This is a genomic window from Pseudomonas neuropathica, assembly GCF_015461835.1.
In the GTDB taxonomy this organism is placed as follows: Bacteria; Pseudomonadota; Gammaproteobacteria; order Pseudomonadales; family Pseudomonadaceae; genus Aquipseudomonas; species Aquipseudomonas neuropathica.
The window spans coordinates 7768-65438 of sequence record NZ_JACOPX010000012.1; the positions used below are offsets into that span (position 1 = coordinate 7768).

45 protein-coding genes (1 of these 45 running past the window's edge) are annotated in these 57671 nt (G+C 61.1%); 38 read left to right on the plus strand and 7 right to left on the minus strand.

All coding sequences use genetic code 11. From position 1 onward, the window contains the following. A partial coding sequence (locus H8F23_RS28920; protein ID WP_228759290.1) for a retention module-containing protein occupies window positions 1-3426 on the minus strand: 3426 nt, incomplete at its 3' end. 360 nt (window positions 3427-3786) lie between these two features. Between H8F23_RS28920 and H8F23_RS18240 the strand changes: the two genes are divergently transcribed. The 10 genes from H8F23_RS18240 (at window position 3787) to H8F23_RS18285 (ending at window position 17222) form a co-directional block, all read left to right on the plus strand. Continuing rightward, window positions 3787-5139 carry a TolC family outer membrane protein gene (locus tag H8F23_RS18240; protein ID WP_194935313.1) on the plus strand — a complete coding sequence of 451 codons (1353 nt, stop codon included), beginning with the start codon at window positions 3787-3789 and terminating at the stop codon, window positions 5137-5139. A 34-nt stretch (window positions 5140-5173) separates the two neighbouring features. Next, window positions 5174-7330 (plus strand): type I secretion system permease/ATPase, encoded by a 2157-nt coding sequence (locus tag H8F23_RS18245; RefSeq protein ID WP_194935314.1) that lies wholly within the window; start codon window positions 5174-5176, stop codon window positions 7328-7330. Next, the gene (locus H8F23_RS18250; protein WP_007918311.1) at window positions 7320-8687 is read left to right on the plus strand and encodes an HlyD family type I secretion periplasmic adaptor subunit; all 1368 of its coding nucleotides are present in this window, start codon (window positions 7320-7322) and stop codon (window positions 8685-8687) included. The genes H8F23_RS18245 and H8F23_RS18250 overlap by 11 nt, the downstream gene beginning before the upstream one ends. 361 nt (window positions 8688-9048) lie before the next feature. Further along, entirely contained in the window at window positions 9049-9945 is an 897-nt protein-coding gene (locus H8F23_RS18255; protein WP_194935315.1) for a TauD/TfdA dioxygenase family protein, read from the plus strand. A gap of 22 nt (window positions 9946-9967) precedes the next feature. Next, the gene (locus H8F23_RS18260; RefSeq protein ID WP_016985557.1) at window positions 9968-10828 is read left to right on the plus strand and encodes an ABC transporter ATP-binding protein; all 861 of its coding nucleotides are present in this window, start codon (window positions 9968-9970) and stop codon (window positions 10826-10828) included. A 20-nt stretch (window positions 10829-10848) separates the two neighbouring features. Then, a complete protein-coding gene (locus tag H8F23_RS18265; RefSeq protein WP_194935316.1) occupies window positions 10849-11715 on the plus strand; it encodes an ABC transporter permease in 867 nt (288 codons plus the stop codon). A gap of 202 nt (window positions 11716-11917) precedes the next feature. Then, on the plus strand, window positions 11918-12835 hold the full coding sequence (locus H8F23_RS18270; RefSeq protein WP_016985559.1) for a LysR family transcriptional regulator: 918 nt from the start codon (window positions 11918-11920) through the stop codon (window positions 12833-12835). A 191-nt stretch (window positions 12836-13026) separates the two neighbouring features. Further along, the gene (locus tag H8F23_RS18275; protein ID WP_194935317.1) at window positions 13027-14565 is read left to right on the plus strand and encodes an MFS transporter; all 1539 of its coding nucleotides are present in this window, start codon (window positions 13027-13029) and stop codon (window positions 14563-14565) included. 27 nt (window positions 14566-14592) lie between these two features. Next, on the plus strand, window positions 14593-15663 hold the full coding sequence (locus H8F23_RS18280; RefSeq protein WP_194935318.1) for an HlyD family secretion protein: 1071 nt from the start codon (window positions 14593-14595) through the stop codon (window positions 15661-15663). Next, on the plus strand, window positions 15660-17222 hold the full coding sequence (locus tag H8F23_RS18285; RefSeq protein ID WP_194935319.1) for an efflux transporter outer membrane subunit: 1563 nt from the start codon (window positions 15660-15662) through the stop codon (window positions 17220-17222). The genes H8F23_RS18280 and H8F23_RS18285 overlap by 4 nt, the downstream gene beginning before the upstream one ends. Here the strand turns inward: H8F23_RS18285 and H8F23_RS18290 are convergent. Next, the gene (locus H8F23_RS18290) at window positions 17203-17892 is read right to left on the minus strand and encodes an NYN domain-containing protein (RefSeq protein WP_194935320.1); all 690 of its coding nucleotides are present in this window, start codon (window positions 17890-17892) and stop codon (window positions 17203-17205) included. The two genes, H8F23_RS18285 and H8F23_RS18290, sit on opposite strands and share 20 nt — an antisense overlap. A 486-nt stretch (window positions 17893-18378) precedes the next feature. Between H8F23_RS18290 and H8F23_RS18295 the strand changes: the two genes are divergently transcribed. From H8F23_RS18295 to H8F23_RS18310, 4 genes are read left to right on the plus strand one after another with little or no spacing between them, the layout of a single operon-like run. Further along, window positions 18379-19158: an efflux RND transporter periplasmic adaptor subunit gene (locus H8F23_RS18295; RefSeq protein WP_194935321.1), complete on the plus strand. Its 780-nt coding sequence runs from the start codon at window positions 18379-18381 to the stop codon at window positions 19156-19158. Then, on the plus strand, window positions 19155-20474 hold the full coding sequence (locus H8F23_RS18300; protein ID WP_194935322.1) for an efflux RND transporter periplasmic adaptor subunit: 1320 nt from the start codon (window positions 19155-19157) through the stop codon (window positions 20472-20474). Before H8F23_RS18295 ends, H8F23_RS18300 begins: the two co-directional genes overlap by 4 nt. Beyond that, entirely contained in the window at window positions 20475-22571 is a 2097-nt protein-coding gene (locus tag H8F23_RS18305) for a biotin/lipoyl-binding protein (RefSeq protein ID WP_194935323.1), read from the plus strand. An 11-nt stretch (window positions 22572-22582) separates the two neighbouring features. Beyond that, window positions 22583-23077 carry a GNAT family N-acetyltransferase gene (locus H8F23_RS18310; protein WP_194935324.1) on the plus strand — a complete coding sequence of 165 codons (495 nt, stop codon included), beginning with the start codon at window positions 22583-22585 and terminating at the stop codon, window positions 23075-23077. Window positions 23078-23119: 42 nt separating this feature from the next. On the opposite strand, the gene H8F23_RS18315 is transcribed toward H8F23_RS18310, so the two are convergent. Beyond that, the gene (locus H8F23_RS18315; protein WP_194935325.1) at window positions 23120-23431 is read right to left on the minus strand and encodes a DUF6916 family protein; all 312 of its coding nucleotides are present in this window, start codon (window positions 23429-23431) and stop codon (window positions 23120-23122) included. 54 nt (window positions 23432-23485) lie between these two features. Then, window positions 23486-24073 (minus strand): phage tail protein, encoded by a 588-nt coding sequence (locus H8F23_RS18320; protein ID WP_194935326.1) that lies wholly within the window; start codon window positions 24071-24073, stop codon window positions 23486-23488. Between the two features lie 238 nt (window positions 24074-24311). On the opposite strand from H8F23_RS18320, the gene H8F23_RS18325 reads away from it, so the two are divergent. From H8F23_RS18325 to H8F23_RS18355, 7 genes are all read left to right on the plus strand, one after another. Then, window positions 24312-25913 (plus strand): glycosyltransferase family 39 protein, encoded by a 1602-nt coding sequence (locus H8F23_RS18325; RefSeq protein ID WP_194935327.1) that lies wholly within the window; start codon window positions 24312-24314, stop codon window positions 25911-25913. 134 nt (window positions 25914-26047) lie between these two features. Next, window positions 26048-26893 carry a sulfotransferase family protein gene (locus H8F23_RS18330; RefSeq protein WP_194935328.1) on the plus strand — a complete coding sequence of 282 codons (846 nt, stop codon included), beginning with the start codon at window positions 26048-26050 and terminating at the stop codon, window positions 26891-26893. Window positions 26894-26949: 56 nt separating this feature from the next. Further along, window positions 26950-33366, plus strand: coding sequence for an Ig-like domain-containing protein (locus H8F23_RS18335; RefSeq protein ID WP_194935329.1), 6417 nt, complete (start codon window positions 26950-26952; stop codon window positions 33364-33366). Window positions 33367-33412: 46 nt separating this feature from the next. Beyond that, window positions 33413-34930, plus strand: a complete 1518-nt coding sequence (locus H8F23_RS18340) for a TolC family protein (protein ID WP_194935330.1) — start codon at window positions 33413-33415, stop codon at window positions 34928-34930. Next, on the plus strand, window positions 34914-35519 hold the full coding sequence (gene cysC / locus H8F23_RS18345) for an adenylyl-sulfate kinase (RefSeq protein ID WP_194935331.1): 606 nt from the start codon (window positions 34914-34916) through the stop codon (window positions 35517-35519). The genes H8F23_RS18340 and cysC overlap by 17 nt, the downstream gene beginning before the upstream one ends. Beyond that, window positions 35516-36301 carry an aspartyl/asparaginyl beta-hydroxylase domain-containing protein gene (locus H8F23_RS18350; protein WP_194935332.1) on the plus strand — a complete coding sequence of 262 codons (786 nt, stop codon included), beginning with the start codon at window positions 35516-35518 and terminating at the stop codon, window positions 36299-36301. Before cysC ends, H8F23_RS18350 begins: the two co-directional genes overlap by 4 nt. Next, on the plus strand, window positions 36289-37251 hold the full coding sequence (locus H8F23_RS18355) for a sulfotransferase family protein (protein ID WP_194935333.1): 963 nt from the start codon (window positions 36289-36291) through the stop codon (window positions 37249-37251). The genes H8F23_RS18350 and H8F23_RS18355 overlap by 13 nt, the downstream gene beginning before the upstream one ends. Here H8F23_RS18355 and H8F23_RS18360 read toward each other — a convergent pair. Together H8F23_RS18360 and H8F23_RS18365 are read right to left on the minus strand one after the other, a co-directional pair. Continuing rightward, on the minus strand, window positions 37246-38004 hold the full coding sequence (locus tag H8F23_RS18360) for a slipin family protein (protein WP_007917711.1): 759 nt from the start codon (window positions 38002-38004) through the stop codon (window positions 37246-37248). The genes H8F23_RS18355 and H8F23_RS18360 overlap by 6 nt on opposite strands. 2 nt (window positions 38005-38006) lie before the next feature. Then, window positions 38007-38558, minus strand: a complete 552-nt coding sequence (locus tag H8F23_RS18365; RefSeq protein WP_194935334.1) for an NfeD family protein — start codon at window positions 38556-38558, stop codon at window positions 38007-38009. Between the two features lie 153 nt (window positions 38559-38711). On the opposite strand from H8F23_RS18365, the gene H8F23_RS18370 reads away from it, so the two are divergent. From H8F23_RS18370 to pgaD, 15 genes are all read left to right on the plus strand, one after another. Continuing rightward, window positions 38712-39173, plus strand: a complete 462-nt coding sequence (locus H8F23_RS18370; protein ID WP_093440296.1) for an aminoacyl-tRNA deacylase — start codon at window positions 38712-38714, stop codon at window positions 39171-39173. A 128-nt stretch (window positions 39174-39301) separates the two neighbouring features. Then, window positions 39302-39547, plus strand: a complete 246-nt coding sequence (locus tag H8F23_RS18375; RefSeq protein ID WP_194935335.1) for a DUF2789 domain-containing protein — start codon at window positions 39302-39304, stop codon at window positions 39545-39547. Between the two features lie 94 nt (window positions 39548-39641). Continuing rightward, window positions 39642-39887 (plus strand): type II toxin-antitoxin system Phd/YefM family antitoxin, encoded by a 246-nt coding sequence (locus H8F23_RS18380; RefSeq protein WP_194935336.1) that lies wholly within the window; start codon window positions 39642-39644, stop codon window positions 39885-39887. Next, window positions 39877-40158 carry a type II toxin-antitoxin system RelE family toxin gene (locus tag H8F23_RS18385; RefSeq protein ID WP_064389059.1) on the plus strand — a complete coding sequence of 94 codons (282 nt, stop codon included), beginning with the start codon at window positions 39877-39879 and terminating at the stop codon, window positions 40156-40158. Before H8F23_RS18380 ends, H8F23_RS18385 begins: the two co-directional genes overlap by 11 nt. Window positions 40159-40300: 142 nt before the next feature. Further along, complete coding sequence (locus H8F23_RS18390; RefSeq protein WP_127925375.1) at window positions 40301-40729, plus strand: MarR family winged helix-turn-helix transcriptional regulator; 429 nt, start codon at window positions 40301-40303, stop codon at window positions 40727-40729. Continuing rightward, window positions 40726-42789: an FUSC family protein gene (locus H8F23_RS18395; protein ID WP_194935337.1), complete on the plus strand. Its 2064-nt coding sequence runs from the start codon at window positions 40726-40728 to the stop codon at window positions 42787-42789. The genes H8F23_RS18390 and H8F23_RS18395 overlap by 4 nt, the downstream gene beginning before the upstream one ends. Then, window positions 42786-42995 carry a DUF1656 domain-containing protein gene (locus H8F23_RS18400; RefSeq protein ID WP_034151805.1) on the plus strand — a complete coding sequence of 70 codons (210 nt, stop codon included), beginning with the start codon at window positions 42786-42788 and terminating at the stop codon, window positions 42993-42995. Before H8F23_RS18395 ends, H8F23_RS18400 begins: the two co-directional genes overlap by 4 nt. Continuing rightward, window positions 42992-43894, plus strand: coding sequence for an efflux RND transporter periplasmic adaptor subunit (locus H8F23_RS18405; protein ID WP_194935338.1), 903 nt, complete (start codon window positions 42992-42994; stop codon window positions 43892-43894). The genes H8F23_RS18400 and H8F23_RS18405 overlap by 4 nt, the downstream gene beginning before the upstream one ends. Further along, window positions 43891-45333, plus strand: coding sequence for an efflux transporter outer membrane subunit (locus tag H8F23_RS18410; RefSeq protein WP_194935339.1), 1443 nt, complete (start codon window positions 43891-43893; stop codon window positions 45331-45333). Before H8F23_RS18405 ends, H8F23_RS18410 begins: the two co-directional genes overlap by 4 nt. A gap of 93 nt (window positions 45334-45426) precedes the next feature. After that, on the plus strand, window positions 45427-46062 hold the full coding sequence (locus H8F23_RS18415; RefSeq protein ID WP_194935340.1) for an NADH:ubiquinone oxidoreductase subunit N: 636 nt from the start codon (window positions 45427-45429) through the stop codon (window positions 46060-46062). 292 nt (window positions 46063-46354) lie between these two features. Continuing rightward, the gene (locus H8F23_RS18420) at window positions 46355-47860 is read left to right on the plus strand and encodes a YdgA family protein (protein ID WP_194935341.1); all 1506 of its coding nucleotides are present in this window, start codon (window positions 46355-46357) and stop codon (window positions 47858-47860) included. Between the two features lie 249 nt (window positions 47861-48109). Further along, window positions 48110-50590 (plus strand): poly-beta-1,6 N-acetyl-D-glucosamine export porin PgaA, encoded by a 2481-nt coding sequence (pgaA, locus tag H8F23_RS18425; RefSeq protein WP_194935342.1) that lies wholly within the window; start codon window positions 48110-48112, stop codon window positions 50588-50590. Between the two features lie 12 nt (window positions 50591-50602). Further along, window positions 50603-52600: a poly-beta-1,6-N-acetyl-D-glucosamine N-deacetylase PgaB gene (gene pgaB / locus H8F23_RS18430; RefSeq protein WP_194935343.1), complete on the plus strand. Its 1998-nt coding sequence runs from the start codon at window positions 50603-50605 to the stop codon at window positions 52598-52600. A gap of 1 nt (window position 52601) precedes the next feature. Next, the gene (gene pgaC, locus H8F23_RS18435; protein ID WP_064117443.1) at window positions 52602-53957 is read left to right on the plus strand and encodes a poly-beta-1,6-N-acetyl-D-glucosamine synthase; all 1356 of its coding nucleotides are present in this window, start codon (window positions 52602-52604) and stop codon (window positions 53955-53957) included. Continuing rightward, the gene (gene pgaD / locus H8F23_RS18440) at window positions 53954-54481 is read left to right on the plus strand and encodes a poly-beta-1,6-N-acetyl-D-glucosamine biosynthesis protein PgaD (RefSeq protein WP_194935344.1); all 528 of its coding nucleotides are present in this window, start codon (window positions 53954-53956) and stop codon (window positions 54479-54481) included. The genes pgaC and pgaD overlap by 4 nt, the downstream gene beginning before the upstream one ends. Window positions 54482-54517: 36 nt before the next feature. Here pgaD and H8F23_RS18445 read toward each other — a convergent pair whose 3' ends face one another. Beyond that, window positions 54518-56047: an FAD-dependent oxidoreductase gene (locus H8F23_RS18445; RefSeq protein ID WP_194935345.1), complete on the minus strand. Its 1530-nt coding sequence runs from the start codon at window positions 56045-56047 to the stop codon at window positions 54518-54520. A 139-nt stretch (window positions 56048-56186) separates the two neighbouring features. Between H8F23_RS18445 and H8F23_RS18450 the strand changes: the two genes are divergently transcribed. Together H8F23_RS18450 and H8F23_RS18455 are read left to right on the plus strand one after the other, a co-directional pair. Next, window positions 56187-56747: a YbhB/YbcL family Raf kinase inhibitor-like protein gene (locus H8F23_RS18450; protein WP_093440364.1), complete on the plus strand. Its 561-nt coding sequence runs from the start codon at window positions 56187-56189 to the stop codon at window positions 56745-56747. An 87-nt stretch (window positions 56748-56834) separates the two neighbouring features. After that, on the plus strand, window positions 56835-57671 hold the beginning of the coding sequence (locus H8F23_RS18455) for a vWA domain-containing protein (protein WP_194935346.1). Its footprint extends 858 nt past the window's final position; 837 of the gene's 1695 nt are visible here — the first part of the coding sequence; it begins with the start codon at window positions 56835-56837; its stop codon lies off the right edge, out of view.

A 57671-nucleotide genomic window follows, 5' to 3' on the forward strand; every position in this document is an offset into this window, starting at 1 on the left:
GAGCGACGCCTGACCGTTCAATGCGTCATTCGGCGCGGTGGTGGTCACGGTGCCGGTGGTCTTACCGACTTCAATGGTGATGCTCTGACCGTTAGCCAGAGTGACCACGACAGGCGAACCGGTGACCGGCGCGCCGACAGTGGCGGTGTAAGTGACGGTGCCGCCTTCAGCCACGGTGGTGTCGGCCGTCAGCTTCACGGTCGAGGTGTCAATGGTGTCAGTGACGTCGGTCACGGCTGGCGTGGTGCTCGGGACCAGGTTTTCGAAGTTGCCGCCAGTGGCGTCCTTGATCGTGACTTCGACTTTGCCGGCGTCTTTATAGACGTCATCGGCGGGCGCCGGAACGGTCACGGTGCCAGTGGTTTTGCCGGCCTCGATGGTGATCACCGAACCGTTCGACAGGGTCACGGTAACAGGCGAGCCTGCGGCGTTGGTCAGGGTCGCGGTGTAAGTGATCTGGCCACCTTCAGCCAAGGTACCCGTCGCGCTCAGCGTCAGGTCGGTGGTGTCAGTGGTGTCGGTGACCGTGGTGCTGACCGGGGTTTTGTCAGCTACCAGATCTTCGTAATTGCCGCCGCTCACGCCCGTGATTGCGTTGGTGATCGGCGCGTGGCCGGTCAACGCATCGTTTGGTGCAGTGGTGGTCACGGTGCCGGTGGTTTTGCCGATTTCGATGGTGATGTTCTGGCCGTTGGCCAGGGTCACGATCACTGGCGAGCCAGTCACCGGCGCGCCGACGGTGGCGGTGTAAGTGACGGTGCCGCCTTCAGCCACCGAGGTGTCAGCCGTCAGCTTTACGGTCGACGTGTCGATGGTGTCAGTGACGTCGGTCACGGCTGGCGTGGTGCTCGGCACCAGATTCTCGAAATTACCGCCAGACACATCCTTGATGGTGACTTCGACTTTGCCGGCGTCTTTGTAAACGTCATCAGCTGGCGCCGGAACAGTCACGGTGCCAGTGGTTTTACCCGCGTCGATGGTGATCACCGAGCCGTTGCTCAGGGTCACAGTGACTGGCGTGCCAGCCGGGTTGGTCAGCGTCGCGGTGTAAACAATTGAACCGCCCTCAGCCACGGTGCCAGTCGCAGTGAGCGACAGGTCAGTGGTGTCGGCGACATCGGTAACAGTGGTCGATACCGGGGTCTTGTCGGCAACCAGATCTTCGTAATTACCACCGGAAACACCGGTGATCGAGTTGGTCAGCGGCGCATTGCCGGTCAACGCATCGTTAGGGGCGGTGGTGGTCACGGTGCCGCTGGTTTTGCCGATTTCGATGGTGATGTTCTGACCGTTGGCCAGGGTCACGATCACTGGCGAGCCAGTCACCGGCGCGCCGACGGTGGCGGTGTAAGTGACGGTGCCGCCTTCAGCCACCGAGGTGTCAGCCGTCAGCTTTACGGTCGACGTGTCGATGGTGTCGGTCACTTCGGTCACGGCTGGAACGGTGCTAGGCACCAGATTCTCGAAGTTGCCGCCGGAAGCGTCCTTGATGGTCACTTCAACTTTGCCGGCGTCTTTATAGACGTCATCGGCTGGCGCCGGAACGGTCACGGTGCCAGTGGTTTTGCCTGCCTCGATGGTGATCACCGAGCCATTGCTCAGGGTCACGGTGACTGGGGTGCCGGCAGGATTGGTCAGGGTCGCGGTGTAAACAATCGAACCACCTTCGGCCACGGTCCCGGTTGCTGTCAGCGACAGGTTGGTGTCGTCGATCGAGTCGGTAATGGTGGTGGTCGCTGGCGTCGTGTTCGGCACCAGGTTTTCGAAGTTGCCGCCGGTAGTACCGGTGATGGTGGTGCTGACGGTGCTGCCATTGTTGTAAACGTCGTTGGCCGCAGTTGGCACGTTGACGGTGCCGGTGGTCTGGCCGGCGTCAATGGTGATGGTCGAACCGTTCGACAGGGTGATCGTCACCGGAGTCTGCGCAGCATTGGTCAGCGTCGCGGTGTAAGTGATCTGGCCACCTTCGACGACCGTACCGGTGGCGGTAAGGCTCACGCTGGTGGTGTCGATCGAATCGGTAACGGTGGTGGTCGCAGGCGTAGTGTTCGGCACCAGGCTTTCGAAGTTGCCGCCAGTGGCGCCGGTAATGGTGGTGCTGACGGTGCCGCCATTGTTGTAGACGTCATTGGCCGCCGTCGGCACGTTGACGGTGCCGGTGGTCTGCCCAGCCTCAATGGTGATGGTCGAACCGTTCGACAGGGTGACCGTTACCGGGGTTTGCGCCGGGTTGGTCAGAGTCGCGGTGTAGGTGATCTGGCCGCCTTCGACCACTGTGCCGGTGGCGGTCAGGGTCAGATTAGTGGTGTCGATCGAATCGGTGATGGTGGTCACCGCAGGTGTCGGGTTCGGCACCAGGTTTTCGAAGTTGCCGCCGCTGGCACCGGTGATGGTGGTGGTGACGGTGCTGCCGTTGTTATAGACGTCGTTGGCCGGTGTCGGCACGTTGACGGTGCCGGTGGTCTGACCCGCGCCAATGGTGATGGTCGAGCCGTTCGACAGGGTGACGGTCACCGGGGTTTGCGCCGGGTTGGTCAGGGTCGCGGTGTAAGTGATCTGCCCGCCTTCGGTGACACTCGGCCCGGCCGTCAGGGTGACGGTGGTGGTGTCGATGGTGTCAGTGACCTGGGTCGTGGCCGGAGTGGTCGGCGGGGTCACGGTGATGCCATTGCCGCCGGTGGTGCCGGTGACGGTCACGTCGATCTGGGTCGGGTCGTTGTAAACGGTGTCGTTCGGCGCCAGCGGCACATTGACGGTGCCAGTGGTTGCGCCTGCCGGAATCACAATCACCGCGCCGTTGGACAGGGTGATGGTCAGGTCGGTCAGTGGCGCCTGGGTCAGGGTCGCGGTGTACACCAGCATGCCGCCGGCTTCGGTGATGGACGGCGTGGCGCTGAGGCTCAGGGTCGAATCACGCAAGGCGTTGGTAGTGGTGTCGGTGGTCTGGCCGCCGGTGATGTTTTGCGCGGCTTGTCCGCCAGCGTTGATGCCTGCAGTCGGGAAACCAATGGTCGGGTCAACGCGGCCAGCGGTGGCGTCGAGCATGACGAAGCTGTGACCACCACCGGCGGCACCGCCCGTGCCTGCGGCACTCGGGCCGGCAGCAGTGGCGTCCAGCGCGGTGGTCGGGTCGACACCGGCGGCGATGGCTTGCTGCAGTTCGGCTACCGACGGCGCTGCCTGCGCTGTGGCCTCGGCCAGGTCAGTGCTGGAGTCAGGCGCGTTGGCGCTCCACTGGGTTTCTCGGCCCAGATCGAGGGTGCGGCCATCAGCCAACTCAAGCGACACGGCGCCGGAGAGGCCGGTGTCGATCTGGTCACCCACGAACAGGCGATCGCCTTCAACGAGTACGCGACGTACACCCTCAGGGGAGACTACAAATACCTGACCGACAATGCTTTTGACGATGGCAACAACACTGCTCATTGAAGACTCTCCGGGGGTGTCACGTTCAGTTGACTTCCATAGACCTGATGGCTTTGGGTGCCGATTCAGTCTGGACGTACTTTAAAAATTTGCGAAACAAGTTTGACGCGTCTAATCGTCAATAATTTGGCTATATTCTTTCGCTATTAACTTTATGCCAAACTATTGACCTTCTGGGTGCCATCCTAAACAATCGCCCCACTAATGTCACATTGATATTTCCGCGGCGACCTGTCCTTTAGCGTGTGATCCAGTTCCTGTTTTGAACTTTCCGACATACGGTCAATCTGGTTGCCATCATCCGACGCAGCGCCACGTTTTGCTGTGATTCAAGACAAGAAGTTCTGGGAAATTCCTATCATGCGTTCGCCCCTGCTTTTCGCCGTACCCTTCGCCCTCGCCGCCTCTTTTGTACAAGCACAATCCTTACCAGAAGCCATGCAGCAGGCACTGGATGTCCATCCGGAAATCCAGGCAGGGGTCAACAGTCGTTTGGCTGCGGATTATCAATTAAGAGCGGCGAAAGGGGGATACCTGCCGAAGGTCGATCTGCTCGGTGGTTATGGCCGTGAAGGCACCGACAGCGTGACCACTCGCGCCAACTCCGGCGGTAACCACTACGAAACCCTGAACCGCAGCGAGTCAAGTTTACGTCTCTCGCAAATGGTCTTCGACGGTTTTGCGACGTCCAGCGAAGTCGGGCGTCAACAAGCCACCGTTAACTCCCGTGCTTACTCGCTGCTCGGCACTTCCGAGCGCACCGCACTGACCGTCGCCCAGGTCTACCTGGACGTGCTGACCCGTCGCGAATTCGTGCGCTTGGCCGAGGACAACCTCAAGAGCCATCAGCGCATCTACGACCAGATCCAGTTGCGCACCCAGCGCGGCGTCGGCAGCGGTGCCGATCTCGATCAAGCCGAAGCGCGGATGGCCCAGGCTCGCAACAACCTGATCACCGAGCAGACCAATCTGGCCGACTCGGAAACCAACTTCCTCAGCGCCGTCGGCCAGATGCCTGATCAACTGGAGCGGCCGGCACCGTTCATGGCGATGATGCCGGCCAACCTCAATGAAGCGCGTCAGCAGATGCTGGAAAACAGTCCGATCCTGCGTTCGGCAGAGTCCGACATCGCCGCTGCCGAGAAGCAGTACGAAACCGCCAAGTCGACCTTCTACCCGCGTTTCGACGCCGAACTGGGCCGTACCGCCGACAACGATCTCGATGGCCAGAACGGTCACAACAACGAATGGCAGGCAATGCTGCGCATGCGCTTCAACCTCTATTCCGGCGGCAGCAACAAGGCTGATCTGGAATCCAAGTCGTACCTGTCGAACCAGGCGCTGGACATCCGCAACAACGCCCTGCGCCAGTTGAACGAAGAACTCGGTCTGGCCTGGAACGCCTTGAACAACGCTAACGCGCAGGTGCCGATCGCGCAGCAATACGTCGATCACAGCACCTCGGTGCGCACCGCTTACCAGCGTCAGTTCAGCCTCGGCGAGCGCACCCTGCTCGATTTGCTCGACAGCGAAAACGAGTTGTTCACCGCTTCGCGGCGTCTGGCGGAAATCAAAAACATTCAGTTATTTACTCAGTACCGAATCAAGGCGACCATGGGCGAGTTGCTCAGAAGCCAGGGAGTGGTCGCACCGTTGGCATCCGTTGTGCAGAACGACGTGAAACCCAAGGTCCAGCTGCCTGGGATGAATTGAGTTATCCCTTTTCAACTGTCAAAGAGTGTCGAGCGTGGAATCAGAAGTCAGTCGAGTTCAACTCAGTCATGATCCACGCGCGTTGCACGACGATCCTTTACTGGACGGTCTGCTCGCCCTTTGCATGCTGCACCAGAAGCCCGCCAGCGCGGCGATGCTGACCACCGGCCTGCCGCTGCCAAAACAACGCCTGAGTGTCGAGTTGCTGCCCCGCGCGGCGGCTCGCGCCGGCCTGCAAGGTCGGGTGCTGCAGCGCAAACTGGAAGAAATTCCGGCGATCGCCATGCCGGCATTGTTGCTGCTCAAGGATGGCCGCAGCGCCGTCCTCCTCGGCTGGCAGGGTGACCACGAAGCGCGGGTGTTGCTCAGCGAAACCGACGGCGGCGAGTCCATCGTCAGTCGCGAACTGCTCGCTGACGATTACACCGGCAAAGTCTTCTTCGCCCAGCCGCAACACAAATTCGACGTCAACCACGGCACGCTGATTCCACGTGCCCGCTCGTGGTTCCGCGACACCCTCAAGCGCTCGCGCTGGCTGTACGCCGATGCGATCGCCGCGAGTTTCCTGATCAACATCATCGCCATGGCCGCGCCGCTGTTCGTGATGAACGTCTACGACCGCGTGGTGCCGAACCAGGCCGAAGCGACCCTGTGGGTGCTGGCGCTGGGCATCACCGGCGCCTATATCTTCGACCTGGTCCTCAAAAGTCTGCGCAGCCTGTGCCTGGACCTGGCCGGGAAGAAAACCGACCTGATCATCTCTGCGACGCTGTTCGAGCGCATTGTTGGCATGGCCATGAAGTACCGCCCGGCGCGGGTCGGCAGTTTTGCGCAGAACATCCATGAGTTTCAGAGCCTGCGCGACTTCCTCGCCTCGCTGACCCTGACCAGCCTGATCGACCTGCCGTTCACCATCCTCATCTTTATTGTCATCGCCATTCTCGGCGGGCACTTGGTGTGGATTCCGGTGTTGGCATTCCCGATTGCCTTGCTGATCGGCTACGCGTTGCAGAAACCGCTGGTGGCGACCATGGAGCGCACCATGGCCCTCGGTGCCGAGCGCCAGTCGAGCCTGATCGAAACCCTCGCCGGCCTCGACGCGGTGAAGGTCAACAACGCCGAGAGCGAGCGCCAGTACCAGTGGGAACAGACCATCGGCACCCTCAGTCGCCTCGAACTGCGGGTGAAAATGCTCTCCGGCCTGGCGATGAACATCACCCTGCTGATCCAGCAACTGGCCGGGGTGATCATGATCGTCTTCGGCGTCTACCAGATCATCGCCGGCAACCTGAGCATGGGCGGTCTGATTGCCTGCTACATGCTCAGCGGCCGCGCCCTCAGCCCGCTGGCGTCGCTGTCCGGTCTGCTGACCCGTTACCAGCAGGCGCGGGTGACCATGACCTCGGTCGACCAGATGATGGAGCTGCCACAAGAGCGCAATTTCGAAGAACGCCCGTTGAGCCGCAAGGTTCTGCAAGGCGCGATCGAGTGCCGCCAGCTCAACTTCACCTACCCGGAACAACAGAACCCGGCGCTGAAGAACATCAATCTGGTGATCCGTCCCGGCGAGAAAATCGGCATCATCGGCCGCAGTGGCTCGGGCAAGAGTTCGCTGGCGAAACTCCTGGTTGGCCTGTATCAGCCGGACGACGGCGCGTTGCTGGTCGACGGTGTGGATATTCGCCAGATCGATGTCAGCGAGTTGCGCTACAACATCGGCTACGTGCCGCAAGACATCCAACTGCTGGCCGGCACCCTGCGTGACAACCTTGTCTCCGGCGCACGTTATGTCGAAGACGAGCTGGTCCTGCAGGCGGCCGAACTGGCCGGCGTCCACGAATTCGCCCGTCTGCATCCACAAGGTTACGAGCTGCAAGTCGGCGAGCGCGGGCAGAACCTCTCCGGCGGACAACGGCAGAACGTGGCACTGGCCCGGGCGCTGTTGCTCAATCCACCGATCCTGTTAATGGACGAGCCGACCAGCGCCATGGACAACACCGGTGAAGAACGACTCAAGCAACGCCTCGCGGCAGTGATAGAAAACAAGACTGTGGTGCTGGTGACGCACCGGGCGTCGCTGCTGTCGCTGGTGGATCGCCTGCTGGTGGTCGACCGTGGGCAGATTCTCGCCGATGGCCCGAAAGCCGCCGTGATGGAAGCGTTGAAGAAGGGGCAGATCAGTGTTGCTTAAGTCGGGTTTCAAGGATTCGATCCGTCGCTACTTCAAAGGCTCTGCCTCGCTGCAGGGCCAGCCGCTGCCGGAGGTCAACAAAGCGCTGATCGAAGACGCCCCGCGCGTCGTGCGTCTGACCATCTGGGCGATCATCGGCTTCTTCATCTTCCTGCTGCTGTGGGCCAACTTCGCCGTGATCGACGAAGTGACCAAGGGCGACGGCAAGGCGATTCCATCGTCGAAGATCCAGAAAATCCAGAACCTCGAAGGCGGGATCATCTCCGAACTGTTCGTCAAGGAAGGCCAGATCGTCGAAGCCGGCGCACCGCTGATTCGCCTCGACGACACGCGTTTTGCCTCCAACGTCGGCGAAACCGAAGCCGATCGCCTGTCGATGCTGCTGCGCGTAGAACGCCTCAGCGCCGAAGTCGATGACCGTCCGCTGAATTTCCCCGAAGACGTGCTCAAGGCTGTGCCGGGACAGGCGAAAAGCGAAGAGTCGTTGTACATCAGCCGTCGCCAGCAACTGCACGACGAGATTGGTGGTTTGCAGGAGCAGTTGATTCAGCGTCAGCAAGAGCTGCGCGAATTCGCCTCCAAGCAAGCGCAATATCGTCAGCAGCTCGGCTTGCAGCGGCAGGAAATCAACATGTCCGAGCCGTTGGTGGCGCAGGGCGCGGTGTCTCCGGTGGAAGTGCTACGTCTGAAGCGTGCCGAGGTGGAAACCCGTGGTCAGCTGGATGCGACGACGCTGGCCATCCCGCGCGCCGAATCGGCGATCAAGGAAGTGCAGCGCAAGATCGACGAGACGCGCGGCAAATTCCGCAGCGAAGCGCTGACGCAACTCAATGAGGCGCGCACCGACCTGAACAAGGCCAGCGCGACCGGCAAGGCGCTGGAAGACCGGGTCAGCCGCACGCTGGTGACATCGCCGGTGCGCGGTATCGTCAACAAGCTGCTGGTCAACACCATCGGCGGGGTGATCCAGCCGGGCAGCGACATGGTTGAAATCGTACCGTTGGACGACACTTTGCTGGTCGAAGCCAAGATCCGTCCGCAGGACATTGCCTTCCTGCATCCGGGGCAGGAAGCGATCGTCAAGTTCACCGCGTACGACTACACCATTTACGGCGGGCTGAAAGCCAAGCTTGAGCAGATCGGCGCCGACACCATAACCGACGAAGACAAGAAAACCACTTACTACATCATCAAGGTGCGCACCGAGCGCAGCCACTTGGGTACCGATGAAAAGCCGTTGCTGATCATTCCGGGGATGGTCGCGTCGGTGGACATTATTACCGGCAAGAAGTCGGTGTTGAGTTATCTGCTCAAGCCGATCATTCGTGCGCGGGCAGAGGCGTTGCACGAGCGTTAATTTTTTAGTGGCCTCACTGGCCTCATCGCGAGCAGGCTCACTCCTACAGGGATCGCATTCCTCCAGATGGAATGCGATCCCTGTAGGAGTGAGCCTGCTCGCGATAGCGACGGCCCAAACACCGCATCTCGGTCAATAAGTGACAAAAACCGTCACTCACCACTCAGTCCATTCCTCACCATTCGCCATATCGTTATTCATTAACGGTATTTAATTTCCAATTCTTATAGCTATAAAGTCATCCCCCTGCGTACCTGCCGACCAATCGGCGCGCCGCACGACCTGAACCAACACGCAATCCAGCGTGAGTGTCTGATCGACGAGCGCGCCCGTGAGCGTGCCGTGCGTGGGAGATGGAAAGATGTCCGCAGCTACTGCTTCCCCAAGCGCCGCGACCGCCGCGCCGCAATCCTTTGAAATCCGCCCGTTCAGCGGTGCCGTCGGCGCCGAAATCATCGGCCTCGACCTCAGCCGGCCGATCAATGATCAGGACTTCGCGCGCATTCATCGCGTGCACCTGGATCACCACGTCGTGGTGTTCCGCGACCAGCAAATCACCCCACAGCAGCAGATCGACTTCAGCCGCCGCTTCGGTGTGTTGCAGATCCACGTGCTCAAGCAGTTCCTGCTGGCCAATCACCCGGAAATCCTCATCGTTTCCAACATCATCGAAAACGGCCAGAACATCGGCCTCGGCGACGCCGGCAAGTTCTGGCACTCCGATCTCTCCTATAAAGAGCTGCCAAGTCTCGGCTCGATGCTCCATGCACAGGAGTTGCCAGAGGAGGGCGGCGACACGCTGTTCGCCGACATGCATAAAGCCTGGGACAGCTTGCCGGCAGCGTTGCGCAAAGCGGTCGAAGGCCGCAGCGCTGCGCATTCCTACACCGCCCGTTATAGCGAAACCAAATTCGAAGGCAACTGGCGCCCGACCCTGACCCCGGAGCAACTGGCTCAGGTCGCCGAAGTGGTGCACCCGGTGGTGCGCACTCACCCGGAAAACGGCCGCAAGGCGTTGTTTGTCAGCGAAGGCTTCACCACGCGCATCGTCGGTCTGCCGGAGGACGAGAGCCAACAACTGCTGAGTGAGCTGTACGCCCACAGCGTGCTGCCGCAAAACATCTACCGCCATCAGTGGCAGCCCCACGACCTGGTGTTCTGGGACAACCGTTCGCTGATCCATCTCGCCGCCGGCTGCCCCGCGCACCTGCGCCGCAAGCTGTATCGCACGACCATTCAGGGCGACGCGCCTTTCTGATTCGCCGGAGATTGATCAAATCATGAACGCTCCCTTGCCAGGCCACGCGGCCAGCAACCCGATCGCTCGCAGCGAAGCACTGCTCGCCGTCGATCACGTCAGCCTCGAATACCGCACGCCGCAACGCGTGGTGCGCGCCACCCACCAGGTCAGTTTTGAAATCGATCCGGCCGATCGCTACGTGCTGCTCGGCCCGTCCGGTTGCGGCAAATCCACCTTGCTGAAAGCGGTCGCCGGGTTTATTCAACCGTGCGAAGGCGAGATCCGCCTGCAAGGCCAGCGCGTCGATGCACCGGGGCCGGACCGGATTGTGGTGTTTCAGGAATTCGATCAACTGCCGCCGTGGAAAACCGTCAAACAGAACGTGATGTTTCCGCTGCTCGCGTCGCGCACCCTGAAGAAAAAAGAAGCGGAAGAGCGCGCGTTGCACTATCTGGAAAAGGTTGGGCTGGCGGCGTTCGCCGATGCCTATCCGCACACTTTGTCCGGCGGCATGAAGGCGCGCGTGGCGATTGCCCGGGCGTTGGCCATGCAGCCGAAAATCCTCTTGATGGACGAACCGTTCGCCGCGCTCGATGCACTGACCCGGCGCAAAATGCAGGAAGAATTGCTGCTGCTCTGGGAAGAGGTGCGTTTCACATTGTTGTTCGTTACCCACTCGATTGAAGAGGCGCTGGTGGTCGGCAATCGCATCCTGCTGCTGTCGCCGCATCCGGGTCGAGTGCGCGCCGAAGTGCACAGCCATCAATACGATCTGCACAGCCTCGGTGGCGTGGCGTTTCAGGAATCGGCGCGGCGCATTCATCGCCTGCTGTTCGACGAAGGCCAGTCGCCGGAAACCGAGCGTGACCACGACTTCAACGACATTCGCATTGCCTATTGAGCGGCCAGGAGGACTACCCGATGAGCCATTCATCATCCGTGCGTGAAGAGTTTGAAATTGTGCTGGAACCGTTGACGCAGGTGCCGGTCGAGCGTGAGTTGTCCCTCGGCACGCGACTGTGGCAACAGGGCTGGCTGCGTAAAAGCCTGATCCTGATTGTGCTCGCCGTCGTGTGGGAAGTGGTCGCGCGGATTCAGAACAATGACCTGATGCTGCCGAGTTTCTTGCAGACCAGCCATGCGTTGTTCGACGGGCTGCTCAGTGGTGAGTTATTGGCCAAGGTGTGGATATCGCTGGTGGTGCTGATCAAGGGTTATCTGATCGGCATCGTTCTGGCATTTGCCCTGACCACCCTTGCGGTGTCGACGCAATTGGGCCGTGATCTGCTGAGCACGATGACCTCGATGTTCAATCCGCTGCCGGCGATTGCCCTGTTGCCGTTGGCGCTGCTGTGGTTTGGCCTGGGGCAGAACAGCCTGATTTTCGTCCTGGTGCATTCGGTGTTATGGGCGCTGGCGCTGAACACCTATGCCGGGTTTCTCGGTGTCTCGGAAACCTTGCGCATGGCCGGGCGCAATTATGGTTTGAAGGGCTTGCGGCTGGTGCTGTTCATCCTGATTCCGGCAGCGCTGCCGTCGATTCTCGCCGGGCTGAAGATTGGCTGGGCGTTTGCCTGGCGCACGTTGATTGCGGCGGAACTGGTGTTTGGCGCGACCAGTGGCAAGGGCGGGTTGGGCTGGTACATCTTCCAGAACCGTAATGAGCTGTACACAGACAAGGTGTTTGCCGGGTTGGCGGTGGTGATTCTGATCGGGTTGCTGGTTGAGAATCTGGTGTTCGATACGCTGGAGCGGGTGACCGTTAAGCGGTGGGGGATGCAGCGGTAACTCTGTGGCGTTGCGTCTGGCCTCATCGCGAGCAGGCTCACTCCTACAAGTGATCTGCGTAGGACACAAAATCTGTAGGCACTGAAGATCCAATGTAGGAGTGAGCCTGCTCGCGATAGCGTCAGTCATGCCACCGCAATACTTGAAGGATGTTTGCTAGCATTGCGCCCAGATCAATCCTGATCAGCCAAGAGTGCTCAGCATGCAACTCCCGGACATGAACCTTCTGGTCGCCCTCGACGCTTTGCTCGACGAGGGCAGTGTGGTCGGCGCCGCGCGGCGGATGAACCTCAGCCCGGCCGCCATGAGCCGAACCCTGACGCGGATCCGCGAAGCGATCGGTGATCCGATCCTCGTGCGTGCTGGACGTGGCTTGGTGCCAACCCCCAAAGCGCTGGAGTTGCGCGAGCAGGTGCGCGATGTGGTCGAGCAGGCCGCGCTGCTGTTCCGCTCGGCCGACTCGGTGGAACTGGGCACGCTGCGCCGGCGCTTCAGCATCCGCGCCAATGACTTCTTCATCGGCGTCTACGGCGGCAAGCTGTTCGACACCCTCGATCAACTGGCGCCGCACTGTGAGTTGCGCTTCGTCCCGGAAGGCGATGGCGACGATGAAGCCCTGCGTGAAGGGCGCATCGATTTGAGCGTCAGTAATACCCGCCCTGTCACTCCTGAAGTCAAAGTGCAGAATCTGTTTTCGACGCACTTCGTGGGACTGGTGCGAGAAGATCATCCATTGCTCGACGGTGAAATCACTGCCGAGCGCTATGCCGGGTTTTCCCACATCAGCATGTCGCGCCGCGGCATCGCTCGCGGCCCGATTGATACCGCGCTGAATGCGCTGGGTCTGGAGCGGCGCGTCGCGGTGATCGCGCCGAGTTTCCATGCGGCGATGTTTGCGCTGCCGGATTCCGACCTGATCCTGCCGGTTCCCAAAGAAGCTCTGCTGAGTGTGCGCCGGCTCGGTTTGAAACTGCGCTCATTCGACCTGCCAATCCCGTTGCCGACGTTGATGCTGACTCAAGCCTGGCACCCTCGATTCGACAAGGACCCCGCGCACCGCTGGCTGCGCGAAACCCTCAAGGCCTGTTGCGACGAAACCTGGCTGGCTGCACAACCCTAAAGATCAAAAGATCGCAGCCTTCGGCAGCTCCTACATTGGAATGCATATCCCTGTAGGAGCTGCCGAAGGCTGCGATCTTTTGCTTTTAATGATTGTGTCTGGCGCACTTATAACCTGCCAATAAGTCAATTTTCGTCATTGCCAAGCCCGACTAAGATGCTCCGGTATTTTTCCCTCCGGAGTGTGTATTCATGACATCCCTGTCGGCAGCGGTGCCCATCGCTGCGGCCAGCCCGGCGACGGCGGCCGCGCCACCGGTGTTCGGGGCGCGGATCATCATCGGCCTGGTCGGCGTGCTGCTGGCGGTGCTGGTGTCGGGCCTCAACGAGATGGTTACCAAGGTGGCCCTGGCCGACATCCGTGGCGGGTTGCACATCGGTTACGACGAAGGCACCTGGCTGGTGGCCAGTTACACCGCCACTTCGGTCGCGGCCATGGCCTTCGCGCCGTGGTGTTCGGTGACCTTCTCGTTGCGCCGCTTCACCCTCTGCGCGATCAGCCTGTTCACCTTGCTTGGCGTGCTGTGCCCGTTTGCACCGAGCTACGAAAGTCTGCTGCTGATGCGCACTTTGCAGGGGCTGGCAGGCGGTGCGCTGCCACCGATGCTGATGACCGTCGCCCTGCGCTTTTTGCCGGCGAACATCAAGCTTTACGGTCTGGCCGGCTACGCACTGACGGCGACATTCGGCCCGGGTCTTGGCACGCCGCTGGCCGGATTGTGGACCGAATACGTCGGTTGGCAGTGGACGTTCTGGCAAATTATCGTGCCTTGTCTGATCGCCATGGCGATGGTCGCTTGGGGTATTCCGCAGGACCCGCTGCGTTTGGAGCGCCTCAAATCGTTCAACTGGAAAGGCCTGCTGCTGGGCTTTCCAGCGATCTGCATGTTGGTGATCGGTTTGCTGCAAGGCAATCGGCTGGACTGGTTCGAGTCGAGCCTGATCTGTGGATTGCTCGGCGCCGGCTCGCTGCTGCTGGTGGCGTTCCTGATCAACGAGTGGTCGCAGCCGATCCCGTTTTTCAAATTGCAGATGCTCGGTATTCGTAACCTGTCGTTCGCCTTGATGACCCTGGCCGGTGTGCTGATAGTTCTGCAGGCGGTGGTGTTGATTCCGTCGAGTTATCTGGCGCAGGTGCAGGGTTATCGCCCGGCGCAGACCGCCCCGATCATGCTGATCGCCGCATTGCCGCAACTGATTGCGCTGCCGCTGGTGGCGGCATTGTGCAACCTGCGTTGGGTTGATTGCCGCTGGGTGCTTGGCATTGGTTTGAGCATGTTGACGCTGTCCTGTCTGGGCGGATCGCTGCTGACTTCAGAATGGATTCGCGACAATTTCTACGTCCTGCAATGGCTGCAGATTTTCGGCCAGCCGATGGCGGTGTTGCCGCTGTTGATGTTGTCCACCGGCAGCATCCAGCCGCAGGACGGGCCGTTTGCCTCCGCGTGGTTCAACACGGTGAAAGGCTTGGCGGCCGTGGTCGCCACCGGGGTGCTTGAGGCGCTGACCACGGCGCGTCTGCATTTTCACTCGACCATGCTGGTCGACAGCCTCGGCAATTCGCCGCTGGCCGAGCGCAGCGATCCGAGCCTTGCCCATCGCCTGCACGAACAAGCCGTGGTGCTGACTTCTTCCGATCTCTATGTGTGCATGGCCGGCGTTGCGGTGGCGCTGATCCTGCTGATTTTCTGGCTGCCGACGCGGATCTATCCGCCGCGCGCGCCGACCTGATTGCTGCACTGGACAATGAAGGTTTTTATGACGACTCAAGCAAAGCAAAAACTCGCGGTGGCCATCGCGGCCGCGCTGGCCGTCGGCGTGCTGGTGTATCTGGCGCTGCCCGGTGTGTTTGGCAAACGCACCCAGCAAAACACCAACGACGCCTTTGTCTCTGCCGACTACACCCTGGTGGTTCCGCGTGTGGCCGGTTTCATCAAGGAGGTATTGGTAGAAGACAACCAGCAAGTGAAGGCCGGACAATTGCTGGCGCTGATCGATGATCGCGATTTGCGCGCGTCAGCCGAAGCGGCGGACGCGCAGACCCTGGTCGCGCGGGCGCAATTGCAGAACGCCAAAGCGACGCTGGAACGCCAGACTTCGGTGATCGCCCAGGCGCAGGCCTCGGTGGTGTCGGCCAAAGCTGAAATGGCTTTCGCCCAGCAGGAGTTGAATCGCTACAACCATTTGGCCGGCGTTGGTGCCGGTACGGTGCAGAACGCGCAACAGGCGCGTACTCGCATCGATCAAGCCACGGCGCATCTCGACACCGCCACGGCGAAACTGGCGGCAGAGCGCAAGCAGGTCGACATTCTCACGGCTCAGCGGGATGCCGCCGAAGGCAGTTTGAAGCACGCACAAGCGGCGCTGGAAATCGCCAGTTTTGAACTCTCTTACACGCGTATCACTGCACCGCAGGACGGCATGATCGGCGAGCGTGCGGTGCGCGTAGGCGCGTATGTGACGCCGGGCAGCAAACTGCTGGCGGTGGTTCCTTTGAAGCAGGCATATGTCGTGGCGAACTTTCAGGAGACGCAACTGACTGACGTGCAGCCAGGGCAAGAGGTGCAAGTACGCGTCGACAGCCTGGGTGGTGAAGCGCTGACCGGTCGTGTCGAGAGTATCGCCCCGGCGACGGGCGTGACCTTTGCGGCGGTCAAACCGGATAACGCCACGGGCAACTTCACCAAGGTGGTGCAGCGGATTCCGGTGAAGATCATGCTGGAACCAGGCCAGCCATTGGCCGAGCGGTTGCGCGTGGGGATGTCGGTGGAGGCGAGTATTGATACCGCCAGCTCGGTGACGTCGGTGCGTGAGGTGACTCAGCGATGATTCGTATTGAATCGGCTGACGCCTTCGCGAGCAAGCTCGCTCCCACATTGGATTTCGGCAACACCACAAACCTCCTGTGGGAGCGAGTTTGCTCGCGAAGAGGCCAGTGGCAGCAAATCACTCTGAGTGCCTTGCTCACAATGAGTCTCGCCGCCTGCACCGTAGGCCCAGACTTCCAGAAGCCCGAAGCCACACAAATCGCCGACTGGGCCAAACCCGCCAATTCCGCCCCCAGCCAAGCCGTCAGCGCACCCCTCAACGAACGTTGGTGGGAAGTCTTCCACGACCCGCAACTCTCCGCGCTCACTCAACGTGCGGTGCAGAGCAACCTCGACCTGCAACTGGCCAGCAGCCGTCTGCAACAAAGCCGCGCCGCTCGCCAGGTGATCACCGCTGATCGTTATCCGAACACCGCCGCCACTGGCAGTTACGCGCGCAAACGCAACAGCGGCGAGGGCCTGAACGATCCGTCCGGGCACAACGGTGATTCTGCCTTCAACCTGTGGGACGCCGGTTTCTCCGCCTCATGGGAACTGGATTTCTGGGGCCGTGTGCGCCGCGAAACCGAAGCTGCCGATGCCAACCTCGAAGTCGCGGAAAACGACCGTCGCGGCGTGCTGCTCGCGGTGCTCGCCGACACCGCACAAAACTACATTCAACTGCGCGGCGTGCAGAACACCCGCGCCGTCACCGAGCAGAACCTCGACGTCGCCCGGCACAGCCTGAAGCTCTCGCAACTGCGCCTGGCCGACGGCGTGGCGACTGACCTCGACGTTGCCGAAGCCGCCGCGCAAGTCGCCGCGATCGAGTCGCGCCTGCCCGCGCTGGAACAGCGCCAATCGCAACTGATCAATGCGATCAGCCTGTTGATGGGCGAACCGCCACAGGCATTGGCCAAGGAGTTATCCACAGACGCAGCCGTGCCGCAGTCGCCGCTGCAAGTCGCCATCGGCCTGCCGTCACAACTGGCCGAACGCCGCCCGGACATCCGCCAGGCCGAAGCGCGTCTGCACGCCGCCACTGCCAACATCGGCGTGGCCAAGGGCGATTTCTATCCGCGCATCACCTTGTCCGGCAACCTCGGCTCGCAAGCCATGCAACTCAGCGACTTTGGCTCGTGGGGCTCACGCGCGTTCGGCATCGGCCCGCAATTCAGCCTGCCGCTGTTCGACGGCAGACGCCTGCGCGGCGTGCTGCAACTGCGTGAAGCGCAACAGCAGGAAGCCGCCGTCGCCTACCAGCAAACCGTACTGCGCGCCTGGCATGAAATCGACGATCAACTGACCGCCTACAACGCCAGCCAGCGCCGCCGCGACAGCCTCGCCGAAGCGGTGCGACAGAACCAGATCGCCTTGCGCACCGCGCAACAGCAATACGTCGAAGGCGTGGTCGATTTCGTCAACGTCCTCACCGTGCAAAGCGCGCTGCTGGCAACGCAGGAACAGTGGGTGGAGAGTTCGACCGGCGTTTCGCTGGCGATGGTCGGGTTGTACAAGGCGTTGGGTGGGGGATGGGAGTCGGTGTATCCGGCAGAAGTACCTACCAATAATCCGGTTTGATCGCTGGTTTTTTGTGAGTAGCGACTCGGTCAGGAAACTGATGGAGGATCAATTCATCCGCAGTGATTACGCGTCGCAACCAATGAGAGTGATCTTTCAGGGAGCCTGGGGTGGGCCGATTCAAACCCGCCCTGTGAGGAAGAATGACGCCGATGGTCAGGTGAGGAAAGTCCGCGCGTATTGCTCTCAATGCGGGGGTGATATCAGTGTCACTCGAAACCAGTACGAGTTGTTCGACGCGATCTTGCGTTGCGAACATTGCCTGCTGGCAGGCAGTGCGATACATGCTGATCGCGATATGAACGTCGGTTTCCTTTTCTTCAAGCTTCCAGATGTCGACCTTGTCCTGGCGTGAGGCCTTGGTGTTTTTGTCGATGAATCGAGGCGCTTTAGCCTGCTCAAGATGGTGCCGACCAAAATGCACTCTGACATTGGTCGTGCGCAGTGCCCTTATGTAAGTGTCTTGGGCCTCTTTTGAAACTCGGCCCAGCGTCGCGAGTTCTGGTTTTATTGATGAGGTGAAATAGTCAATCGAGACAACAGCGTTCTGCGGATTTTCGATGTGCGCGATATGAACCAGCAAACGTTCGAGATTTAGCCATTTATAGTGGGTGCCCGCGAGCAACCCATAGAACAAGTTGTAGCCATCAACAAAGAAAGCAGTACGCACAAATTATTCCTCAGAAACGAAAAAACCGGCCTAAGCCGGTTTCTTCACCCCAACTGCCAGCGAACTGAATCGCTACGTACGGGGTTGAGTAAGGCAATCCTAGATTGAGCGCGTCATGCAGGTCAACCACCAAATAATTGCACGCTCACTCCGCTGGTTTATCTCCAGCACCGGCTTGTCAGTTTTGGTTGCTGGTATCCGCCATGGTCAAGCCATTTAAGGACTTGTGTATTAGAGGTTGTTGCAGAGAGAGGTAAATTCGCTCCGTGCCTATTTGTATAAGTAGCCTGTCTATCGCCGTTTTCGCAGTGAGCAATCAGTAGTATCCCCAACTCGTGTAGGACGCCGGAATTTGCCTACATTTCTCAAACAGTCATTGAGCGGCTTTCTCTTTTGAAACATTACATTTCCGAAGAGTGATGGCCTTTCGCTTGACGCTAACCCCCGCTGTCGTAGACTCCGCACATCCGTCAGGGAGTAGCGGTTATGCAGCGTTTTCGCGGTTGGGTTATCGGATTGACCTTAATAACGTGTGCAGTTCAGGCGCAAACGCCCGGGCCAGACGATCCGCTGCTGGATAATCCGGCGTCGGGAGCGGCTACCGCGAGCAGCGAGGCGCGGGGTGTATTGCGAGCGCGTGATCAGGCGACGCTGGCCAGTGAGCTTTCCGGGCGGATTGTCGAGTTGCCGTTCAGCGAGGGCGAGTCGTTCAAGAAGGGCGATACGCTGGCGAAGTTCGATTGCTCTGCTTATCAGGCACAGCTCAATGCCGCACAAGCGGCCAGCCGGGGTGCCGGTGAAGAGCTGGCGCACAACAAACAGTTGGCTGCACTCAATTCCGTCGGGCGTTTCGAAGTGGCGCGGGCCGAGGCCAAGGTCAGCGAAACCCAGGCGCAATCCCAGGTTTATCAAGTGCAGGTCAAACGCTGCAGCGTGATCGCGCCGTTCGACGGGCAAGTGGTCGAGCGCAAGGTGCAGCGCTATGAAAGCGTGCCGGCCGGTGCACCGCTGCTCGATGTCGTCGATAACCGTACCCTCGAAATTCATCTGCTGGTGCCGTCGCGCTGGATGGCCAGACTCAAGCCCGGCCAGACCTTCAGCTTCGTTCCCGATGAAACCGGTCAGCCGATCGATGCCACGGTGAAACGCCTCGGCGCGCGCATCGATGAGGGCAGTCAGACCCTGTTGCTGGTCGCAACACTGCCTGAAGCCAAGGGCCTGCTCGCCGGCATGAGCGGTACCGCGCGTTTCCCGGAGCTTAAGTGAACGCCCCGGTTAGCGGCGGCGCCGAACAGGTATTCGCGCGGTTTCTCGACCTTGAACGGCAGACTCGCGCTGCCCGTGATGCCGCGCAACTGGCCTACAGCCTGGTCAATGACGGCCAGTCGCTGTTCGGTTTTCGTCATGCCGCGTTGTTGATTGCCGGCAAGGTGCAAGCCGTGACCGGCGTCAGTGCGGTCGAGCCGAATGCGCCGTTCGTGGCGTTCGTCGAGCAGGCCGTGGCGCAGTTGTTCAAGCAGGATGTGCTGAAGCAAGCGCGGGTGATCGCGCCGGAACTGCTCAGCGAATCGATCCAGGCCGACTGGCGCAGTCTGTCCGCTGCTCAGGTGTTCTGGTTACCGCTGGTTGATCGCGACGCGCAGGTGTTCGGCGGCTTGTGGCTGGCGCGTGATGTGCCGTGGAATCCTTCCGAACAAGTCTTGCTGTCGCAACTCGGTGACACCTACAGCCACGCCTGGCTGGCGCTGCAACCGCGCAAACCGTGGCGGCTGCGCTGGACCCGGAAGCGTCAGGTGGCGTTGCTCGCGGTGCTGTTGCTCGGGCTGTTGCTTCCGGTGCGTCAATCGGTGCTGGCCCCGGCCGAAGTGGTACCGCTGGGTGGCCGCGTGGTGGCGGCACCGCTGGACGGAGTGATCGCCGAGTTTCTGGTCAAACCCAATCAAACGGTGAAAACCGGCGATGTGCTGGTGCGTTTCGAAAGCACCACGCTCAAGGCGCAGGCCGATGTCGCTGAGCGTGCGCTGGGTGTGGCCGAAGCTGAACTGAAATCCAATTCCCAGCGCTCGTTTGCCGATGCCGAGTCGAGCGCAAAAGTCGACTTGCTTGCCGCTCGCGCTGAGCAAAAACGCGCCGAGCGTGACTACGCCCGCGAGTTGCTCAAGCGCAGCGAAGTCCGCGCCGAACGCGATGGCATCGCGGTGTTCGCCGACGCCGAACGCTTGACCGGCAAACCGGTGCAGACCGGCGAACGCCTGATGGAAATTGCCGACCCCAATCAGGCCGAACTGCGTATCGAACTGGCGGTGGGCGACGCGATCTCGTTGGAGCCTGGTGCCGAAGTGGCGTTGTTTCTCGACAGCGATCCGCTGAAGCGCCATCTCGCCACACTGGAACGCTCGGCGTACGAGGCGCAGCCGACGGCGGGCGGGCAACTGGCCTATCGGCTCGACGCCAATTTTACCGAGGCACCGCCACGCATCGGCCTGCGCGGCACGGCGAAAATCTTCGGCGACCGCGCGCCGCTGGCGCTGTACTTGCTGCGCCGGCCACTGGCCGGTTTGCGTCAGAGTGTGGGTCTGTAGATGAATCTGCCGAGCCTGCGTGCCGACCTGCAACTGTCGCCCGCGGCACCGGCCTTGGACGGTTCGCCGCGCTGGACCCTCGCCGATCCGGTGCGCGGGCGTTATTTCAAACTGGGCACGCCGGCGATGCGCTTGTTGCGCCATTGGTCGTTGGGCGACGCCGAGCAAGTCTTGCGCGCGGCCAATCGCGAGCCGGGTTTACCGTTGGCCGGCACGGAGCTTGAGCAGTTGCTGGAGTTCTTGCGCGGACACGATTTGATCAGTGCGCTCGACGATCAACAGCGCGCCAGCTACCGCCTCAAGGCCTTGGCGCAGAAGCAAAGCCTGTGGCAAATCCTCCTGCATCAATATCTGTTTTTCCGTATTCCGCTGTGGCGCCCGGACGCGTTTCTCAATCGCGCGTGGCCGTGGCTTGCGCGCTTCGGCCCGCGCCTGCTGCGTTACGGTTTACCGGCGACGCTGGCGTTGGGTGTGTTTCTGGTGGCGCGCGACTGGCAGCGTTTTATCGGGACGTTTCCACACCTGTTCAGCCTCGGCGGCGCATTGGCGTTTGGCGTGGCGTTGTTCTTTGCCAAGCTCTGTCATGAATTCGGCCATGCGTTCATGGCCAAGCGCGCCGGGTGTCGAGTGCAGAGCATGGGCGTGGCGTTCATGGTCTTGCTGCCGATGTTCTACACCGATGTCAGCGACGCCTGGCGGGTCAATGATCGCCGTGCGCGATTGCTGATCGGTGCCGGCGGTGTGCTCGCGGAATTGCTGTTGGCGTGTATTGCGCTACTCGCATGGTCGTTGCTGCCGGATGGACCGGGGCGCACAGCGGCGTTCATGCTCGCCAGCGCCACGTGGATCACTACGCTGGTGGTCAACCTCAATCCGTTCATGCGTTTTGATGGTTATTTTCTGATCAGTGATTTCTGGGAAGTCGACAATTTGCAGGGGCGCGCATTTGCCCTGTGCCGTTGGCGCCTGCGTGAATTTTTGTTCGGTTATGGCGCCCCGGCGCCCGAGCCGTGGTCGCCGAAGATGCAACGGCGTTTGCTGATCTGGGGGTATGGCTCATGGTTGTGGCGTGCGGCGTTGTTTTTCGGAATCGCACTGGCGGTCTATCACCTGTTCTTCAAGGTGTTGGGGATCTTCCTGATGCTGGTGGAACTGGTGTGGTTCATTTTTCTGCCGATCATGCGTGAGTGGCGCCAGTGGTGGAGCCGCCGCGAACAAGCGCACGGCCCGCGCGTGCTGCTCAGTGGGTTGGTGCTGCTCGGATTGTTGCTGTTGCTGATCGTGCCGTGGCGCAGTTCGGTGGAGTTGCCGACCATGCTCGAGGCCGGGCGCGCCAGTGCCCTGCACGCGCCGACGGCGGCGCGGGTCAAAGCGGTGAAGGTGACGGACGGGCAGAAAGTCGCGCAGGGCGATGTGCTGATCGAACTGGAGTCACCGGATCTAGAATCGCGACTGGCAATCGTGCGCCGGGAAATCCAGATTCAGCAGCTATTGATGCGCCGTCAGGCCAGTCGCAGCGAAACCGCCGCCGACGCTGGCATTGTCGAGCAGCGATTGGCCGAAGCGGTCGCCGAATACCGCGGGCTGACGGCGCAACGCGAACGCTTGCTGCTGCGCGCACCGCAGGCCGGCAGCGTGCGTGATCTGCTGCCGAACATGACGGTCGGGCGCTGGTTGTCGAGCAAGGATGCACTGGCCCGGGTCGTCGAAGACGGCGCGCGCCTGCGCGGTTATCTCGCCGAAGCCGAATTGTGGCGAGTCAAGCCCGGGGCCAGTGGCCGCTTCATCGCCGATGACCCGATGCACCCGGCGCTCGCCGTGCAATTGAATGAAATCGACACCAATGGCGTGGCCTACGTCGATCAGGAGGCGCTGACCTCCGATCACCACGGGCCGATTGCCGTGCGCCGCGATCAACAGCAGCGGGCCGAACCGGTGCAGGCGCAATACGGCGCGCGGCTCAGCGTGCTCGATACCGCGCCGACACCGCCGCAACCGTTGCGCGGTGTTGTGATTTTGCAGGGCCGCGGTGAATCGTTGCTCGGTGTGGCATGGCGCCGAATGGCGGCGCTGGGGGTCAGGGAAAGCGGTTTCTAACGGAGAGCACGATGGCGGACAACGCAGCAGTGGCGGCAGACGGATTGGTGGTGCGGCCTTCGCGGGCAAGCGACGGGCCGTTTTTGCAGGGCCTGTATCAGACGGCGCGGCCGGACCTGCAATGGGTCGACGGCGAGCAGGAACAGGTGCAGCAACTGGTCGCGCAGCAGTTTCAGGTGCAGGAGCAGGGCATGGGCGACAACTACCCCAACGCCATGCACTACGTGGTGGAAAAACTCGGTACGGCAATCGGAGCATTGAGTACTGATTTCGGCGCCAACGAGATTCGCGTGTTGTACCTGGCGTTCATTCCGCAGGCGCGTGGCCAGGGTTTTGGGCGGGCGGTGCTGCAAGGCGTGCAGAAAGCCGCGCAGCAGATTCGCTGCCCGGTGGCGACGGTGGTCTGGACCAGCAATCCCCATGCGCGACGGCATTATCTGGCGCTGGGTTTCGCCGTAGAAGAACGCAACCCGGCGGCAGAGCGACTGGTCTGGTATCCCCAGTAATCTCCGTGCAGGAGCCGCCGAAGGCTGCTCCTTCGGTTCGGGTCAGTTGAAGGTGATGTGGAAGTAAGCCAGCTCTGGCGGCCGCCCCATCGGTGGTACGCGCGACACGAAGATGCCGTCCACTCGCCCCAGTTCAGGCAACTCCAGTGCACATAAACCATCGACGAATTCAGTCGCTTCCAGGCTGCTCAGTTCGACGCTGAATGGCATGCGCTCGCTGTAACGCATTTGCGCCAGCGGTTTCTCTTCGAGTTCGCCGATATGGATTTGCAATGCGCTGCCATCGGGCAGATACAGGGTGCCGATCCGCCCGAGAAGGGCCTGGAAATGTTGGCTTTTAACCGATTGCAGCATGGTCTCGCTCCGGCAAAGAGGGGAGCCGGGGGAGGGTGATCCCCCGGTGGTTGATCAGTTACGCGAAGGGAAAATGCCGTTCAGCGCGATGCTGAAGTTGAGCACCAGATACGGGTTCATGATGGGCAGCGGCAAGCCGTTGCCAGTTGGCGAGATTGTGCCGCTGATAGTGGTCGCAGCACCTTTGAGCGGAATGGCTGAGGTGCCCTGGGCATCGGAAAAGATATTCGCCAGACCCGGCCCGGTCCCCGAAGCGCCGATGTAGGCATTGGTCGCCGTCGGAGCGCCCACCGGGTTGCTGGCCGGGTTGGCCAGTTGCACGGTGGTGGTGGCGGTGAGGCCGGCGAGGGTGTGAGTGTGGTTCGGCAGGTTGTTGAGGGTGGCGGTAACTTGTTCGGCGCCGGAGATTTCGCCCATGACTCTCGGCGTCAGGCCCCCGCCATTGCCTTGGCAGATCGGCATGCGGCTCTGCAGGTTGGGCAGGCCGAAGTTGACGGTGCCGTTGCCGCCGTAGGTGGTGCCCAGCAATGCAAACAACGCCTGGTTCTGGTTGATTCCGATGATCTGACCGTTGCACAAGGCCCAGCCGCTGGGCGCGTAGTTGAAGGCAAACGTCAGAACAGTGCCCATGTAAACGTCCATAAAGTCCTTATCCTTCTGATTGGTTGTCGGCGGGCCGCTAGTGGGATCAGGCTGGTGCTATTGCCTTGGCACTCCGTGGCCAGGTCACGCCACGCCAGAGCGTAGACCCGGATTGGCAAGGTTGCCGGGTGTCGTGAAGTCGCAAATCGGCATCGACGGTTCTCCTGCGCCTGACCTAGAGTGACTGGCAGGTTCGAACTCATACAGGCGTGGTGTTGTGGCACGGCAAGAGGAAGTAATGGCGGTCAACAGAGTGACACCGGTGGGCGACACACAGGATCCGCATGCAACACCGGGGTCGTGGTTTGCCCGCTTGCCCTTGATCCGTTGGGCGAGGGAGCACTGGCTGCTGCCGATCCTGCTCTTGGCCGCCGCTGTGCGTTTTTATGACCTGACTGCGGCGGCGATCTGGGGCGACGAAGGTTCCAGCCTGCTACTGGCGCGCTACTCGCTGGGCGATATCTGGCGCCACGCGGCGTTCGATGTGCATCCGCCGCTGTACTTCATGCTGCTGCATGGCTGGATCGAACTGTTCGGCGACGGGATTTTTGCCATTCGCTGTCTTAGCGCTCTGGCCGGCCTCGCCGCCGTCGGAATGGGCGTCTGGCTGGTGGATCGCTTGGCCACGCGCCGCGCTGCGATCCTCGCCGGCCTGCTGCTGGCGCTGTTGCCGACGGCGGTGCGCTACAGCCAGGAAGTGCGCATGTATTCGCTGCTCGGCCTGTTGTTGATCGCCGCGACGCTGGCGTTGGTCTACTGGATCCGCCGGCCGCAGCGTCATCGCTATCTGGCGGTTTATGCGCTGTTGATGACGGCGGCGTTCTACACCCATTACTTCGCGGTGCTGGCGGCGCTGTGTCACTGGGTTTATCTGGGAGTAATCCGGTTCCAGCGCAGCTATCGCTTGCGGCATATCCAGCGCCCGGGCTGGTGGCTGGCGAATCTGGCCATCGCGGCGTTGTACCTGCCGTGGCTGCCCAACCTGCTCGATCTGACGCAGCACATGGAACAACTCAAGGTCGGTGGCGATGTCGGCTGGGAAGACCCGGTGACGCTGGCGTCGTTGCCGTCGATGATCTGGACATGGCTGATCCAGGATGACGGCGAACATCTGCCGTTGCTGGTGTTCGGCGCGTTGCCGCTGGCATTGTTGCTGCTGACGGCGGTGGCGGTCATTCGTGATCGCAGCGTGTCGCGCGGCAGTGTCCTGTTGGCGTTGTACACCGGCTTACCGCTGTTGCTGGTGTTTGCGGTGTCGTTCATCACGCCGGTATTCATCGAGCGCTATCTGACCGCCTACGCCTTGGGGTTGCCGCTGCTGGCGGCGCTGGCCATCGACCGTTTGTACAGCCGTGTGCGGGTCCTCGCGTTAGCGCTGCTGGTGGCGTTGCTCGGGGTGGAAATGGTTGGTCTGAACAACAACGCCGCGGTCGACAGCAGTGATCAGTTCGATCGCGTGGTGAACTACGTCAATCAGCATTTCCAGCCCGGTGATCGCATCATCACCAGCGACATGCTCTGGTACTTGAGTTACGTCTACTACGATCGAACTGGCGCACAGGTGCGGCTGTACACGCCGCCGGCTGCGGATGGCCGTTCGACGCGGCCCAATGAGTATGGTTTTGGCTCGCTGGTAGCCGAGGATGTTTACGTCGACCATCTCACCGATCTGGCTGTGGGTAACGGCCGGGTGTGGTTGATCGGCGCCACTTACGACTCCGATGACTTTGCCTCGATCCCCGAGGGCTGGCAGCCGCATAGTGAAGTACTGGGCGGAGGCGCATTTGCGCGGTTGTATGTGAGGCCTGCGAACGCCGTTATTCCGGTGAACAAGGGCTAAATCGATTCTTCTATTAATTCGCGATAAAAAATGTACTAGTTAGTTCTTTTTGCTCTGAATTGATATCAAAACACTACTAGTCGCAGGGTTACTGTTGGACTACGCTCTGTCAGACAAAAGGACTTTAGATCAGGGTGAAGGGATTGCAGCAGTTCCACTTTATCTCCGGCTTGCCGCGCTCAGGCTCCACCCTGCTTTCTGCGATTCTTTTGCAGAACCCGCGCTTTCACGCCGGCATGACCAGCCCGGTCGGATCGCTGTTCTCCAGTGTCCTCGAGCAATGCAGCGCAGGCAGCGAGTACGGTGCGGTGATCGACACCGACATGCGCCGTCGCCTGTTGCGTGGTCTGTTCGACTCCTACTATGCCGACAAGGCCGACAAACCGGTGGTGTTCGACACCAATCGGCAGTGGAGTTCGCGCCTTCCTGCGCTCAACGATCTGTTTCCGCGAGCCAAAGTCATCGCCTGCGTACGCAACGTCGCTTGGGTCATGGACAGTCTTGAACGCTTATACCGCGCCAATCCCTTTGAAAACACCAAGCTGTTTGGCGACGCCGTCGAGCGCAACACGGTGTACAGCCGCTGCGAAACCCTGGCTCAGCGCAATCGCCTGGTAGGTTTTGCCTGGGCTGCGCTCAAGGAAGCCTATTACGGCGAGCACGCCGACTCACTACTGATCATCGATTACGACTTGTTGACCCAGGCGCCGGAACGCGTGCTGCGGCTGGTCTATGAATTTATCGGTGAACCCTGGTTCGAGCACGATTTCGAACATCTGGCCTATGACGCGCCGGAGTTCGACCAAGGCCTTGGCCTGGCTGGCCTGCACAAGGTCAAACCGAAAGTGGCCTTGCAGTCACGGCGCACCATTCTGCCGCCCGACCTGTTCAAGCAATACGCTGATTTGTCCTTTTGGCTCGATGGCTCAGCCAGCGCCGCCAATGTCATTCGTATGAAATCCGACGCCGCGATCAGTTGATCGCGGCGTTTTTCATTGATGCCTTACGTACCTTCGTTCGAGTTCGGGTGAGCAACATGTGGTGGAGCATTTTTGGCGGTGCAAAAGTCAGGTCTCGGGCAACCGCAGGTCAGCGTTCGCTGGCCTCGCCGATGATCATGTCGCTGGAGCCGCGCATGTTGTTCGACGGCGCGGTGGCCGCCACCGTGGCCGATACCGCTGCGCAAGCCGACAGCCATGCACCCACCGCTGCCGATGCGGCCAAGGCGCCGGTAGCCGATCATCCCGTAGCGAGCAAAGACACCCACGGCCAGGCTGATGCCGCGCCGGCGGCCAGCCCGGTCGCGGTGCCCGGTCAGAGTGTGGTGTTCGTCGATTCGCGGGTGAAGGATGCCGACAGCCTGGTGCAAGGGATTGCTCCCGGCACGCAGGTAGTAAAACTCGACGCGACCAAGGACGGTTTGCAGCAGATCGCCGATTTTCTCGATCAACATCACGGCGTCAGCTCGGTGCAGATCATTGCCCACGGCAACGCCGGTGACTTGTGGCTGGGCAACAGTTATCTCTCGGCAGACAACGTCGCCCAGCGCAGCGCGGTCCTCGCCGAAATCGGCAAGGACATGAACGTTGGCGGCGACATCCTGATTTACGGCTGCTACACCGCCGAAGGTGATCGTGGCTTGAGTTTCGTCGACTCGCTGGCGCAGTTGACCGGACGTGATGTGGCCGCTTCGAACAATCGCACCGGAGTCGGCGGCGACTGGGATCTGGAGATCGCCACCGGCACCATCGAAAGCGCCAACGTGCTGTCGAGCAAAGCCATGAGCGAGTACCAGTGGGGCCTGGCCACCTGGACGGCGACCAACAACCTCAACTCGGGTGTCGGCTCCCTGCGCGCGGCGCTGGCTTCGGCGCAGAACGGCGACATTGTCACGTTCAGTTCCGGCATGACCGTTCAGCTCACTTCGGAGCTGCTGATCAACAAGAACATCACCGTCGACGGCGACCTGAACAACGACGGCGTGGCCGACGTGACCCTCGATGGTCAGTACAAAACCCGCGTGGTGGAAGTCACCTCCGGCAGCACCGTGACCCTCGACGGCCTGGTGATCACCAAAGGTCTGGTGGCGGGCAACGGCGGTAATGGCGGCTCGGCGGCGGCGGGCGCCATGGGCGGCGGCATTTTCAACGCCGGCATTCTTACTCTGAACAACGTCACCGTGACCGCGAATGCCGCTTCCGGCGGTGGCGGCGGCGGGGGTGTGACCGGCGGTTATGTCGGCGGTGGCGGTGGCGGTGGCGCGGGTATCGGCGGCCAGACCGGTGGCCATGGTGGTTCTTCCGGCCCGGCCACCGGCACTTATGCCGGCGGCGCAGGCAGTGCCAATGCCGGCGGTTATGGCGGTGGTTATAGCCCGACCGACATGGGCGGCCGAGGCGGCACCAGCACCGGTGGCGTGGGCGGCAATGGCGGCAACGCCGGTGCCGGTTACAGTCATGGCGGCAATGGCGGTTCGGCGAGCAACGGCAGCCTGTCCATTGGCGGCGGCGGTGGCGGTTCCGGTTGGGACAAAGTCGGCGGTGTTGGCGGCAATGCGGCGGGCGGTATCTACAACGCTTCGAGCGGCACCCTGAAAGTCATCGGCACCTCGGTCATCAGCAACAACATTGCTGCTGGCGGCGGCGGTGGTGGTGGCGGTGGTGTCGGCAGCAACGGTGCCGATGGCGGTGCCGGCGGTCGCGGCGTCGGGGCGATCTGGAACAACGGCGGTGTGGTGCTGATCACCGCGAGCAACTTCGCCGCGATCAGCGGCAACGGCGCCGCCAGCGGTGGCGGGGGTCTTTCCAACGGCGGTTCGACCGGCACGACGCCGAGCGCACTGGTGGGGATCTACAACAACGGCGGTACGCTCAACACCGCTTACGTGGAACCACCCACCGCCACCGTCGTGGTCGCCGATACCGCGCTGAGAATCGGCGAAACCTCGCTGGTGACCATCACCTTCAGTCGTGCGGTCAGCGGTTTCACCAACGCCGACCTGACCATTGCCAACGGCACGCTGACCAGTGTTTCCAGCGCCGACGGCGGAATTACCTGGACGGCGACCTTCACGCCGACCAACAACATTACCGACACCACCAACCTCATCACACTCGACAACACCGGGGTCACGGCCGTGTCCGACAGCGTGGCCGGTGTTGGTACCACCAACTCGAACAATTACGCGATCGATACTCAGCGCCCGACCGCGACCATCGTCATGGCCGACACCGCGCTGAAAATTGGCGATACATCTCTGGTGACCATTACCTTCAGCGAAGCGGTATCCGGTTTCACCAACGCCGACCTGACAATTGCCAATGGCACGCTGACCAACGTGTCCAGCGCTGACGGCGGCATCACCTGGACGGCGACCTTTACGCCGAGCAGCAGCATCAACGATGCCTCCAACCTGATTACCCTGGACAACACCGGCGTGGCGGATCTGGCCGGCAACGCCGGCAGCGGCACCACCGATTCGGCCAATTATGTGGTCGACACCGTGCGACCGACAGCGACCATTGTCGTTGCCGACACCAATCTGGCGGCAGGCGAAACCTCTGTGGTGACCATCACCTTCAGCGAAGCGGTGAGCGGCTTCACCACCGCCGACCTGACGGTGGCCAACGGCACCTTGAGCGGACTGAGCAGCAGCGACGGCGGCATCACCTGGACCGCCACGCTGACGCCAACCACGAGCGTCACCGACACCACCAACCTGATCACTCTGGACAATACCGGGGTCAATGACCTGTCCGGCAACGCCGGCACTGGCAGCACCAACTCCAACAACTACGCGATCGACACCGCACGACCGACGGCAACCATCGTGGTCGCCGACACTGCGCTGAAAATCGGCGAAACCTCGCTGGTGACCATCACCTTCAGTGAGGCTGTCAGCGGTTTCACCAACGCCGATCTGAGCATTGCCAACGGTACGTTGAGCGCAGTCAGCAGCGCTGATGGCGGCATCACCTGGACGGCCACTTTCACGCCGACCAGCAGCATCACCGACGCCACCAACCTCATCACGCTGAATAACACCGGAGTCACCGATCTGGCGGGCAATACCGGCGTCGGCACCACCGATTCCAACAATTACGCGATCGACACCGTGCGGCCGACCGCCACCGTGGTGTTCGCGCAAAACACTTTGAAAATCGGCGATACCTCGCTGGTGACCATCACCTTCAGCGAAGCGGTGAGCGGTTTCACCAACGCCGACCTGACCATCGCCAACGGCACCCTGACGGCGGTCAGCAGTGCGGACGGCGGGATTACCTGGACGGCGACGTTTACACCGAGCGCGAACATCACCGATGCCACCAACCTGGTGACGCTGGACAACACCGGTGTCGCCGACCTCGCCGGCAACGCTGGCAGCGGCACCACCGATTCGAACAATTACAGCATCGACACCCAGCGTCCGACCGCGACCATTGTGATGGCCGATCCTGCCCTGAGCGCCGGTGAAACCTCGCTGGTGACCATTACCTTCAGCGAAGCGGTCAGCGGTTTCACCAACGCCGACCTCACCGTCCCCAACGGCACACTCACGGCGGTCAGCAGCGCGGATGGCGGCATCACCTGGACAGCGACATTCACGCCGACGGTGGGGGTCAACGACACCAGCAATATCATCACCCTGGCCAACACCGGGATCGCTGACCTGGCCGGGAACGCCGGCACGGGCACGACCAACTCGGGCAACTTCACCATCAACACCGTGGCACCGACCGCGACCATCGTCGTCGCTGACAACAGCCTGACGATTGGTGAGACGACGACGGTGACCATCACCTTCAGCGAAGCCGTCACCGGTTTCAACAATGCCGACCTGACCATCGCGAACGGGACACTCACTGCGGTGAGCAGCAGCGACGGCGGCATCACCTGGACGGCGACGTTCACGCCAACCAGCAACATCACCGACGCCTCCAACTTGATCACCCTCGACAACAGCGGCGTGCAAAACGCCTCCGGCAACGCGGGCAATGGCACCACCAACTCCAACAACTACGCCATCGACACCCAACGCCCAACGGCAACCATTGCACTCGCCGACTCGGCACTGGGCGTCGGCCAGACCACCACCGTGACCATCACCTTCAGCGAGGCGGTCAGCGGTTTGACTCTGGCCGATCTGACTGTGGCCAACGGCACGCTCTCCGGATTGAGTACGTCGGACAACATCACCTACACGGCGACGTTTACGCCGTCGGCGGGCATCACCGACACCAGCAACATCATCACCCTGGACAACACCGGCATCACTGACGTGGCGGGCAACACCGGCAGCGGCACCACCGACTCGGGCAACTATGTGATCGACAGCCAGCGCCCTACCGCCACCATCGTTATCAGTGATACCGACTTGCGCCCGGGCGAAACCGCGCTCGTCACAATTACCTTCAGCGAGGCGGTCACGGGCTTCGACAATTCCGACCTGAGCGTTGCCAACGGCACGCTGAGCAACGTCTCGTCGAGCGACGGCGGCATCACCTGGACCGCCACGTTTACCCCGACCATTGGCCTCAGCGATGCGACTAACCTGATCGTGCTGAATAACGCTGGCATCAGCGATCTGGCGGGCAATGCCGGTACCGGCACCACCAACTCGGCGAACTATGCGGTACAGACCGAAGTGCCGACGGCGACCATCGTCGTTGCGGACACCTCGCTCAAGGCCGGCGAAAGCTCGACGGTAACCATCACCTTCAGTGAAGCGGTCAGCGGTTTCAGCAACGCTGACCTGACCATCGCTAACGGCACCTTGAGCAATGTGGCCTCCAGCGACGGCGGCATTACCTGGACCGCTACGCTGACGCCGACCGCCAACATCACCGACACCAGCAACCTGATCACCCTCGACAACAGCGGCGTGACCAATGGCTCGGGCAACAGTGGCGTCGGCACCACCGACTCGAACAACTTCGCCATCGACACCGCACTGCCGACCGCTACCATTGTGGTCGCCGACACTCGCCTGGGCATCGGTGAAACCACCACGGTCACTATCACTTTCAGTGAAGCAGTCAGCGGTTTTGACCTGTCGGACATCAGTGTCGCCAACGGCACACTGGCGAACCTGACCAGCAGCGATGGCGGCATCACCTGGACCGCCACGTTGACACCGACCGCCAACGTCAACGATGCAACCAACCTGATCATCGTCGACACCGCTGGTGTGCAGGATCTGGCTGGCAACCTTGGCGCCAGCATCGCCATTTCCAACAATTACGCGCTGGATGCGACCCGGCCAACCGTGGACATCGTAGTCGCCAATCCGCATCTGGGCATCGGCCAGACCACCACGGTGACCTTTACTTTCAGCGAGGCGGTGAGCAATTTCGACTTGTCCGACCTGAGCGTGACCAACGGTGATCTGAGCAACCTCAGCAGCAGTGATGGCGGCAAGACCTGGACCGCGACCTTCACGCCGACCGCCAACGTCAGCGATCCGAGCAACTTCATCGCACTGGACACCAGCAACGTCACGGATCTGGCCGGTAACGTCGGCAGCACGGTGGCGGTGTCGAACAACTACGCACTCGACAGCGAACGGCCCACGGCGACGGTGGTGATTGCCAATCCGAATCTCGGTCTCGGCCAGACCTCACAGGTAACCATCACCTTCAATGAGGCGGTCAGTGGTTTTGATCTGGCGGACATCAATGTCGGCAATGGCACCTTGTCCAACCTGAGCAGCAGCGACGGCGGCAAAACCTGGACCGCGACCCTGACGCCGAATGCCAACGTCAACAGCGCCAGCAATGCCATCAGCATCAACAGCGCCGGGGTCAGTGATCTGTCCGGCAACACTGGCAGCGGAATCAGCAGCTCTAACAACTACGCGATCAACACTGTGCCGCCAGTCGTTCCACCGGCGCAGCCCACTGCGCCCACCAGTGTGGTGATTCCCGATCCACTGATTCGCAGCAGTGATCCGGTGGTGGCACCACCGCCACCGAACGTGCCGTTGCAACCGATCATTTTCACCGCGCCGACCGGCGATCTCGGCTCCCCGCTGACCTTCGCGCCGCTGTTCGAGCAACGGGTGATCGGCAATGGCATCCGTCCGTTGGGCGATATCTTCATGAACCACGGTGCCCTCAGCCCGAGCTTCATCGCGCAGGTGTTCAGCAGCAGCGACAGCGGCGGTGATGGCTCCGGCCACGGCTTCCTCGGCTTCGGCGGGGGTGACGGCGGCGTGTTCGGCAGCAGCACACTGGCGAGCCTGTTCAACCAGAACAGCGGCGCCGAGCGCGATTCATTGAATGCGTTTGGCAGTCAGTCACTCAAGGCTGGCGACGTTTCTCAAGGCCTGCGCGGCGTGTTTGGCGCGCCGACACTGGGGCAGCAACTGCAAGAATTCAAAGACACCGAACAACACCGGGTCGACAACCTGGCGGCAGCACTGCAACAGGTCGGCATCAGCGAAATATCGGCCTGAACCAACCATTACTCAACACTGTGCGGGACCTAGGGGCGATCCAGGGATGAAGAGAAGTCAGAAGTTGTTCGGCGCCAGCCTGCTGGCGCTGGCGATCAGCGGATGTGCAGTGACCAGTGAACCGATTGAGCGCAGCGTCAGTGAACAGCGTGCCAAAAGCGATCTGCAAGGCATGTACAGGGATCAGGAACCGTTGCGCGGTCCGTTGACGCTGCACCAGGCCATGGCCCGCGCCGTGAAGTACAACCTCGAAGGCCGCTTGAAGATCATGGAGGAAGCGCTGGCCAAGCGGCAGCTCGACCTCGCCAGTTTCGACATGCTGCCGCGCATGGCGCTGGACGCTGGCTACGTCGGGCGAAACAACGTCAACGCCTCCAGCAGCCAGAGCGTACGCACCGGCACCCAGTCTCTGGAACCGTCGACCTCGCAGGATCGTGACCGCGAAGTCGCCGACCTGACCATGGTCTGGAACGTCCTCGACTTCGGCGTCAGCTACATCAGCGCCAAGCAGCAGGGCGATCAGCGCCTGATCGTTCAGGAACGGCGCCGCAAGGTGATCAACACCATCGTTCAGGACGTGCGCTCGGCCTATTGGCGGGCGATGGCCGCTGAACGTTTGCTCAAGCAGATCGACAGCCTGATGGCGCGAGTGCAGACCGCCCGCGACAACAGCCAGACCCTGAGCGATCAACGCATTGGTGATCCAGTGCAGTCGCTCGGTTACCAGCGCTCGCTGATCGAAGCCACCCGGCAACTGGAAGAACAACGCCGCGCCTTGTCACTGGCGAAAACCGAACTGGCGACGTTGATCAACTTGCCGCTGGGCACCCCGCTGACGCTGGCCACCGATGACGGTTATCAGATTCCCGAACTCAAGGTTGATCTGGCCAAACTCGAACAGGAAGCCCTGACCAGCCGCCCGGAACTGCGCGAACAGGATTACCAGACGCGCATCAGCGCCGCTGAAACCCGCAAGGCCATGCTGCGCTTGCTGCCGGGCCTGGAGTTTTCCGCTGGCGGGCATTACGACAGCAACTCCTTCCTTGTCGAGCAGGGCTGGGCCGACTATGGCGTGAAAGTCACCTGGAACCTGTTCAACGTGATCTCCGCTCCGGCGGCGATCAACGTCGCCAAGGCCGGCGAAGAAGTGGCCACTGCGCGGCGACAAGCAATGTCGATAGCGGTGCTCGCGCAACTGTATGTGGCGAATGCCAACTATCAAGAAGCCATGCGCCAGTTCAAGACCAACCAACAGTTGTCGGACATCGACGGGCAAATCGTCGGTCAATTGCGTAACCGTCATCAGGCGGCCGGGATTGGTGAACTGGAACTGATTCAAGGCGAGCTGAACAACCTGCAAGCCGACTTGCGTCGCGATCTGTCGTACGCCGATCTGCGCAATGCCTACGGCCAGATCTTCGCCAGTGCCGGCCTCGATCCGCTGCCGGATCAGGTGCAGTCGACCGAAGTGCAGTCGATCGCCACCGCGCTGGCCAACCGCGAGTCGGCGTGGGCGTCGGGGGATATTTCGGTGCCGGTGGTGGCGCATGCCCCAGCGCAGTGATGTGCTGGCGCCCGTTGCCAGCATCTGCCGCACTCAACGCGAGGCCCGCAATGGTCATCGGGGTGCGGCGATCCTGCTGACCGGTTTGCCGGCGGCAGGCAAGTCGACATTGGCGCAAGCGCTGCAGGCCACCCTGTTCGGGGATGGCCGGCAAAGCGTGGTGCTCGATGGCGACACTTTGCGTACCGGGCTCAACCGGGATTTGGGCTTCAGCGATGCCGATCGCCAGGAAAACATTCGCCGCGCCAGCGAACTCGCGGCGCTGCTGGTGGACAACGGCCAGATCGTGATTCTGGCGATGATTGCGCCGTTGGCCGAGCTGCGTGAGGTGTTTGCGCAACGCTTGGGGGACGACTATCGCGAAGTCTGGTGCAGCGCTTCGCTGGCGGTGTGCGAGCAGCGTGATCCGAAAGGGCATTACGCCCGCGCCCGACGCGGCGACCTGCCCGGGTTTACCGGCATTTCTGCGCCCTACGAGCCACCGGCGCAACCGTCATTGGTGCTCGACACTGGCGCACAATCGGTCGATGCCTGCCTCGATCGGCTGCTGACCTGGCTCGGCGAGTGTTCGGTGTTGCCCAAGACATGAGCCGCCCGGCGTATTCGCGATTGCCGGTGACCGTGGATTTGTCCTTGCTGTTGCAGGCGCTGGCAGCGATTGCCGACGACGCCTGGCGCAGCCATTTCAATGTCGGTTATTTTTCCGGTGACTGGAGCGGGGTGGCGCTCATTTCGGCAGTCGATGCGCTGACCGAGCTGTCCCCGGGGCGCGGTGAACCGGTGCAGCGCAGCCCTTGGCTGCGTGATGAGCGCTGGCAACAAGGGCTGCAAAGTCTCTCACTGGACATCGTCAGCGCGCGATTGCTGCGCTTGGGGCCGGGTGGACGAATTCACCAGCATCGCGATTACGACCTTGATGGCCCGCAGGCCGATCGGCGTTTGCACATTCCGTTGCTCAGTCCGCCGAGCGTCGATTTCTGGCTCGATGGGCAGCGCATGCCCATGCAGGCCGGCGAGTGCTGGTTTCTTGATCTCGCTCGCCCACATCGCGTGGATAACCGCGATACCTCGGCGCGGGTTCATCTGGTGCTCGATTGCCGGCCCGGTGCCTGGCTTGAACAGATGATCAGCGACGGATTGCACAGTACCCCTGAGCCCGGTTTGGCCGACACGCCGTTGCAGCGCTTTCAGCGGCTGGTGGCTGAAGATGTTTCGCTGTCTCTGGCCTTGCGTACGCTGCACGATCCAGACGTCTTTATCAGTCGAGCGGTGGAATTGGGCGCTGAGCGTGGTTTGTCGTTCTCTTGCGAGGAATTGCGTGCGGCGATGCGCGACGGCCGTCGACAATGGAACGAACAATGGAGCGGTTGAATTTCGACGGCTGGTTGCCGATTCGTGTCTGGCCGGTTGACGGGCAGTGGCAGGTGGATTGGTGCTGGTTCGGCGACACGGCGCTGCATCAGCCGTTCTTTCGCGATGCGGTCGAGGATGCATTACGGCTGCCGTTCAATCAGGCGTTTCGGCGCCAGACGTCTTTGGCAGCGCTGAGTGAATGGCAAACGCAGAGCCCTGGGCTTGCACCGAGTGCATTTGTGCTGCACGCCTCGCGTTGCGGTTCGACGCTGATCAGCCAGATGCTCGCCCGCCTCGACGATCACATCGTCGTGTCCGAGCCACCGCCGCTGGACGCCTTGTTACGCAGTGATTTACCCGCCGGCGAACGCCGGGCCGCCATCGTCGGGTTGCTCTCGGCCTATGGTCAGCGCCGACGTGGTGTGGAACAGCGCCTGGTGATCAAACTCGACGCCTGGAACATCGGGGAATGGCCGCTGCTGCAGGACTGTTTCGCAGATACGCCGTGGCTGTTTCTCTATCGCGATCCTTTGGAAATTGCAGTTTCTCATCTGCGCCGGCCGGGGATGCACATGGTGCCGGGGATGCTGGGCGAGTGTGTGCTGGAGGATGGTTTGCCGTTCGAAGGGCGCGAAGAATTCATCGCCCGACGCTTGGGGCGATTGTTGGCGGCGGGGGTGATGCATTGCCGTGACTCGGGTGGTTTACCGGTCAGTTACAGCGAGTTGCCCGAGGCGATGGCGGGGCGGTTGGCCAGGTTTTTCCGCCTGAACGATGAACAGTGCAAGCAGGTCTTTGCCGCGACCGCGCAGCATGCGAAACAGCCCTCGCAAGCGTTCATTGCCGATGGCGACGACAAACGCCGCGAAGCTTCAGCAATGTTGCGAATGCACGTACAGAATTACACCCGAGCGCCCTACGAGGCGTTGGAAAAGCTTCGTCTGCGCGTCACAGGGTTTGCTTCATGACTTGCCGGACAAGTCCGCCATGCCCTTGAGCAATTCGATCGGCAACGGAAAGACAATCGTCGAACTCTTGTCTCCGGCAATCGAACTCAAGGTCTGCATATAGCGCAACTGCATAGCCCCGGGCTGGCGTCCGAGCATTTCCGCCGCTTGCATGAGTTTTTCCGAGGCCTGCAATTCGCCTTCGGCGTGAATCACTTTCGCGCGCCGCTCGCGTTCGGCTTCTGCCTGTTTGGCGATGGCGCGGACCATCGATTCGTTGAGATCGACATGCTTGATCTCGACGTTGGCGACCTTGATCCCCCAGGCATCGGTCTGCGCATCGAGCACCTGCTGAATGTCGATGTTCAACTGCTCGCGCTCGGCCAGCAGCTCATCCAGTTCATGCTTGCCAAGCACCGCGCGCAGGGTGGTTTGCGCCAGTTGGCTGGTGGCAGAAAGATAATCCTCAACCTGAATAATCGCCTTCTGCGGATCGAGCACGCGGAAATACAGCACGGCGTTGACCTTGACCGAGACATTGTCGCGGGTGATCACGTCCTGCGGCGGCACGTCGAGGACGACCGTGCGCAGGTCGACCCTGACCATTTGCTGGACCACCGGGATCAACAGGATCAGACCGGGGCCTTTGACCTGCCAAAAACGGCCAAGCTGAAACACCACGCCGCGTTCGTATTCGCGCAGGATGCGAAACGTCGAGCCGGCCAGGGCAATGACCAGTAAAAGCAGCGCAACAAAACCGATTTGCAGACCCATGATCACTCTCCGAGCGGTGCCGCGTCAGTCGCGGCCACTTGCAGCAACAATCCCTTGCGCGCCACCACGCGCACCGGTTGCCCTGTGTGCAGCGGCGTGGCACTGAGCACTTGCCAGCGTTCACCTTGCAGTTGCACCCAGCCGTTACGGGCATCGCCCGGTTGCACCGTGGTGATCGCGGTCACACTGCCGAGCAGGCCGGCGTCGCCACTGACGGCATGGCGCGGGCGGGTTTTCAGGGCGCGAATCAGCAGCGCGAGCAACAGCAGCGCGCTGATCAGACCGAGGCCGATCATCATCGGCGCCGGCAATTCGGCGTTGCTCAGAATCAGCGCGCCGATGACGAACATGATGATTCCGGCCAAGCCGATCACCCCGTAATTGGGCAGCGCCGCTTCGGCGATCAGAAACACGATGCCCAAGGTAATCAGCCACAAACCGGCCGGACTCATGGCCGGTAACGGGCTGTCGGCAGCCAGGGCTGATCCGCTGATCAGCAGGAGCAAGGCAAACGCACAACATCGGCTGTTCACGTGACCCTCCGCGAGCGTCATGTCTGATTCTTACAGTCTAGTTGAGGGTTGTCCTGTATGAATTTTGATCAATGTGCAGATATGCCCGGTGAGCGGATTTCCCTGCGCCAGACACCCGTCGAACTAGACTCAAAGACACGGCAATCACCGTTCAGCGCAACACCGAGGTGCATCATGCGTATGGCAAGAAAGGTGCAAAGCAGCCTGAACCGGGCGCACTGCGAATACGACATCGTCGCTCACCGGCATTCATCGAGCAGCCTGGAAACCGCGCGGGTCGCCGGCGTGCCGGCCGAGCGCGTGGCCAAATCGATCATTCTCGACGACCACCACGGGCATTACCTGATGGCCGTATTGCCGGCCAGTCGTCACCTGGACCTGAGCAAGGTACGCACCAGCGGCGAATGGCAACTGACCCGCGAAAGCAATCTGGCGCATATTTTCGACGACTGCGAACGCGGGGCAGTGCCGCCGCTGGGTGACTCCTATGGCCTGGACATGGTCATCGACCCGTTGCTGACGCGGCAGAAGGATATTTATCTGGAGGCGGGCAACCACAACTACCTGCTGCACATGAGCATGCCCGAATTTCTGAAAATGGTGCCGCATGCCGAGGTGCGGGAGTTGAGTGATTAGGATTTGTGGCGCCGGCACTGACGCCTTCGCGAGCAGGCTCGCTCACACAGGTTGATCGCATTCCCCTGTGGCAGCGAGCCTGCTCGCGAATAATCTTCCACACAGCCCATTTTTTAAGGAGTTGATCAATGGAAAGTCCAACGCACAGCCTCCCATCCCTGTTCAAACAACTCGGCCTGGACAACGACCCGGTCAGCATCGAGCAATTCATCGCCACCCATTCCCCGCTAAAACCCGAATTGCATTTGGCTGACGCGTTTTTCTGGTCGAAGAGCCAAGCGGATTTTTTGCGTGGCGAGATTCTGGATGACGCCGACTGGGCGGAGGTGGTGGATCAGTTGGATGTGTTGTTGCGTAAGGGGCGTGAGAGCTGACTGAACACCAACCTCTTGTCATTCAATTGCGTGGAACGGTTGTTGAGGATCGAAAAATAGACCAAAATCACGACCTCAATTGAGGTCTTTTATTATGCAAAGCGTTCTCGCCGATATGGCTGTCAGTGTCTCAGAATTAAAGAAAAACCCTTCCGCAGTGCTGAGCGGTGCACATGGCGGTGCCGTGGCCGTTCTTAACCACAATCGCGTCATTGGCTATATGGTGCCAGCGGATGTGTACGAAGCAATGATGGAGCGACTTGATGATCTGGAGCTTGCTGAAATCGTTCGCGCCCGCAGCCATGAGACGCCAATTTCGGTAAGCCTGGATGACCTATAAGCTCGAATTTTTGCCATCCGCTCACAAAGAGTGGAACAAGTTGGGTCATACACTACGAGAACAATTCAAAAAGAAGCTGGGTGAGAGATTGAAGCTGCCCAGAGTCTCCGCTGACGCACTTCATGGAATGCCTGATTGCTACAAAATCAAATTGAAGGCTTCAGGCTATCGTCTGGTTTATCAGGTCATTGACGAGAGAGTCGTCGTTTCAGTCGTAGCGGTCGGTAAACGTGAGCGCAGTAGCGTTTACGAGAATGCAAAAAAGCGCTGAATAAGCTCTCAGCGCCAATTCCTACAGGCAAACAGGCAATTTGTTTCAAAACTTGACTGAAATTCCCCTCCAATGCGATATTGATAGTTAGCAAACTAACAGTGTGCATTTCCTCGTGCCGAACGAACTCGACGCTCTCCAGATGAACATCAGCAGTGCCATGGTGGTGGCCGCCAGGCATTGGCGGAAGATCTGCCAGACCACGCTGGTCAACTACGGAATCTCCGAAGCCTGCGCCGTGCCGCTGTTGATGATCGGCCGCTTGGGCGAGGGCGTGCGTCAGGTGCAGGTGGCGCAGGCGGCCGGGATGGAGAGTCCGTCGCTGGTGCGTCTGCTCGATCAGTTGTGCCATTCCGGCTACGTCTGCCGCACCGAAGATGCCCAGGATCGCCGGGCCAAATGCCTGAGCCTGACCGACACCGGTCGTGAACTGGTGCAAGCGGTGGAGATCGAACTGGTGCGCTTGCGTCACGAGGTGCTCGAAGGCATCGAGCAAAGCGATCTGGAAGCTACGCTTCGGGTACTCAGAGCTTTTGAGGCGGCCAGTCCGCCTTTGGTGGTCAATTCTTGAACGGTTTTTTCTCCGGCATTCCGCCGGCCCGTGACTGGTTCTACGGGGTCCGTACGTTTGCAGCGTCGATGATCGCGCTGTACATCGCCTTGCTCATGCAAATGCCGCGTCCGTATTGGGCGATGGCCACGGTGTATATCGTCTCCAGCCCGTTTCTCGGTCCGACCAGTTCCAAGGCGTTGTACCGGGCTATCGGTACCTTTCTCGGTGCGGCGGCAGCGGTGCTGTTTGTGCCGATGTTCGTGCAGAGCCCCTATGTGCTGGTGGTGGTCATCGCGTTGTGGACGGGGATTCTGTTGTTCATGTCTCTGCATTTGCGCACGGCCAACAGCTATGCGCTGATGCTCGCCGGGTACACCTTGCCGCTGATTGCCTTGCCGGTGGTGGATAACCCGCTGGCGGTGTGGGACGTGGCGGAAGCGCGGACGGAAGAGATTTTCCTCGGCATCGCCGTGGCTGCGGTGGTCGGCGCGATGTTCTGGCCACGGCGTCTGGCGCCGGTGTTCAACGATGCCGTGGGCAAGTGGTTCGCCGACGCGACCACCTACAGCTTGAAATTCCTCAGCCGTGATGTGCAGCCTGAAGAAGTCACCGCGCTGCGCATGGCCATGGTCGCCAGCTTCAACAGTCTTGAGCTGATGATCGGCCAGTTGCCCCACGAAGGCGCGCGACCGCAAACCGTGCGCAACACCAAAGAATTGCGTGGGCGCATGATTCACCTGTTGCCGGTGATCGATGCGCTGGAAGATTCGCTCTATGCACTTGAGCGTCGCACGCCGGAACTGGTGGAAAAATTCGCACCGCTGCTCGCGGCCACCCGCGAATGGCTTGCTCACCAAGACGCCGATCTCGAACGCTGGCAAGCACTGAAAGATCAGCTCGAAGCCCTGCAACCGAGTGCCGAGGCGCTGGAAGATCGCAAGCAACTGCTGTTCTCCAACTCGATTTATCGCCTCGGTGAATTCATCGATCTGTGGCAAGACTGTCGCAGCCTGCAGGACGCGATTCTGTGCGAGCGCCAGGACAGCTGGCGCGCGGTGTATCGCCACTGGCGCCTCGGTCGGCTGACACCGTTTATCGATCGCGGGCTGATGTTGTATTCGGTGGTCTCGACGATTCTGGCGATCATCGTCGCTTCGGTGCTGTGGATTCTGCTGGGCTGGCCGGACGGCGGCAGCGCGGTGATTCTGGCGGCGGTGGCGTGCAGTTTCTTTGCGTCGATGGACGACCCGGCACCGCAGATCTACCGGTTCTTTTTTTGGACCGGCATGTCGGTACTGTTCGCCAGTCTTTATCTGTTTTTGATTCTGCCCAACCTGCACGATTTCCCGATGCTGGTGCTGGCGTTTTCAATCCCGTTCATCTGCGTCGGCACCCTGACCGTACAGCCGCGTTTCTACCTCGGCATGCTGCTGACGCTGGTCAACACCTCGTCGTTCATCAGCATTCAGGGCGCTTACGACGCGGATTTTTTCGCCTTCGTGAACTCCAACCTGGCGGGGCCGATAGGTCTGCTGTTCGCCTTTATCTGGACGCTGGTGGCGCGTCCGTTCGGTGCTGAACTGGCGGCCAAGCGCCTGACCCGCTTCAGCTGGAAAGACATCGTCCACATGACCGAACCGGCCAACCTTGCCGAACACCGCAAATTGGGCGTGCAGTTGCTCGATCGACTGATGCAGCACCTGCCGCGTCTGGCCCTTACCGGCCAAGACACCGGCATCGCCATGCGCGAAGTGCGCGTCGGCCTGAACCTGCTCGATTTACTCGCCTATACCCCACGGGTGACCGGCGCGCCGAACGCGCTGTTGCAGCAAGTGGTCAGTGAAGTCGGCGAGTATTTCCGCGCCTGCCTCAAGGCCGGCGAACGCCTGCCGGCACCGGCGGCGTTGTTGATGACCATGGACCGCACGCGCCGTGCACTCAATGGCCAGGGCGATGATGAAACCCGTCTGAACCTGTTGCACGCCTTGAGCGGTTTGCGTCTGGCGCTGTTGCCCGGCGTCGAATTCGTCTCCAGTGCCGAGCCCGAAGAACCGCTGCCCGAAGGAGCGCCCCTATGATCGGTGATCTGGACATCAGCGGCATTTTCCTGCCGACCCTGCTGGTGTTGATGGGCATTACTTATGTGCTGTTTTTGTTGGTGCATGGCGTACTTCAGCGCGTGCACTTTTACCGTCTGGTCTGGCACCGGGCATTGTTCAACGTGGCTCTCTACGCGGTACTGCTGTACGGCGTGGACTCACTCAGTCGATACCTGATGACATGAAAAAACCGTTTTTGACCATCGGTCGCGTGGTACTGACCCTGCTGATCGTGACTTTTGCCGTTGTCCTCGTCTGGCGCATGGTGATGTATTACATGTTCGCGCCGTGGACCCGTGACGGCCACATTCGCGCCGACATCATCCAGATCGCCCCGGACGTTTCCGGGTTGATCCAGCAGGTTGAGGTGAAAGACAACCAGTTGATCAAACGTGGCCAGGTGCTGTTCAGCATCGATCAGGATCGCTTCAAACTGGCCCTGCGTCAGGCCAAAGCCGCCGTTGCCGATCGCGAAGAAACCCTCGCTCAGGCCCAGCGTGAAGCCAAACGTAACCGTGGCCTCGGCAACCTGGTGCCGGCCGAGCAGCTGGAAGAAAGCCAGTCGAAGGTCGCCCGCGCGCAGTCGGCGCTGGCCGAAGCCATGGTCACCGTGGACAGTGCCCAGCTCAACCTTGACCGCTCGGTGATCCGCAGCCCGGTGGACGGTTACGTCAACGACCGTGCGCCGCGTCCGCAGGAGTTCGTCACGGCCGGGCGTCCGGTGTTGTCGGTGGTCGACAGCAACTCGTTCCACATCGACGGCTATTTCGAAGAGACCAAACTCGACGGCATCCATGTCGGCCAGTCGGTGGATATCCGCGTGATCGGCGACCGCGCCAAGCTGCGCGGACATGTCGAAAGCATCGTCGCCGGCATCGAAGACCGTGATCGCAGCAGCGGCAGCAATTTGCTGCCGAACGTCAACCCGGCGTTCAGTTGGGTGCGGCTGGCGCAGCGGATTCCGGTGCGGATTGCCTTTGATGACGTGCCGGCAGATTTCCGCATGATCGCCGGGCGCACTGCCACCGTTTCGATCATCGACGATCAGCCACGCGACGAGCGGAAACAGGAGCCTGCGCAATGAGCAGGGCGCTGATGATCGCCGGGTTGGGCGTGATGCTCTCGGCCTGTCAGATGGTCGGGCCGGATTATCACGTGCCGGAGGATGCGGCGGTTCAGCGCAAGGATTTTCAGGGCGAACTGGCGGTGGCCGGCAAACCGGTAGTTTCGGCGCCGGTGCCGGCGGATTGGTGGCGTCTTTATAAGGATGCGCGGCTGGATCAACTGGTGCAGCAGGCCATGGCTTCCAATACCGATCTGCGCGTAGCGGCGGCGAACCTGCAGCGGGCTCGAGCTCAGGTCGATGAGGCCGAAGCAGCGGGTGGCTGGAGCGCAGGTGTGAAGATGGGGGCGCAGCGTTTGCAAGAGTCTGGTCAGGCATTCTTGCTGCCGGAAAAAGTCCCGGTCGATAACGTCGGCGACATCGGCATCAGCGCTTCTTATCAGTTCGATCTGTGGGGCACTTTGCAACGCGGCATCGAAGGCGCAAAGGCCAATGCCGACGCGACCCAGGCAGCGGCAGACACGGCGCGGATCACCTTGGTGGCAGACGTCGTGCGTGCTTACACCCAAGTCTGCGCGGCCAACGAAGAACGGGAGATCGCCCAGCACTCTCTTGACCTGCAATCGCAAGGCACCACGCTGATTCAACGTCTGCGCGATGCCGGCCGTGGTGATGAAACTCAGGTGACTCGCTCGCAAACCCAATTCAAATCCCTGCGCGCCGAACTGCCGCGCTATGAAGCGGCGCGTCAAGCTGGCTTGTACCGTCTGTCGATGTTGCTGGCCAAACCGGTCGATCAATTGCCGGCCGGCACCGCCACCTGCGCCGAACTGCCGAAAATCGCCCAACGGGTGCCGGTCGGCGATGGCGCTGCGCTGCTCAAACGTCGCCCGGACATTCGCCAGGCCGAACGTCGTCTGGCCGCTGCGACCGCCGGCATCGGCGTCGCCACGGGCGAGTTGTATCCGGACATCAGCATCGGCGCGACCATCGGCACTGTTGGTCTCATCGATGACTTGGGTGATCCGTCGACCAACCGCTGGGGTTTCGGCCCGTCGCTGAGCTGGAAAGTGCCGACCAACGGCGCTCGTGCGCGAATCCGCGAGGCAGAAGCGGCGACCCAAGGCGCACTGGCGCACTTCGACGGCGTGGTGCTCAACGCCATTCGCGAAACCCAGACCGGTCTGGCTCAGTACAGCGCCTTGCTGCAACGCCGTGATGCGCTGGCCGATGCTGAGCAGTCGGCGAAACTGGCCGCCGACCAGACGCACCGCTTCTTCCAGGCCGGCCGTGAGTCGTTTCTCGCCGACCTGCAAGCGACCCGCACCTACACCGATGTCACCGCGCAACTGGCCGCCGCCAACACCCAGGTTGCGATGAGCCAGATCGATTTGTTCCTCGCCTTGGGCGGCGGTTGGGAAAGCGGACGAACGAACGCTTCAAGCCCCGGCAAACCCTGAGGCCGTTGCTATGCTTTGAAGTGTTGGAAGGGCGCCCCGAGCAAGGCGCCTTTTCAGCGCACATTGCTAGCGCTGGTCTAGGGGAAACCAATAATGAAAAACCCTTACGCTCTCGGCTTCTGGTGCGCCCTCGCAGCGCTGGTGCTGCTCTCGGCCACCTATTTCTACGGCATCATGCTGGCCCATCAGATCGACAAGGCGATGGTGTTCCTTGACAGCGCAACAGCGCTGATCGCGGTCATGGCGATCGTGGTGGTGGCGTGGGCGTCGATCCAGGTGCAGCGGGTCAAGAAACGCCAGCTTGAACAGGGCAAGACCCTGGTGCTGATCTGGGATACCAAAGTCGCCCTGCGCCGAGTCGAAACCGTGTTCGACCGGTATTTCTGGGGCAGTTACTGGCAACCGGGGCGAACCTTCGCCGAAGTCATGGGCGAACTCACCGGCACGCCGCTGGAAAAAAGCCTTGAAGCGTTGAAAAAGCAGTGCCTGGAACTCGACAAGCAGATTGACGGCGAGGGCTGGCATTGGTTGAACAACGCCCGCGAATTATCGGATGTCGCCACGGCCATGGCCCGCGAGCGCTATCAGCTGGATTTCTGTGACCCGCGCGCTGATGGCCCGGGTGGGGCGGTGATCGATCGGGACTTTGAAGTGCTGGTGTACACCTGGACTGCGCGGCTGAAAAGCTTTGATCATCAGTTGGATGAGATTGAGGTTCAGTATTCCTGATTCCCGGCGAATCGACCGCCCTCATCGCGAGCAGGCTCACTCCTACATTTGGAATGCGTTCCCCTGTAGGAGTGAGCTTGCTCGCGATGGCGACTTAAAAAACCCCGAAACTCTCACTGCCCGCCCACTGTCCACTCTCCCCATAGACACTCTTTAACCTTTAAACATTGGGCCGTCTTGCGCGCCCGGTGCTAATCTCCACCGCTGAATTCAGCGCAGTCGAGCCGCGACCCGGTCACGGGTTCAGGGAAGACGACCACACTCACAGCCACGGAAATCGATCAGGTCATTCATGAATAAATCAGCAGGCGTGCTTCTCGGAATTGTTGTTGCCATCGGCGCGATCAGCGCGGGCGGGGCCTGGTACACCGGGACCAAGATCGAAGGCGTGTTGAACAACGCCGTCAGCAATGCCAACCAAGAGCTGCAAACCGCCATGGCCGGCTCCAACGGCACCGCGTCGCTGGAGCTGGTGTCGCTGGAACGCCACACTTTCACCAGCACCGCGCACTATCGCCTCAAGGGTGAAGGCGAGATGTTTGGCGACAAGCCGGTCGAACTGTTGTTTGTCGACCACATCGAGCATGGGCCGCTGCCGTTCTCGCGTCTGGTTTCGCTGAAATGGCTGCCGGTCATGGCCACCAGCAACTACGAGCTGGAAAAGAACCCTGCCACCGAAAAATGGTTCGCCGCCACCAAGGGCGCCGCGCCGCTCAAAGGCGTGACCAGCATCGGCTATGACGAATCGACCACCAGCACCCTCGACCTGCTACCGTTCGAAACCGCGCTGGATGAGCAATCGAGTCTGAAATTTTCCGGCCTGACCATGAACATCTCCGCTAACGCCAAAGCGCAGAAGGTCAAGGCAGACGGCTACATGGACAACCTGAAACTGGTCACCGTGGCTGAAGACCAAGCGCCGGTGCAGGTCGAACTCAACGGTCTGACCCTGGCCAGCAACCTCGCCAAGAGCAGCTACGGCTACTACACCGGGGAAAACACCCTGGTGCTGACCAACAGCAAAACCACCTTCGGCCCCAAGCAATCGGTGCTCGGCGTGAAGAACTTCGAAATGAAGAACCTCACCGAAGAAACCGGCAGCAATGCTTCGGGTCGTGCTGATTACAAGATTGGCGAAGTCAGCCTCAACGACAAGAAAATCGGCTCGGCCAATATGGCCATGAGCCTGAAAAACCTCGACATCCCGTCGACCATGTCGCTGATGCAGATCTACCAGACCAAATTGCAGCCGTATGAAAAAGCCGCCGCCGAAGCCGCAGCCCAGGGCTTGCCAGCGCCGGAGCTGAACCTCACCGAAGCTGAAAACGCCCAGGTCAAAGCCGACCTGCAGAAACTGCTGGCCGCCGGCCCGCAGATTGCCCTGGAAAACCTGTCGTTCAACACTGCCAACGGCGAGAGCAAGGCCAATCTGGTGATCGACCTGACCAAGCCGCAATCGATGGACTTGCCGCCGGACCAACTGGGCAAACAACTGGTCGCATTGCTGGATCTGAATATCCAGGTGTCCAAGCCGATGCTGGTCGATCTGCTCAGCGTGCAGGCACAGCTGGATGGTCAGACCGATGCCAAAGCCATCGTCGATCAATCCAAGGAAGCGGCCGACATGTTTGCGGGCATGGCGGTCGGTTCGCAGTTGGCCGTTGTCGACGGCACCAACGTCGTGACCAAGCTGCATTACGCCGCCAATCAGGTCGAATTCAACGGCCAGAAGATGACCGTCGAGCAGTTCGTCGGCTTCCTGATGAGCAAGTTCGCAGGCGTCACGCAAGTGCAGTAATCCTGCGCTCTTAATAGCAACGCCCGGCCTCTGTGTTGAACAGACGCCGGGCGTTTTGCTGTCTGGCGTTCGGGTTTTCGGCATTTCCGGAGCACGATTCTGAACAATTATTGTGTTCCGGATATTGATCTGCGCTTGCGTGCAAGACTGCCTGACTAAGCTTGGCCGTTGCATGTGCATGGGCGGCCACCGTTACGAATGGGCAAGGAGGGCATTGCGACCCGGCTGGCCATGTAAGGATGCTGACGAATGCCGCGTATTGATGTTCCTGTATTACATCGTGGTTTACGCCCGTTGTTCCGAGTCGCGCTGTGCAGCCAGTTGCTCTGGCCGGCGCTGGCGTTTGCCGACACACCCTACGATCAGATGGTGCGCGACGCCCGTGCCGGGCAAACCACGCCGGCGCTGACGGTTTTGCGTCAGGTGCCACCCGGCCAGTCGACCACCGGGCAGATCAGCGATCACTTGCAGATCGCCAGTTGGGCCGGCCTCGACGCCGAAGTGGTGCAAGTCTATGAAACCCAGGGCCGCGATCGCGTCCTGCCGGTGCAGGCACTGACCGCCACCGCCCGCGCCTATCGCAATCTCAAACGCTGGGATCAGGCGACCCAGGTCTACAACAAGGCCCTGGCGCTGGAGCCGGATAATGCCGATCTGCAATTGGGCCTGGCCCTGACCCAGGCTGACGCCGGCAAACCCGACCAAGCGGTGACCCGCGCCAAAGCGCTGGTGGCGGCCAAACCTGATGATCCTTCGCGCCGTCTCGCCTTGGGCTACGCCCTGACCCGTGACAACAAACCTTACGATGCCCTGTTCGAATACGATCAGGCCTTCAAGCGCGCCGGCAACAAACCGGACGTCGCTCGTGAATACGTGGTCGCCCTGCAAAAGGCGCGTCTGCCGGAGCCGGCGCTGCGTCTGGCCAATCAACGTCCGGGGTTGATCGATCCGGTCACGTTGCGTCGCCTCGAAGGCGATCTCGCCGCCGAGCGCGTACGCCTGGCCGAACTCGCCACGCGCAGTGAAAAAGAGCGCTACGTCATCGCCGATCGCGCGCTGGCCGACTACGACAAATTGCTCGCCACCTGGACACCCGACGCGACCGCTCACGACGACGTGATTCGCTGGCGCATCGACCGCATGGGTGCGCTCAAGGCCCGGGTACGCACGGCAGACGTCATCACTGAGTACCAGAAGCTGCAAGCCGAAGGCGTGAAGATTCCGACTTACGCCCTGCGCTGGGTAGCGGCGTCGTATCTGGATCAGCGTCAGCCGGAAATCGCCACTGACCTCTACCGCCAAGTCCTCTCGGCGCCAGACGCCGATGTCGGTGATCGCCTCGAAGACACCACTGCACTGTATTACTCGTTACTGGAAAGCGACCGCGCCGAAGAGGCACGCAAAGTCGCGGAAGACTTGGCCAAGACTCAGCGCCCGCGTATCGAGCTGAAAGGCTTGCCGATCGGCAACCCCAACGATGAATGGATGGATGCCCAGCAACTCGCCGCTCAGGCCGGCACCTACGGTTCCGATCTACCCCATGGCGAGGAGCGCTTGCAGACGCTGGTCGATCAGGCGCCGGGCAACGTCGGTTTACGTCTGGCTCAGGCCGATCTGTACCTGGCCCGCAACTGGCCGCGCCGCGCGGAAACGCAGCTCAAGGAAACCGAGAGCATGGTGCCGCGCGACATGGGTCTGGAAATCGGTCAGGCCCACACCGCCATGGAATTGCAGGAATGGCGGCAAATGGATGCGCTGACTGATGACGTCGTCGCGCGTTATCCGGATAACCGCCAGGTGCAGCGTCTGGCCCGCGAACGCGAAGTGCATGACATGTCGGAACTGCGCGTCGAAGCCTACGGCGGCAAGGCCAACGGTGGCGGCAGTGGCGATGCCGGCGCCGTCAGTGGCAGCCGCGATTTTGGCATCCAGACCACCCTGTACAGCCCGCCTATCGATGAAGACTGGCGGGTGTTCGCCGGGGCCGGTTATGCCACCGGCGACTTCGCCGAAGGCACCGGCAATCATCGCTTCCAGCGTGTCGGCCTGGAGCGGCGCACCCGCGACATGACCCTCGAAGCGGAAGTTTCCAACCACTCTTACGGTTTCGGCGACAAACAGGGCGCACGGCTGGCGATTGCCCGCGACATCAATGACCACTGGCAATACGGCGGCAGCCTCGAATACCTCTCGGCTGAAACCCCACTGCGCGCGCTCAACAGCGACATCAAGGCCAATGGCGGCAGCGGTTTCATACGCTGGCGTGCCAACGAAAGCCGCGAATGGCGCCTGTCGGTGAGCCCGTCGCACTTCAGCGACGGCAACAACCGCGTCGAAGCCTTGCTCACTGGTCGCGAGGGCGTTTACAGCGCGCCGAACATTCAGGTCGATGCCGGTCTGGAAGTCGGCACCAGCCACAACTCGAAATCCGATGATGTGCCGTACTTCAACCCCAAATCCGACTTCAGCGTGATGCCGCTGGTCAACGTCAATCACGTGCTCTATCACCGCTACGAAACGGCCTGGAGCCAACAATTCCAGGCCGGCGCGGGGACGTACAGTCAGCGTGATCACGGCACTGGCGGCATGGCGTTGCTCGGTTACGGCCAGCGTTATGCCTGGAACGACGTGTTCGAGGTGGGCGGCTTGTTCAGTGTGATCAACCGGCCTTATGACGGTGATCGGGAGACCGATCTGCGTCTGCTCGTCGACCTCACTTTCCGCTTCTAGAAGAGTTTGAAGATGCCTTTGATATCGCGTTTCATCCTTCTGCTGGGAGTGCTGCTGATCAGCGCCTGCGCCCAGCAAGCCCCGGCCTTCGCGCCGCCGTCCGAGCGTCCGCTGGCGGCCAGTGAAAAACCGTGGCCGAAAAATCACGTGCTCGGCATTGCCTACCACGACGTCGAAGACCGCGATCCCGATCAGGCCGTGGTGGCGGTGCGCACCGAGCGCATGATCGAGCAACTCGCGTGGCTGCGCGAGAATGGCTACAAACCGGTCACGGTCGACCAGATCATGGCGGCGCGCAAGGGCGGACCGGAGCTGCCGGCGAAGGCGATTCTGCTCAGTTTCGACGACGGCTATTCGAGCTTCTACACCCGCGTCCTGCCGGTGCTGCGCGCCTATAACTGGCATGCGCTGCTGGCGCCGGTCGGCAGCTGGATCGACACGCCGCTCAATCAACCGGTGGATTTTGCCGGCGCGCCGCGTGCGCGTTCCGACTTCCTGACCTGGGATCAGGTGCGTGAGATCTCGCAATCGGGTCTGGTGGAAATTGCCGCGCACACCGATGCCAACCACAAAGGGATTCTGGCCAACCCGCAAGGCAACATGCAGCCGGCAGCGGCGACCCGGCGCTACGATCCAGTGACCAAGCGTTATGAATCCGAAGCCGATTTTCAGGCGCGGATTCGTACCGATGTGAGCAACATCTCGGAGAAAATCCGCAAGGTCACCGGCAAGAAACCCCGCGTCTGGGTCTGGCCGTACGGCACGGCGGACGGTACTTCGTTGACCGTGGTCGGTGAGCAGGGCTATGAAATGGCCCTGACCCTGGACGACGGTCTCGACGCCCTCGACAACCTGATGAGCAGCCCACGCTTCCTCGTCGCCTCCGACCCTGACGGTGAGCATTTCGCCAACAGCGTTGTCGGTGTGCAGTCGGATTTCGTCATGCGCGTGGTCCACGTCGATCTGGACAACGTCTACGACCCGGACCCGGCGCAACAGGACATCAACCTCGGCAAACTGGTGCAGCGCATGGCTGACATGGGCGCCAACACGGTGTTCCTGCAGGCCTTCGCTGATCCGAAGGGCGATGGTCTGGTGCACTCGCTGTACTTCCCCAATCGGCATTTTCCGGTACGAGCCGACATCTTCGACCGGGTTGCCTGGCAGTTGCGCACTCGTGCCCACGTGAAAGTTTTTGCCTGGATGCCGGTGCTCAGTTTCGGCCTTGATTCGAAGCTGCCGCGCGTCACCCGCTGGGACCCGAAAACCGGCACCACAGCCGTCGATCCGGACCAGTACAAACGTCTGTCGCCGTTCGATCCCGAGGTGCGGCGAATCATCGGTGAAATCTATGAAGACGTGGCGCGCCTGACCTCGGTCGACGGCATTCTCTACCACGACGATGCGGTGCTTTCTGACTTTGAAGACGCCAGCCCTGAAGCCTTGAAAGCCTACGCTGCCCATGGCTTGCCGGGTTCGATTGCCGCCCTGCGCGATGATCCGGCTGCGATGCAGCGCTGGACCCGCTTCAAGAGCAAATACCTCATCGATTTCACCAACGAGCTGACCGCCAAAGTCCGCGCCATCCGTGGCCCGCAGGTGCAGACCGCGCGCAACATCTTCGCCGAGCCGATGCTCAATCCACACAGCGAAGAATGGTACGCACAGAACCTTGACGATTTCCTCGCGACCTACGACTGGACCGCACCAATGGCCATGCCGCTCATGGAAAAACAGACCCAGGCCGAGTCCGGCCCGTGGCTGGAAACCCTGGTGCAAACCGTCAGCAAGCGTCCCGGAGCCCTGAACCGCACGGTGTTCGAATTGCAGGCCCGCGACTGGACGAAAAAGGATCAGGCCGACATCGACGGCGCGCACCTGGCGGACTGGATGGGCCGTCTCAAGCGTCAGGGCGCGACCAGTTTCGGTTACTACCCGGACAACTTCCTCGACAACCTGCCGGACCTGAAAACCGTAAGGCCTGCGCTCTCCAACAAATGGAATCCATAACATGCTGGATAGACTGTTAGCCCTGCTTGTTCTGGCGCTCGTCCTCGGCGTGCCGCTGGGCCTGATCTTCCTGGTCACCGGGCAGTTCCTGATGGACTTCGTGTTCTTCTACCCGCTGTTCATGTCCGGGTTGTGGATTGCCGGCGGCCTGTATTTCTGGCTGCACTGGGAACGTCACTGGCCATGGCAGGACGACACCCTGCCACCGCCACTGGAAGGCGAGCCGCTGATCTCGATCCTGATCCCTTGCTACAACGAAGGTGACAACGCTGCCGATACCATTCACGCAGCGCTGGCCCAGCATTACCCGAACATCGAAGTCATCGCGATCAACGACGGCTCCAAGGACAACACCGCGCAAGTGCTCGATGCGCTGGCCAAGGAAGACCCACGTCTGCGCGTGCTGCATCTGGCGGAAAACCAGGGCAAGGCTGTCGCTCTGCGCATGGGCGCGATCGCGGCGCGCAGCGAATATCTGGTGTGTATCGACGGTGACGCGCTGCTGGCGCCGAATACGGCGGCCTATCTGGTCGCACCGATGCTGGATAACGCACGGCTTGGCGCGGTGACCGGCAACCCACGAATTCGCACGCGTTCGACGCTGGTCGGGCGGGTTCAGGTCGGTGAGTTCTCGTCGATCATCGGTCTGATCAAGCGCACGCAACGGGTGTTCGGGCGGATTTTTACCGTGTCCGGGGTGATCGTTGCGTTTCGCCGCACCGCGCTGAATCGCGTCGGTTACTGGAGCCCGGACATGATCACCGAAGACATCGACATCAGCTGGAAGCTGCAACTTGATCACTGGAGCATCTTCTACGAGCCGCGCGCGCTGTGCTGGATCCTCATGCCGGAAACCCTCGGCGGTCTGTGGAAACAGCGGTTGCGCTGGGCCCAGGGCGGCGCCGAAGTGCTGTTCAAGAATATTCGTGGCATCTGGCAGTACCGCCATCGTTACCTGTGGCCGCTGCTCTTCGAATACTGCCTGTCGACCGGTTGGGCGTTCACCTTCCTGCTGTCGGTGATCTTCTGGGGCGTCGGCAAATTTGTGGTCATGCCGGAGGCGATCGCGGTGGATCACCTGATGCCGCCGGCATTTACCGGGTTGCTGCTGGCGTTTGTCTGCCTGGTGCAGTTCGCCGTCAGCATCATCATCGACCGCCGCTACGAGCCGGGGTTGGGCAAGACCATGTTCTGGGTGGTCTGGTACCCGATTGCCTTCTGGTTTGTCAGTTTGCTGACCACGCTGGTCAGCTTCCCGAAAGTCTTGTTCGGCCAACATCAGAAACGTGCGCGTTGGGTCAGCCCTGACCGCGGCATCAAACCGATTGGCGACGACGAAGAGGAGGTTATCAAATGAAAATCATCCGGACCCGCCAGCGGCCCTTTCTGGTCGTGATCGACGTGATCCTTACGGTCATTGCCTGGGTTGGCCTGCTGTTTCTGCTGATCCGTGGCTTGTGGCCGCTTATTGAAACTCACGCGGGCGGGCCGCTGCTCGATAAGTCGGCGTTCGACGCGCTGGGCACCTTGCAGATCTATCTGTGGGTGGCATTGGTCAACGCGGTGATTCTGATCGGTTGGGCGCGTTACCAGCAGCGCAAAAGCCGCAGTTTCGCCCAGCGCCGGCTGCCGTCGCCGGTGATCGACGATGAAGGGTTGAGCAAGAGCTTCAAACTCTGCGATGAGCGCTTTCAGAAACTGCGCACGCCCGGCGTGATGACCATCCATAACGATCAGGAGGGCGACATCAGCCATGTGGTGACGCATTTCTGGCCGGTCCAGCAGCAGGAACTGCCACCGCCGCTGGCACCGCTGGAGCATCCACGGGTGATCTTTCTGCATGCCGAAGATGACGACAATCGCGAACCTCTGACGCGGTGACCGGCTTGACCGTTCCCACACTCCGCGTGGGAACGATCAAGCGTAATCGCGGATCAGTGTCCAGGCCTCTTCCATTGTCAGCGGTTGCTTCATGCGCTCGGCCAGCAGCGCCATCGCCCGTTCTTTTTCGCAGGCGACTGCAGCGACCAGAATGCTGTTTCTGCCGAACAGACCAATAAATGGCGGATGTTCAGGCTCGCCGAGGAACTCCATCTCATCCCAGTGCTCAGCGTGGCCGAGGTAGTCGTAATTCTTGCCGAAGTGCCAGGTCCAGAAGAACGGCACGTCCAGATAATGCTCCTCGCCACCCAGCATGTTGGTAGCCGCGACTCGCGCGTGCTGCTGGGCCAGGCGCCAATGTTCGATGCGTTGCGGCTGACCATGCAGCGGGAACGTGGCAATGTCGCCGATGGCCCACAGGCTTTCGCGCACGCGCATGCCGTCATCGACACGCAGCGACTGATCCTCTTCCCGAGGCAGTGAGGCGAACGCTTCGGTCGCCGGATGCACGCCGATCCCCGCCAGTACCAAGTCGGCTGAAAGGCGCAGACCATTGTCCAGCAGCACCGCTTCGACCTTGCCCTCCCCGATGATCTCTGTGGCTTCGTGCTCGGTGATGAACTTCACGCCGTTTTCCTCGTGCAAAGCGCGAATGGCTTTGCCCACGGCCTCGCCGAATTGCGCTGCGAAGGGAATCGCGTGGCGTGCGAGTACCGTGACGTCGAGGCCATGCTGGCGCAGGGCCGAGGCGCATTCGAGGGCGATGAAGCTGTCACCGATGATCACGGCGCGTTGATCGGGGCTGGCCGCTGTCATGATCTGTTTGGCTTGGGCTTTTGAGCGCAGCACGAACACCTGCGGAAGTTCGGCGCCGGGCAATTTCAGCGTATTCGGCTCGCCACCGGTAGCCAGCACCGCCGCGTCATAACGCAGGGTCTGGCCGTCGCTCAGGTGCAAAACCTTGCTTGAGGCGTCGAGCGAGGTGATTTCTTTTTCCAGCCGTTCGATGCGCTGCTCTTTATAAAAAGCTTCATCTCGCAGCGGAGGGGTTTCCTCGGGGGGCATTTCTCCAGCGAGAACAAATTTGCTCAGCACCGTGCGGTCGTAACCGGCATCTGCCTCGCGATCAATCATTACGATGCGGCCACCAAAACCTTTTTCCCGCAGCGCCGCCGCACATGCGGTACCGGCCGCACCCGCGCCGACGATTACGAACGTGCGGGAATCATCCGCCGGAGGGGTATGCGGATCGGGCAACGGCTGATCATCCACCCAAACCTCGTCGCCACGCAGTTCCAGCGGATAACGCTTGAGGCTGTTTAGCGCCGGAGGCTCGCACAACGCGCCGTCTTCAGCCCGAAACGCAGCCTTGTGCCACGGGCAGATCAGCCGTCCGTGACACAACGCACCGTCAGCCAACGGTGCGCCGGCATGTGGGCATTCGCCTTGGTAGGCGCGTAATTGCCCACCGGCGCGCAGCAGCACGATCTTGCACGCGCCGATTTCAACTTGCAGGCCACGGTCTTCTGGGACATCGGCGATACGGGCGACACGGTGCACTGGCATGATCGGCTTCCTCGCGGGCATTTCTCTTGTGAGTTTGCGCGGTAGTGCGAGGTTCAGCCATTTGCTACTGCCACGGCGCGAACGGTACAGCTATAGTTTGCAAGCCGACGACGGCCCAACTGCACAAGGTGCTCCCGGAATGACCCGATTGACCTCTCTCAACCCATGGCTGGCGGCTCTCGCCGTCACCCTTTGCGTGCAGTTTCCGGCGCAGGCCCAGGAGCGCTTCACCCTGAACATCCCGGGTGTTTCCGATAACCGCCTGTTCACCTCGGCAGCGGCCAGCGATGCACCCGGTTGCGGCGGCAAGAACCAGTCGCCAGCGCTGAGCTGGAACGCTGGACCTGTCGGCACCCAGAGCTACGCGATCGTCATGCACGACCCGGATGGCCAGAAAGGCCTGGGCGTCGATCACTGGATTCATTACGGCATCAAAGCCACCACGCACCAGATTGCAGCGGGCGTCGGTGCCAAATCCGCGCTCGAAGGTCTCGGCGGCACCAACAGCAAGGGCAACACCCATTACATGGGGCCGTGCCCGCCAGTTGGCGACAGTGCGCACCACTACATCATCCAGATCTACGCACTGGATCTGGCCCCGGACGCCTTGCCGGCCGGTTTGACCCGCGCCGAGCTGATGGAGAAAATCAAAGGCCATGTGCTGCGCAACAGCAGTGCGGTGCGGCGTTATCACCGCTGAAAATATTTTTAGCGGCGTTTAACCCGAACTGAAAGGGCTGCCCGTCTTAGTGGATGAATGATCAATTTCATCCCGAGGTCAGCCCCCATGTCTCATCCTCTCTTGCGTCCTGTTGCGGTTGGTGTGCTATTGGCGCTCGCCGGCTGCGGTGCTTCGTCCACACCCGATTCCGCTGCTGTACCAGCGCCGGCGCAGCCTGAGGTGCTGGTTCAGCAGGAAGCGGTCACGGCTGACACTTCAATGGCCAAACGCGCGCTGTACAAGATGCCCAATGCGGGCAGTGCGCCGATGCCGTTGCCGGAAAGTTATCCACAGGGCTATCGCGACGAGCAGCGCGAGCAGTATCAAGCGTTGGCGGATAACCCGATCCACAGCGTTGCTGAAACGCCGGTTTCGACGTTCAGTGCCGACGTCGATACCGGCGGCTATGCCAACGTCCGCCGCTTGCTCAATCAGGGGCGTCTACCGCCGGAAGGTGCGGTGCGGCTGGAGGAAATGGTCAATTACTTCCCCTACGACTACGCGCTGCCCAGCGATGGCTCGCCCTTCGGCGTGACCACCGAGCTGGCCGCTTCACCGTGGAACCCGCACACGCGCTTGCTGCGTATCGGCATCAAGGCCTCCGACCGCGCCGTGGCGGAACTGGCCCCGGCCAATCTGGTATTTCTGGTCGACGTGTCCGGCTCGATGGATCGCCGCGAAGGCCTGCCGATGGTCAAAAGCACGCTGAAATTGCTGGTCGATCAGTTGCGTGATCAGGATCGCGTTTCGTTGGTGGTGTATGCCGGCGAATCGAGAGTGGTACTGGAGCCGACCTCCGGACGCGAGAAAGCGAAAATTCGTACAGCCATCGAGCAATTGACCGCGGGTGGCTCGACCGCTGGCGCCTCGGGTATCGAACTGGCCTACCAAATGGCGCAGCAG

Bases quoted from the DNA above. Each gene is read 5' to 3' on its own strand.
- H8F23_RS18240 (WP_194935313.1), top strand. From the start codon at position 3,787: ATGCGTTCGCCCCTGCTTTTCGCCGTACCCTTCGCCCTCGCCGCCTCT.
- H8F23_RS18255 (WP_194935315.1), top strand. From the start codon at position 9,049: ATGTCCGCAGCTACTGCTTCCCCAAGCGCCGCGACCGCCGCGCCGCAA.
- H8F23_RS18260 (WP_016985557.1), top strand. From the start codon at position 9,968: ATGAACGCTCCCTTGCCAGGCCACGCGGCCAGCAACCCGATCGCTCGC.
- H8F23_RS18265 (WP_194935316.1), top strand. From the start codon at position 10,849: ATGAGCCATTCATCATCCGTGCGTGAAGAGTTTGAAATTGTGCTGGAA.
- H8F23_RS18270 (WP_016985559.1), top strand. From the start codon at position 11,918: ATGCAACTCCCGGACATGAACCTTCTGGTCGCCCTCGACGCTTTGCTC.
- H8F23_RS18275 (WP_194935317.1), top strand. From the start codon at position 13,027: ATGACATCCCTGTCGGCAGCGGTGCCCATCGCTGCGGCCAGCCCGGCG.
- H8F23_RS18280 (WP_194935318.1), top strand. From the start codon at position 14,593: ATGACGACTCAAGCAAAGCAAAAACTCGCGGTGGCCATCGCGGCCGCG.
- H8F23_RS18285 (WP_194935319.1), top strand. From the start codon at position 15,660: ATGATTCGTATTGAATCGGCTGACGCCTTCGCGAGCAAGCTCGCTCCC.
- H8F23_RS18295 (WP_194935321.1), top strand. From the start codon at position 18,379: ATGCAGCGTTTTCGCGGTTGGGTTATCGGATTGACCTTAATAACGTGT.
- H8F23_RS18305 (WP_194935323.1), top strand. From the start codon at position 20,475: ATGAATCTGCCGAGCCTGCGTGCCGACCTGCAACTGTCGCCCGCGGCA.
- H8F23_RS18310 (WP_194935324.1), top strand. From the start codon at position 22,583: ATGGCGGACAACGCAGCAGTGGCGGCAGACGGATTGGTGGTGCGGCCT.
- H8F23_RS18315 (WP_194935325.1), bottom strand. From the start codon at position 23,431: ATGCTGCAATCGGTTAAAAGCCAACATTTCCAGGCCCTTCTCGGGCGG.
- H8F23_RS18320 (WP_194935326.1), bottom strand. From the start codon at position 24,073: ATGGACGTTTACATGGGCACTGTTCTGACGTTTGCCTTCAACTACGCG.
- H8F23_RS18325 (WP_194935327.1), top strand. From the start codon at position 24,312: ATGGCGGTCAACAGAGTGACACCGGTGGGCGACACACAGGATCCGCAT.
- H8F23_RS18335 (WP_194935329.1), top strand. From the start codon at position 26,950: ATGTGGTGGAGCATTTTTGGCGGTGCAAAAGTCAGGTCTCGGGCAACC.
- H8F23_RS18340 (WP_194935330.1), top strand. From the start codon at position 33,413: ATGAAGAGAAGTCAGAAGTTGTTCGGCGCCAGCCTGCTGGCGCTGGCG.
- cysC (WP_194935331.1), top strand. From the start codon at position 34,914: ATGCCCCAGCGCAGTGATGTGCTGGCGCCCGTTGCCAGCATCTGCCGC.
- H8F23_RS18350 (WP_194935332.1), top strand. From the start codon at position 35,516: ATGAGCCGCCCGGCGTATTCGCGATTGCCGGTGACCGTGGATTTGTCC.
- H8F23_RS18355 (WP_194935333.1), top strand. From the start codon at position 36,289: ATGGAGCGGTTGAATTTCGACGGCTGGTTGCCGATTCGTGTCTGGCCG.
- H8F23_RS18360 (WP_007917711.1), bottom strand. From the start codon at position 38,004: ATGGGTCTGCAAATCGGTTTTGTTGCGCTGCTTTTACTGGTCATTGCC.
- H8F23_RS18365 (WP_194935334.1), bottom strand. From the start codon at position 38,558: ATGACGCTCGCGGAGGGTCACGTGAACAGCCGATGTTGTGCGTTTGCC.
- H8F23_RS18370 (WP_093440296.1), top strand. From the start codon at position 38,712: ATGCGTATGGCAAGAAAGGTGCAAAGCAGCCTGAACCGGGCGCACTGC.
- H8F23_RS18375 (WP_194935335.1), top strand. From the start codon at position 39,302: ATGGAAAGTCCAACGCACAGCCTCCCATCCCTGTTCAAACAACTCGGC.
- H8F23_RS18380 (WP_194935336.1), top strand. From the start codon at position 39,642: ATGCAAAGCGTTCTCGCCGATATGGCTGTCAGTGTCTCAGAATTAAAG.
- H8F23_RS18385 (WP_064389059.1), top strand. From the start codon at position 39,877: ATGACCTATAAGCTCGAATTTTTGCCATCCGCTCACAAAGAGTGGAAC.
- H8F23_RS18390 (WP_127925375.1), top strand. From the start codon at position 40,301: ATGAACATCAGCAGTGCCATGGTGGTGGCCGCCAGGCATTGGCGGAAG.
- H8F23_RS18400 (WP_034151805.1), top strand. From the start codon at position 42,786: ATGATCGGTGATCTGGACATCAGCGGCATTTTCCTGCCGACCCTGCTG.
- H8F23_RS18405 (WP_194935338.1), top strand. From the start codon at position 42,992: ATGAAAAAACCGTTTTTGACCATCGGTCGCGTGGTACTGACCCTGCTG.
- H8F23_RS18410 (WP_194935339.1), top strand. From the start codon at position 43,891: ATGAGCAGGGCGCTGATGATCGCCGGGTTGGGCGTGATGCTCTCGGCC.
- H8F23_RS18415 (WP_194935340.1), top strand. From the start codon at position 45,427: ATGAAAAACCCTTACGCTCTCGGCTTCTGGTGCGCCCTCGCAGCGCTG.
- H8F23_RS18420 (WP_194935341.1), top strand. From the start codon at position 46,355: ATGAATAAATCAGCAGGCGTGCTTCTCGGAATTGTTGTTGCCATCGGC.
- pgaA (WP_194935342.1), top strand. From the start codon at position 48,110: ATGCCGCGTATTGATGTTCCTGTATTACATCGTGGTTTACGCCCGTTG.
- pgaB (WP_194935343.1), top strand. From the start codon at position 50,603: ATGCCTTTGATATCGCGTTTCATCCTTCTGCTGGGAGTGCTGCTGATC.
- pgaC (WP_064117443.1), top strand. From the start codon at position 52,602: ATGCTGGATAGACTGTTAGCCCTGCTTGTTCTGGCGCTCGTCCTCGGC.
- pgaD (WP_194935344.1), top strand. From the start codon at position 53,954: ATGAAAATCATCCGGACCCGCCAGCGGCCCTTTCTGGTCGTGATCGAC.
- H8F23_RS18445 (WP_194935345.1), bottom strand. From the start codon at position 56,047: ATGCCAGTGCACCGTGTCGCCCGTATCGCCGATGTCCCAGAAGACCGT.
- H8F23_RS18450 (WP_093440364.1), top strand. From the start codon at position 56,187: ATGACCCGATTGACCTCTCTCAACCCATGGCTGGCGGCTCTCGCCGTC.